47 protein-coding genes and 1 other RNA gene are annotated in these 57,145 nt (G+C 54.3%); 16 read left to right on the forward strand and 32 right to left on the reverse strand.

Features of this window, described 5'->3' with window-relative positions:
- Positions 1–92: 92 nt before the first annotated feature.
- Both C8R21_RS16685 and C8R21_RS11295 read right to left on the reverse strand, forming a co-directional pair.
- Positions 93–389 carry an HNH endonuclease family protein gene (locus C8R21_RS16685; RefSeq protein ID WP_107762792.1) on the reverse strand — a complete coding sequence of 99 codons (297 nt, stop codon included), beginning with the start codon at positions 387–389 and terminating at the stop codon, positions 93–95.
- A complete protein-coding gene (locus C8R21_RS11295; RefSeq protein WP_107762793.1) occupies positions 385–1,659 on the reverse strand; it encodes a DUF262 domain-containing protein in 1,275 nt (424 codons plus the stop codon). Before C8R21_RS11295 ends, C8R21_RS16685 begins: the two co-directional genes overlap by 5 nt.
- 225 nt (positions 1,660–1,884) lie before the next feature.
- Here C8R21_RS11295 and C8R21_RS11300 point away from each other — a divergent pair, with 225 nt between their 5' ends.
- Positions 1,885–2,472: a recombinase family protein gene (locus C8R21_RS11300; RefSeq protein ID WP_107762794.1), complete on the forward strand. Its 588-nt coding sequence runs from the start codon at positions 1,885–1,887 to the stop codon at positions 2,470–2,472.
- 100 nt (positions 2,473–2,572) lie between these two features.
- Here the strand turns inward: C8R21_RS11300 and C8R21_RS11305 are convergent, their stop codons facing one another.
- The 10 genes from C8R21_RS11305 to C8R21_RS11350 all read right to left on the reverse strand — a co-directional run bounded on the left by C8R21_RS11305 (position 2,573) and on the right by C8R21_RS11350 (position 22,040).
- Positions 2,573–3,172: a DUF6538 domain-containing protein gene (locus tag C8R21_RS11305; RefSeq protein WP_146162479.1), complete on the reverse strand. Its 600-nt coding sequence runs from the start codon at positions 3,170–3,172 to the stop codon at positions 2,573–2,575.
- Between the two features lie 303 nt (positions 3,173–3,475).
- Positions 3,476–5,311, reverse strand: a complete 1,836-nt coding sequence (locus C8R21_RS11310) for a DUF262 domain-containing protein (RefSeq protein WP_107762796.1) — start codon at positions 5,309–5,311, stop codon at positions 3,476–3,478.
- A gap of 33 nt (positions 5,312–5,344) precedes the next feature.
- Positions 5,345–6,145 (reverse strand): HNH endonuclease, encoded by an 801-nt coding sequence (locus C8R21_RS11315; RefSeq protein ID WP_107762827.1) that lies wholly within the window; start codon positions 6,143–6,145, stop codon positions 5,345–5,347.
- Between the two features lie 20 nt (positions 6,146–6,165).
- Positions 6,166–7,398 carry a hypothetical protein gene (locus tag C8R21_RS11320; RefSeq protein WP_107762797.1) on the reverse strand — a complete coding sequence of 411 codons (1,233 nt, stop codon included), beginning with the start codon at positions 7,396–7,398 and terminating at the stop codon, positions 6,166–6,168.
- Between the two features lie 15 nt (positions 7,399–7,413).
- Positions 7,414–8,115, reverse strand: coding sequence for an RNA ligase family protein (locus C8R21_RS11325; protein WP_258192371.1), 702 nt, complete (start codon positions 8,113–8,115; stop codon positions 7,414–7,416).
- Positions 8,112–8,639 (reverse strand): hypothetical protein, encoded by a 528-nt coding sequence (locus C8R21_RS11330; protein WP_107762798.1) that lies wholly within the window; start codon positions 8,637–8,639, stop codon positions 8,112–8,114. Before C8R21_RS11330 ends, C8R21_RS11325 begins: the two co-directional genes overlap by 4 nt.
- Positions 8,636–9,961 (reverse strand): DUF3696 domain-containing protein, encoded by a 1,326-nt coding sequence (locus C8R21_RS11335; RefSeq protein ID WP_107762799.1) that lies wholly within the window; start codon positions 9,959–9,961, stop codon positions 8,636–8,638. Before C8R21_RS11335 ends, C8R21_RS11330 begins: the two co-directional genes overlap by 4 nt.
- Complete coding sequence (locus tag C8R21_RS11340) at positions 9,961–13,941, reverse strand: Eco57I restriction-modification methylase domain-containing protein (protein ID WP_107762800.1); 3,981 nt, start codon at positions 13,939–13,941, stop codon at positions 9,961–9,963. Before C8R21_RS11340 ends, C8R21_RS11335 begins: the two co-directional genes overlap by 1 nt.
- A gap of 24 nt (positions 13,942–13,965) precedes the next feature.
- Positions 13,966–16,758 (reverse strand): helicase-related protein, encoded by a 2,793-nt coding sequence (locus C8R21_RS11345; protein WP_107762801.1) that lies wholly within the window; start codon positions 16,756–16,758, stop codon positions 13,966–13,968.
- The gene (locus tag C8R21_RS11350) at positions 16,755–22,040 is read right to left on the reverse strand and encodes a DEAD/DEAH box helicase (protein ID WP_107762802.1); all 5,286 of its coding nucleotides are present in this window, start codon (positions 22,038–22,040) and stop codon (positions 16,755–16,757) included. Before C8R21_RS11350 ends, C8R21_RS11345 begins: the two co-directional genes overlap by 4 nt.
- A 1,025-nt stretch (positions 22,041–23,065) precedes the next feature.
- Here C8R21_RS11350 and C8R21_RS11360 point away from each other — a divergent pair.
- Complete coding sequence (locus C8R21_RS11360) at positions 23,066–23,779, forward strand: hypothetical protein (RefSeq protein ID WP_107762803.1); 714 nt, start codon at positions 23,066–23,068, stop codon at positions 23,777–23,779.
- Between the two features lie 454 nt (positions 23,780–24,233).
- Here C8R21_RS11360 and C8R21_RS15910 read toward each other — a convergent pair whose 3' ends face one another.
- The 14 genes from C8R21_RS15910 to C8R21_RS11425 form a co-directional block, all read right to left on the reverse strand.
- Positions 24,234–24,395: a hypothetical protein gene (locus tag C8R21_RS15910; RefSeq protein ID WP_181258913.1), complete on the reverse strand. Its 162-nt coding sequence runs from the start codon at positions 24,393–24,395 to the stop codon at positions 24,234–24,236.
- A 228-nt stretch (positions 24,396–24,623) separates the two neighbouring features.
- Complete coding sequence (locus C8R21_RS11365) at positions 24,624–24,944, reverse strand: hypothetical protein (RefSeq protein ID WP_219906649.1); 321 nt, start codon at positions 24,942–24,944, stop codon at positions 24,624–24,626.
- A 556-nt stretch (positions 24,945–25,500) separates the two neighbouring features.
- On the reverse strand, positions 25,501–26,088 hold the full coding sequence (locus C8R21_RS11375; RefSeq protein WP_107762805.1) for a terminase small subunit: 588 nt from the start codon (positions 26,086–26,088) through the stop codon (positions 25,501–25,503).
- Entirely contained in the window at positions 26,057–26,344 is a 288-nt protein-coding gene (locus C8R21_RS11380; RefSeq protein ID WP_107762806.1) for a hypothetical protein, read from the reverse strand. The genes C8R21_RS11375 and C8R21_RS11380 overlap by 32 nt, the downstream gene beginning before the upstream one ends.
- Positions 26,341–26,859, reverse strand: coding sequence for a hypothetical protein (locus C8R21_RS11385; protein ID WP_181258915.1), 519 nt, complete (start codon positions 26,857–26,859; stop codon positions 26,341–26,343). The genes C8R21_RS11380 and C8R21_RS11385 overlap by 4 nt, the downstream gene beginning before the upstream one ends.
- A gap of 3 nt (positions 26,860–26,862) precedes the next feature.
- Positions 26,863–27,006, reverse strand: a complete 144-nt coding sequence (locus C8R21_RS15915) for a hypothetical protein (RefSeq protein ID WP_181258916.1) — start codon at positions 27,004–27,006, stop codon at positions 26,863–26,865.
- Between the two features lie 307 nt (positions 27,007–27,313).
- Positions 27,314–27,547, reverse strand: coding sequence for a helix-turn-helix transcriptional regulator (locus C8R21_RS11390; protein WP_107762807.1), 234 nt, complete (start codon positions 27,545–27,547; stop codon positions 27,314–27,316).
- A 130-nt stretch (positions 27,548–27,677) separates the two neighbouring features.
- Positions 27,678–28,439, reverse strand: a complete 762-nt coding sequence (locus C8R21_RS11395; RefSeq protein ID WP_107762808.1) for a hypothetical protein — start codon at positions 28,437–28,439, stop codon at positions 27,678–27,680.
- A gap of 74 nt (positions 28,440–28,513) precedes the next feature.
- Entirely contained in the window at positions 28,514–29,782 is a 1,269-nt protein-coding gene (locus C8R21_RS11400; RefSeq protein WP_107762809.1) for a tyrosine-type recombinase/integrase, read from the reverse strand.
- A 163-nt stretch (positions 29,783–29,945) separates the two neighbouring features.
- Positions 29,946–30,307: a transfer-messenger RNA gene (gene ssrA, locus C8R21_RS11405) on the reverse strand.
- Between the two features lie 374 nt (positions 30,308–30,681).
- Complete coding sequence (locus tag C8R21_RS11410) at positions 30,682–31,329, reverse strand: HAD-IA family hydrolase (protein WP_107762810.1); 648 nt, start codon at positions 31,327–31,329, stop codon at positions 30,682–30,684.
- Between the two features lie 118 nt (positions 31,330–31,447).
- Positions 31,448–32,167, reverse strand: coding sequence for a bifunctional 2-polyprenyl-6-hydroxyphenol methylase/3-demethylubiquinol 3-O-methyltransferase UbiG (gene ubiG, locus C8R21_RS11415; protein ID WP_181258917.1), 720 nt, complete (start codon positions 32,165–32,167; stop codon positions 31,448–31,450).
- Positions 32,164–33,510, reverse strand: coding sequence for a TRZ/ATZ family hydrolase (locus C8R21_RS11420; RefSeq protein ID WP_107762811.1), 1,347 nt, complete (start codon positions 33,508–33,510; stop codon positions 32,164–32,166). Before C8R21_RS11420 ends, ubiG begins: the two co-directional genes overlap by 4 nt.
- Before the next feature lie 80 nt (positions 33,511–33,590).
- Complete coding sequence (locus C8R21_RS11425) at positions 33,591–34,280, reverse strand: OmpA family protein (protein ID WP_107762812.1); 690 nt, start codon at positions 34,278–34,280, stop codon at positions 33,591–33,593.
- Positions 34,281–34,577: 297 nt separating this feature from the next.
- Between C8R21_RS11425 and gyrA the strand changes: the two genes are divergently transcribed.
- The 7 genes from gyrA (at position 34,578) to C8R21_RS11460 (ending at position 44,079) form a co-directional block, all read left to right on the forward strand.
- Entirely contained in the window at positions 34,578–37,163 is a 2,586-nt protein-coding gene (gene gyrA, locus C8R21_RS11430) for a DNA gyrase subunit A (RefSeq protein ID WP_107762813.1), read from the forward strand.
- A gap of 45 nt (positions 37,164–37,208) precedes the next feature.
- A complete protein-coding gene (gene serC, locus C8R21_RS11435) occupies positions 37,209–38,297 on the forward strand; it encodes a 3-phosphoserine/phosphohydroxythreonine transaminase (protein ID WP_107762814.1) in 1,089 nt (362 codons plus the stop codon).
- Positions 38,290–39,489, forward strand: coding sequence for a phosphoglycerate dehydrogenase (locus C8R21_RS11440; protein WP_107762815.1), 1,200 nt, complete (start codon positions 38,290–38,292; stop codon positions 39,487–39,489). The genes serC and C8R21_RS11440 overlap by 8 nt, the downstream gene beginning before the upstream one ends.
- Before the next feature lie 57 nt (positions 39,490–39,546).
- Positions 39,547–40,614, forward strand: coding sequence for a prephenate dehydratase (gene pheA / locus C8R21_RS11445; RefSeq protein WP_107762830.1), 1,068 nt, complete (start codon positions 39,547–39,549; stop codon positions 40,612–40,614).
- A gap of 295 nt (positions 40,615–40,909) precedes the next feature.
- A complete protein-coding gene (gene hisC, locus C8R21_RS11450) occupies positions 40,910–42,088 on the forward strand; it encodes a histidinol-phosphate transaminase (RefSeq protein WP_107762816.1) in 1,179 nt (392 codons plus the stop codon).
- A complete protein-coding gene (aroF, locus tag C8R21_RS11455) occupies positions 42,085–43,101 on the forward strand; it encodes a 3-deoxy-7-phosphoheptulonate synthase (RefSeq protein ID WP_107762817.1) in 1,017 nt (338 codons plus the stop codon). Before hisC ends, aroF begins: the two co-directional genes overlap by 4 nt.
- A 75-nt stretch (positions 43,102–43,176) precedes the next feature.
- On the forward strand, positions 43,177–44,079 hold the full coding sequence (locus C8R21_RS11460; protein ID WP_107762818.1) for a prephenate dehydrogenase: 903 nt from the start codon (positions 43,177–43,179) through the stop codon (positions 44,077–44,079).
- A gap of 19 nt (positions 44,080–44,098) precedes the next feature.
- Here C8R21_RS11460 and C8R21_RS11465 read toward each other — a convergent pair whose 3' ends face one another.
- The 5 genes from C8R21_RS11465 to lpxA all read right to left on the reverse strand — a co-directional run bounded on the left by C8R21_RS11465 (position 44,099) and on the right by lpxA (position 48,304).
- A complete protein-coding gene (locus tag C8R21_RS11465; RefSeq protein WP_074744780.1) occupies positions 44,099–44,389 on the reverse strand; it encodes an encapsulin-associated ferritin-like protein in 291 nt (96 codons plus the stop codon).
- 89 nt (positions 44,390–44,478) lie between these two features.
- Entirely contained in the window at positions 44,479–45,603 is a 1,125-nt protein-coding gene (locus tag C8R21_RS11470; protein ID WP_107762819.1) for a GAF and HD-GYP domain-containing protein, read from the reverse strand.
- A gap of 145 nt (positions 45,604–45,748) precedes the next feature.
- Complete coding sequence (locus tag C8R21_RS11475) at positions 45,749–46,366, reverse strand: hypothetical protein (RefSeq protein ID WP_258192372.1); 618 nt, start codon at positions 46,364–46,366, stop codon at positions 45,749–45,751.
- Complete coding sequence (locus C8R21_RS11480; protein ID WP_107762820.1) at positions 46,356–47,384, reverse strand: PEP-CTERM sorting domain-containing protein; 1,029 nt, start codon at positions 47,382–47,384, stop codon at positions 46,356–46,358. Before C8R21_RS11480 ends, C8R21_RS11475 begins: the two co-directional genes overlap by 11 nt.
- Before the next feature lie 137 nt (positions 47,385–47,521).
- A complete protein-coding gene (lpxA, locus tag C8R21_RS11485; RefSeq protein ID WP_107762821.1) occupies positions 47,522–48,304 on the reverse strand; it encodes an acyl-ACP--UDP-N-acetylglucosamine O-acyltransferase in 783 nt (260 codons plus the stop codon).
- 246 nt (positions 48,305–48,550) lie between these two features.
- Here lpxA and C8R21_RS11490 point away from each other — a divergent pair, with 246 nt between their 5' ends.
- Genes C8R21_RS11490 through C8R21_RS11515 form a run of 6 tightly spaced genes read left to right on the forward strand, consistent with a single transcriptional unit; the run spans position 48,551 to position 56,129 of the window.
- On the forward strand, positions 48,551–50,014 hold the full coding sequence (locus C8R21_RS11490; protein ID WP_181258918.1) for an ABC transporter ATP-binding protein: 1,464 nt from the start codon (positions 48,551–48,553) through the stop codon (positions 50,012–50,014).
- Positions 50,011–50,916 carry a hypothetical protein gene (locus C8R21_RS11495; protein WP_107762823.1) on the forward strand — a complete coding sequence of 302 codons (906 nt, stop codon included), beginning with the start codon at positions 50,011–50,013 and terminating at the stop codon, positions 50,914–50,916. Before C8R21_RS11490 ends, C8R21_RS11495 begins: the two co-directional genes overlap by 4 nt.
- Positions 50,917–50,938: 22 nt before the next feature.
- Positions 50,939–52,828, forward strand: coding sequence for a glycosyltransferase (locus C8R21_RS11500; RefSeq protein WP_107762824.1), 1,890 nt, complete (start codon positions 50,939–50,941; stop codon positions 52,826–52,828).
- Positions 52,798–53,829 (forward strand): Gfo/Idh/MocA family protein, encoded by a 1,032-nt coding sequence (locus tag C8R21_RS11505; protein WP_181258919.1) that lies wholly within the window; start codon positions 52,798–52,800, stop codon positions 53,827–53,829. Before C8R21_RS11500 ends, C8R21_RS11505 begins: the two co-directional genes overlap by 31 nt.
- Complete coding sequence (locus tag C8R21_RS11510) at positions 53,826–54,962, forward strand: DegT/DnrJ/EryC1/StrS family aminotransferase (RefSeq protein WP_219906650.1); 1,137 nt, start codon at positions 53,826–53,828, stop codon at positions 54,960–54,962. Before C8R21_RS11505 ends, C8R21_RS11510 begins: the two co-directional genes overlap by 4 nt.
- Positions 54,963–54,977: 15 nt before the next feature.
- The gene (locus C8R21_RS11515; RefSeq protein ID WP_107762825.1) at positions 54,978–56,129 is read left to right on the forward strand and encodes an NYN domain-containing protein; all 1,152 of its coding nucleotides are present in this window, start codon (positions 54,978–54,980) and stop codon (positions 56,127–56,129) included.
- Between the two features lie 110 nt (positions 56,130–56,239).
- On the opposite strand, the gene C8R21_RS11520 is transcribed toward C8R21_RS11515, so the two are convergent.
- On the reverse strand, positions 56,240–56,827 hold the full coding sequence (locus C8R21_RS11520; protein ID WP_107762826.1) for a BON domain-containing protein: 588 nt from the start codon (positions 56,825–56,827) through the stop codon (positions 56,240–56,242).
- A gap of 115 nt (positions 56,828–56,942) precedes the next feature.
- Between C8R21_RS11520 and C8R21_RS15920 the strand changes: the two genes are divergently transcribed.
- Complete coding sequence (locus C8R21_RS15920) at positions 56,943–57,089, forward strand: hypothetical protein (protein WP_181258920.1); 147 nt, start codon at positions 56,943–56,945, stop codon at positions 57,087–57,089.
- Positions 57,090–57,145 lie beyond the last annotated feature (56 nt).

Consider the following 57,145-nt stretch of genomic DNA (forward strand, 5'->3'; position numbering starts at 1 on the left):
AAGCAGAAGCAAACTATTATCAGCAATTGGTCCAAAAGGCCACGGTAGAAGTTTAACTTAAACCAAAAAGCCTCCACGAAAACCGGGGCGATTCAATTCATGCCACTACTTAAAGGCAACAAGTTAGCTAAACGGTCTTTCAGTGTTTCATGTTCTTTCTCGGTAAAATCGGCTAGCCAAGCCGGGGTAAGCTTTTGAGGAAGAACATGTTCAATAGTCTTTACTAGCATCGGACTGTCACCATTAAGGCTTCTATCATATTGATGAATCAGAAATGGAGTAATTCCAACTCCGTATAGATTCCTAGTCGTGATTTCCTCTTCAAACTCTTTATCATTCGGCCAGACAATGGTCTTATGTTTGCTAATTTCCCTCGTTACACGCTCAATCTCCTTCGCAGTCTATCCACAGTCTCTTGAAAACTGCGTGCAAACCAGTAGGTTCATGCCCACAAACAGCACGTCTCACCAGAAAAGACTCCATTACCTCCAATATCGCAATCGCGCTTTCTTCAGCAAGAACATTGTTTGATGCTGCTTCCGAAAGAAGCATAAGGAAAGGAAATGTGGAACTAGGTAATTGGGTTTCATGTAGGCGTTTGAACGCGGCAGCTAGTTCCTTAGGATGTCTAGAGAAATTAGAACCGCACTGAAGATCAAGGTATGCATTTTGACCCTCAGCCAGTTGCTTTATAATCTGCTCAGGATCACTTATGTTGTCCCATTCTTTCCGCAATGCACTGTAAACGTCCGACTTTTTTAAGTTAGGCCATTTAGTTAAACCGTATGGAAAAAAATATCCATCGAAGTAGTTACGTCGGTTTTGCTCAAATTTTTTATAAAATGGTTGCCAATATTCTGCATCCACTCTCTCAATTTTATCTGAATGCTCATCTGCAACCTTTGAAAAGACTTCATTTCTGACTAAATCGCCAATTGTCATTGGCTCATGACGCGAATTCAAGCTGTCAAATATCTTAGGTCCATTCGTTGGGTCCCACACATCAATTTGAACTATGCTTACCTGGTTCAGTAGCTTGCTATATATATTTCGGACTCGCTGAATTGCTCCCTGCTTAAGTTCTTCTTTGAAAAAACGTAGGGCATGGCGGTAATTATTCCGAAGCGTTCCGCTTTCATTGCCACTCTCAGGGAGAGAAATGAGCTTAAACCCGTTAAGAGCCGAAGAAAGCCCATCATCGGAGAGAAGATCTCGAAATACCCAATTTAATTGAGCGCGATCTTCTTTGCACGAATGGAGCTTGTAATTTGAAAGCGCACCAGTATGCCTGTTGATAACAAGATATTTTTGAAAGAGCGCTACAGCTTCCTCATATTGTTCAGCATTGCATAAAGTCTTCACCGCTGCACACAGGTATAAGAAGATAGTTGTTATGCGTTGCTGTCCGTCTATAACGTCGAAGATATTAGGATCTGCTGGATTTGATCGGCGTCCATGAATGATTATTGCGCCGAGGAAATGAACATCGCTGGATTCATCCACCAACTGCATAATGTCAAGACTAAGCTGCTTTATCCTCTCCGGTGTCCATTTATATGGACGCTGAAAATAGGGGATGGAGAAAATCGTATCCCCGGATATGAGTGAGCCAATCTCTGCCTCACTCGAATTATTTGTAAGTCTATTGCGTTGAGCCATCTTCTACCTTTATTTCTAGTAGCCACGAGAACGGCAATTATATGCTTCAGCTTCAGCATTAGCTAAGTGCCACAGTATTGCAAATGATTAGCATCAAAAGACCCTGCTCATATGAGATGGTGGAATCTGATCAATAAATACTATCAATAAAGTTGCGTTTGAGTTTTGATAGTGATACTATCACTACTTCTAATACTTAATTGATAGTTTTGAGGGAGAAAAACTATGTTGATCGGATATGCCCGGACTTCCACGCGTGAACAAATTGCGGGCTTTGAAGCGCAGTTAGCTGAACTTAAAGCAGCAGGTTGCAAGAAGGTATTTCAGGAGCAAGTAAGTGCAGTTAGTGTAGGCAAGCGGGAAGAGCTTGAATCCGCGCTGGATTATGTGCGTGAAGGGGATACGTTAGTTGTAACAAAGATTGATCGTCTTGCACGCTCTTTGCCTCATCTCTTGCAGATTATCGAAAGGCTTGAAAAGAAAGGCGTGGCGCTTCGTATTCTGAGCATGCAGATTGATACAAGCACGCCAAACGGAAAGCTTATGCTATCAATCATGGGTGCAATTGCAGAGTTCGAGCGTGCGCTTATGCTTGAGCGTCAATTAGACGGAATCGCCGCCGCGAAACAAGCAGGGAAATATAAAGGAAGGCAACCAACCGCTAAGCGAAAGGCTGATAAGGTTTTAGAGCTTGCTGCGCAAAATATGACACGTCAAGAAATCGCAGAAAAGACCGGTATTGGTATAGCTAGCGTTTACCGGATTCTCTCTGCTGCAAAACCCCAAGCAGGACAGGCAGACGTAGGATTATGAGACGTCATATTTGGATGAGCCGTAAAACTTTTACTGTTTCGGAAATAAAATGAGAGGTGGGTGAAATATAGCCTGCCTCTCATCTTTTGCTCGCTAGCTTCTAAAGTTCAGTTACGCTTTCTAATAGAAGTTTGTCTAGTAAGGTATCGTCGTCGTTGTTCATTGCATTATAAATTGCTATCAATACGTCGCACTTGCCCCGAATAGCGTGAAATTCTGGCGCGATTTTTCGACTTTTTCTCTTATCCCATAATGCGATGCCTTTTTCCTGCTGATTTTGTAACGCAGAGGGTGGCGGTGCCCCCAAATGGTTGTTAACAGTCTTATAAGCCAACTCTTCGTTGGCCTTAATCGTTTCTGGTGTGTCATGCGGTTCACTTTGAAGTATTACGCTTTTTATCGTTCTCCGCTCTGGTGGTCCGTCGAATTCGATTTTGGTAATAAAATCAAACTCAAAGCCTTTATCAGTCTTTTTGCTCTTACCAGACATAATGTCTTGTCGAATTCTCTCAAAAGTTTGCTTGAAGGTGCCTGCTAGCAAGTGAACTGCATGTTTAGCATCCCGCACGCTTGCAGTGCGAAGACTGCGGTATATCTCTTTAGTTTGAAAGTAGTCGCGTAGATCAGGTGGTATTGCAATTCTGAAATACAAATTTCCATTACGACTACGGCACAAATGGGAAGGAAGTTTAATTGCCATTTTCGATCTGTTTTGGGGTGCTTGGTTGGGGTTCCAAGCCAGATCGAACGTCTAGAAACGATAAAGCCGCCAAGAATCAGCGGCTTAACGTATTGATGGTGGGGCGGCGACTACCAAAAAATTGTTTTAACTGTAAGAAATATAATAACAATATGTTATTTATTAATCCTTGTTACCCCATAAGTTACCCCTATCTATAATCTCTGACTCCCATCATTTCCTCTGCTTTTGAATCGAGAGCATTACAGTCAGACACATCGTCGCAGGTGTCTTTGGATTCGACATCGTGAATGCGCTCCCTCGTCAGACCTCGATAGGTGTCGTTTTCCAAACATCCCGAGCCAACGCTATAAGCATTCCGTGCCGCTTCTCGATCGATGCGGCATCCCACGCTGGGAACGCCTCCAATTTCTCATTGATCCTGGAGATGGATGTGTTCTGCCCGACATTCTTCAGCTCGACCAAACTGCGCGTGAGATAGTTGCTGCTGTTTCGGTACTCGGCCTGCTTCGCCGTGTAGAAGTTATTGCCGGCCACGATATTAATTGGCTTCTCCAACAGGGTCAGATTACCCAGCCGGTTCTTGTAGTCGTCATAGACGGCGGTCGGGTTTTCAGAGGCCCATTTTCCCCGCAGCTCTGCGGTTGGCGTGTCCGGCAGAATGTGCTCGATTTCCAGGCTGGTGTACGACTCCAGGCTGCCAGGTAATCTAACGCCGCTGAACGCCATATCCACGTGCTGGGTCAGCCGTGCCAGCAGATAGCGTGTCCGGTATTGCTGCATCGTGTACAGCGAGAAGCGCTTCAGTGCATCCGACAGCTCCGGTGATTTCGCTGCCATGTTGCTCTCAAATCGGTCCGCCACGAACGCGTTTAGCGCAGCCCGCTGCTTCAGTGGGTCCGTGATGGCTGCAATCGTCCTCAGCTCGTCGGCCCACAGCGAAAAATTCCGCTCCAGATCCTTTGTCGGCGTTTTGGTGAAGATGTAATAGAACAGGAAGCTCTCAAGCTGGGTGACGAAGTGATCGAACAGCGGCTTCGGCAAGGCAGCAGCCGCCAGCAGCAACACGTAGTGCAAGCTGAACGCGCCACCAGCCAGCCGCTTGAGACTATCCATGGCGAGATTCGGCTTGCCATCGTTGCCGAGGCCACTCCCGAAAGCGAGGTAATGTTCGACGCTACGAATGACCTTCCGCACGAACTCAAACGGCTTGTTCGCGTAGTCGCAAAGCGGGGCATTGTCCTTATCGACAAACCAGTCGTAAATCTCGTCTTCCCGCACGACGGCGTCGCCACGGTCGTTCTTGATGACATAGTTGGCCATCAGGAAATAGCGGAGGAACCGCAGCGGCTTTTCCTTTTCCTTCTCCAGCGGCTTTGTAATCTTCTTCCACTCGTCCTTGAGCTGGGTGAACTGTGTCTGCTTAACCTGCGTGAACAGCAGGTTCTTCAGCAAGTCCATCGGGTTGAGGCCGACGCCACGCTCGTTAATGGTCTCAAAGATCTTCAGCGCGCTGCTCACGTCCGTCGAGATCTGGATGAACACGACGTTGTTGGCCAAGTAGCCCCAATACTTCTTCAGCTTGGTCGAGTCATCGTAGTTGTCCTTCAAGTAGCGGTGAAGCGTGCCGTAAGCATTTACTAGATTTTCCAGTGATCCAAAGCTGGATATCCCTGCAGCTTGAATGCCCACACGCACGGCCAACGGATCGGTGTCCAGCTCTACCAGCTTGGCCATGACTTCGCCCGCGTTTTCGTAACGCGGCTCCAGCTTCAAACTGGCTCTCGTCTCGCCGTCGCGGTCCGTGTAGCTGGTCGAAATCAAGCCGCTTACGGTCTGCCGCTGGGGTTCACCCTGAAACACATGCTTCAGGGCGCAAAGCAGCAGGAAGAATGTGGTCAGACGCTGCTGACCATCGATCACTTCGTAGTGATTCTTCTGATCCGTCGGCGACACCAGCACGGTGCCAATAAAGTATTCCCTCGTCGAGCCTGCATCGATCTGCTCGTTGATGTCCTCCAACAGCTGTTGGACTTCTTTGTCCGTCCAGACGTACTCGCGCTGATAGTCCGGAACGATGTAGAAGCACTCCCTGAAGGCTTCCTCGATGCTATATTTGTGGTTCTCAATACGGGCCATGTTCTTATTCCTTCATTCTTCACATCATGGTGTTTAGATCAAATTGCTTGCAGCTGGCGACAATCGTTGCTGCAAGCGGGCACGGTGCAGTCCAAGGTACGGTTGGTGCAGTGCATTGACCCAACGCAGTTTCATGCCGGGCGCAATACCTAGGGGAAGCAAATTCAGTCCCACTAATGCAGGCGCAATCACCAGCACGCCCTGTTCATCAAAGCTGATCAGAAAACGGTCAAACAATGCATCCAGATTGGCGCTAAGGAGAAAGCCGTTGAATACATCCAGCCGCTCAGCATCCGCTTCACACTCGCTCCAAGGTTTAGCGTGGCTGGCACGCAGCGCCTCGGGGATGGCAATACCGGTGACGGCGCAAGCACCACCCCAGTAATCCAGCATCGCGTCGCGGAACTTATTTTGCCCGATGCGCTGGCGCACCAGGCGCTCCACTTCGGTGCCAGCAATGCCGGCGGGCAAGGTCGACAGTTCCATCGCCACCGCCTGCTGGTAGTCGGTAGCGACCTGACTGGGCAGAGAGCGCGCGAGGCTGGCTGCACGGCGGAGCAACGCCGCCAGCGCCGCATCGCTCCGCGCTTTGAATCTGTCAGCCCCGCCGCCTGAGTGCGGAAAACTGCGTCCAAGCTCCGCACACAAGGTTGTGGAAGCCGACTGAAAATGCACATGATAAGCATCGCCTTCAACGCTCACCAAAGCGCGGGTCGAATGGCGCGCCGAAGCCAAGATGACGCCATCTGCAGCCGATGCTAGGACATATTCAAAGCCGTTATCGTTGCCGCATTTTTCAATGAGGGCGAGTTGTAGAGGGTTCTGGGCACTCATGCTGGTTTGCCAAAATCCGATCACGACATTACCGGCCCAGCTTTTGCTGCCACTTCTTCCTTCAACAGCGCGCCATCCATTACAGATTGCGGAATCTCCTTCATAACGCGCTCGCCAAAATCCTTGTTCTTGAGCGTTTCGTAGGTCACATCCTTGTAGAACTTGTGGATCTTCATCCCGAATACCAATTCCTCAGCCGTTGGAAACGACTTGGCAAGCTCTTCTCTGACATAAACTGCGGCTGACTCTTCGGTGGCAAGAAACAGGCCGCGAAAACGCGATGGTGGATTTGCCATAACTGCCCGCGACAAGTCGGGGATAATCGCGTCGATGACTTTGTTCAAAGCCTCCTGCAAATCCTTCTTCAGGGCTTCCTTACAGTCATCCAAATCCTTCTCGATTTTCGTCAGCTCATTCTCGAAACTCTGCCGCTTCGACTTCAGCATCACGCGGCCAGCCTGCCCCACAGGCACCAAATAAGCTTGACGCAGCTCTTCTAGCTTCTCGGTGACCTCTTGAAGCGCTTTGGGTTTTTCGACTTTATCCAACACTTTGAGTGATGCGGTCACGCGATCTTTCAGCGCTTTATCTTGAGTGGCGATCAGCGGCAGGGTTTTGGGCAACTGAATGCGGCGACTCTGGATATTGAACCCCTCGAATGTCAGCTCAACAAATTGAATGAGCGCGGCATAAACTTGCGTTTGACGCGCCAAGTCAAATTGCTGTGGGGGTGCAATTTCAAGCGCACGCTTGACCTTGCATAAAGTGGCCTCTTCAACCGGCTCACTGCCGACCACCGGATATTCCAGTGCAGGCGAGAAATTTTCACCTTTGATCACGGGAGGAAGCTCTACACGCAACACCATGACTTGTGCTGAAGTTAGCGTGATGGCATTAAAGGCCTCACTGTCAGCAGTGAGGTCCGCCTCCACCAGGCTTGGAGATGTGGCAAAACTCCAGCCAGCGTCATCGCAAATCAACGCACCAATACGCAAGCCTGCATGTTGGCGCAGCATGACACCCGCCTGACTTAGCATCTCAACCGCAGCATGTTCGCCATAACCGAGGCGTGTTACCCGCGCCGATACGTCCAGCACTACCTGCACCGCGCCTTGCCCGAGCCGTTGGTGGGCATGTTGCAGCGCTTTGGCCACAGGTACGCAGATGCCGGGCGCAGCTAGGATGACGTGCTTTTTCGACGCCTCAATTTCCTGACATATTCGCTCGTTGGTTAGCGTGGCAAATAGGGGCATAGCGTGATCCTCGAATTATTCATATTGAACCCTGTTCCACTCAATCGCTCGCTTACGCCAATGCGTGCCGATGGCTTGCGCGAAGTCGGGCCGGATTAGCTTGGCGCGCGTTTCGCACCAATCCGCCGATTGGCGGCGAATTACCAAGCCTTCAAGCGCACCATTGCGGTAACGGCTGTGTGTGGTGGCGATAAGCTGTTTGAGCGCGGAAACATTGGTCTTCCCATGCAGCACCTGCGGCACCGTCACCAAACCCGCTGCACTTGCCAGCACATTGCGTCTTGGCGTACTCCAGAAGCGGCGCGTTGCGCGGTCATACACATCAAACAAGAGAAACAAATCCGGCAGGGCAGCGTAGTCCAGCGAATGGCGCGCTGCACACCACTCGCCAAAGAGGATCAGGTTCGGTTTGAGCACGACACGCATTGCCTCGCTGTGTTGCGCTAACCAGGCTGGCAAGCGGGCGAATTGACCGGAGTGAGGTTCAGCCAAATATTGCCCTCGATTCTGCGCGCGCAAACTGCCATCTGGAGCGAGAGACAGGCCTAGATTTGCACCGTCCAGCTTCTCCTCCACCATCACATTGCCCGTGAGCAGTGCCGCCACCTCATTGGGTGAAAGCACCTTGTCATCGCGTGGGGCGCCTTCGCCCAGCCAAGCAATGTGCGGTGTGTGGGGGAAACGGAAGAAATCGGTCAAGCCACGGTCCTCATTCAACGAGTCTGCTTTTCGGAATGTTTTTGCCGTGACCAGTCTTCAATGATTGGCTCTAACAGCACCTGGCTCGCCAGCAGATCAGCTTCCCAATCATGCCAATCGGTGTCCCCCGCAAAGGCGATACAGCCCTCACCATGCTGCCTATGTGAATCCAGGGCTGCGGCCACCAGCTTCTTGTCCGCCTCGTCGTGGATCACTGCCAGCAATGGCGGCTGCAATACTCCGTGGCGATGCTCGTCATAGGCGACATCGACGTTATCTACGGCTCCGGTGCTCCACTTGTGTATCACTACTTGAATGCCAAAGTCATTAAAGCCAAGCTTTTTGTAGTACTCGTCGTAAATGCCGCCGGCTAGATCCAACACTATCCGGGATGGACTGGACTGAAATGCGTCAAGCCACTGCCATACCCGCATCCGCTGTATTGGATCAGCCGGGGTTGCATCAATATCCTTCGGGTGCGTTGGGTCTGCAGCACTGGCAGCAATCAGCACATTGGTATCGACCACATAGCGATCCCTCATGCCTTGTTCTCCTGCTGGCGCGTAAACACAAGACGCGCCTGTTCACGAGTCTCGCCCAGCGCATCGCCAAAGAAACCCGCTGGCCAGTTTTTCACGCGACCGAAGTCGTCCAGTTCCAACGGCCGCATGGTCGCTGTTTTCCCGTCGCGCTCGACGAAATACATAGCGGTTTCATTGGGCTTTATGTCTTGTTTTGCGATTAGTGTTTGCATGCGCCGGAACAGGTGTTCGGAATGAGTCTCGACGATGAACTGAACTTTTCGCTCCTTGCTCACCTGCGCCAGCAACTCGGCCAACTTGCTTTGAGCCAGTGGGTGCAAATGGCTTTCTGGCTCTTCGACGATGACGATATGCCCTGGCTGGGCAAACAAGGCCGCCACGATAACGGGGATAACCTGCGAAACGCCCACACCGACATCCTTGAGGTTGCTGGCCTGGCCGTCGTTTTCAATCATCAATTCATAGCGTGCAGAGCTGCCTAGGGCGCGGATGGAAAGCGCATCCGCCAGATTCATCGCCTTCAACCAATGAATCGTTTGCTCGAATAGTTGCGCTTCGGCAGGCAGCGCTCGTTTGCGCTTGAGGGCAGACTGCCGCGCTACACCACTGGCGATCAAGGCATCCACCGCTTTGGCACCATCGTCGCCGATGTGTGCGGGCATGCGGCCAGACCACACATAGTCGCGTTGCGCCATGCGGCGCACGGGGCCCAGGTAAATGATGCGGCCCAGTTCATCCAGCAAGGTTGGGCCAATCGGCTTGATCAACTCCGCCTGCGCACCCAGTTTGTTAAGCGTGGCCGCCGAAAAGGCAAATGAACGCTGCGGGCGAAAATCTGCACTTTGGCCTAAAGGCTTAGCCAGCGTGGCCAAGCTCAGGCGGTAAATGCCGGCCTTGCGCCGCTGTACGGTAAAGCCCTGCCCGTCTTTCCCCAAACGTAGAAAGGCCAGTTCTGCGCTACCGATCGGTCCTCTATTGTAGCGTGCTGAAAAAAGCGTTGAATGTTCTGCCTGGCCGTGCTCACTCCAGCGAAATTCGATACCCACCTGAGTCGCCGAGGTGCTTTCACTGGTGAGGCCATGGCGGCAGAGCAAGTCCTTGAACTGTCCCAACGTCACCGAATCATCGGTATCGGGATTACCCAGATTGAGATCCAGATTGGGGTCGTCACCTTTCACCGTTTGCCGGATCAGCAACAGACTCTGGATCAGACTGGATTTGCCGGAGGAGTTGGTGCCAAGCAGCAAGGTAATGGGCGCCAAGCAAATAGGCCCGGTGCTGCGCCAGATCTTGAAGTTCTCCAGTTTCAAGTGCGTCAGCACTAGCCTAACCCCCCTCGCTCCAGTTTGTCCCACGCCTCCAGCACCATTCGTTGGGTACGGTATTCGCCAAAGTCTCGTACTTCTTTGTTCTTGAGCACGCGGAAGGTCTCACTGGGGTAATCCTCACCCATTACGTCGGCGGGATCGAGGATGTAGCGCAGCTCGTCGCGTGTGATGCGGTAGAGTTTGGCGTAGTAGGCATCGAGTTCGGCGCGCAGTTGGGCACGACGATTGGGGTTGAAGGTGAAGGGTTCGCCGAAGTAGCCGAGGTCTTGTGCCCAGGGTTTGAGATCGTGGGCAGTGTAGATGAGCTCCAGTACGCGTGGGACGATGAAGACAAGGTCAGCTTCAGTGTAGCGGTTGGGGCAAAGGAAAGGTAACTGCTTTAAATAGCCGTAGGTCAGATGAATGTAGCCAATCTTTTGTCGGGCTATATAGTCGACAACAAGAGAATTGGCATTCGCTACGAGACATGCAATACGGGGTACATCGTTTAGAGCAGGGAAAATCAATGGCAATGTATGCCCGACTCCGGACAGTGGGATGATCGTGGAGATAAAAGTCCGGACAGTGATGGCGGTTGTAATGTCCTTGTAGCCCAAAAGCCATTTTCTGTGCCATCGACCTTGAAGACGCGAGATTACCTCGTTTTCATCTACCCAATAAAAGGGCTGTACCTGGTAATTAGGATCTTGGTATTTTTCCAAGGGGGTATTAGGAAGTACGCGATTGCCACGATCGCCATCTCGACTTTCGTAAGAGCCAACACGGTGGTTAAACTGACCAATCATCTTGGCTTCGTACAAAGGCAGCATCCCTTCATTTCCGGAGTCAATAAATAAATGGCTGTCACCGGACATATGCATCATGGCCATGAATGAAATGTACCAAGGATTACCACTCGGCTTTCCTTCCTCGATCAACACCGGAGCGGCGCCGTAAAGTTTCTTGGTCAACGACGCATCGCGCTCGCTGCGGAACACTGGGCAGGTGAGCGTGTTGGGGTTGATGAGGCGAAATTCGGCGGGGGTGAGGGTAAAGCGGCGTCTTGGATCGGTCAGTTGGTTGACTTGCGTCGCAAAGAAGACGAACTCTGCCTGCTCTGCCTGTCCCAACGTGAGGAGGCAGAACTTATAGCTACGATGGACGGATGGGAAAACAGCGTCACGGTTCTCGATGTCATACAGGCTGACCAATCGGCCGGTCTGGGTTTGGTGGGCAAAATAAGCCTTGGTGCTGTCATCCGTCGCTATGCCGGTCGGCACGATAAACCCGGCCCGGCCCGTTGTATGGGTGATCTGGCTGATGGTTTCGGCAAATAGTGCATACGTATTCACATCGCCCACGCCGGTGAGTGGGTAACGCCCTCCATCGTCGCCCTTCACATGAGCAAACACACTGGCGGCTTCCGCCGTGCGGCGGGCGGTGATGAATTCGGCATACACGCGCTGTTCCGCTTCGCGTTCGTGGGGCGAGTGTTCTAGTTGAGGAAACAAATGTTTAGCCAGCATCCCCTCAGAAAGCCACTGGATACGCTGGCTGCGTTCCGCCTTGTTCTTGGCTTGCGCCACATCGCGGTGCCGGGTGGCGAAGAATTCTTCTTCCTGCAGTTTGATGCGCTCCCAGGGTGGGTTGCCCAGCACGCAGTCAAAGCCGCCGCTGGCAAACACCTGCGGAAAGGCCAAGGGCCAGTGCAATACGCGGGCTTCAACGCAGGCCATCTGCGCGGCGGCTAATGCGCCTTGTTGCTGCGTTGGTAAAGCATCACCCAGCAAGGTGAGGTAGAGCGTATTGCTGGTAGGGATATTTGCTTCATCCCCTTCGAGTTTGGGTAGCAGATAGGTACCCACCAGTAAATCGGCTGCATGCGCCAGTCGGCTGGTTTTGGCTTGTTGCAAGAACGCCCGGTAAGCGGCTTCCTTGGCAGCGATCTCCCGGGTGGTGTTTTCCGGTAGGGCTTCGAGCGCTTGCAATTGGCTCAGGCCACTGCCGGTGGCGCTGGCAACATCCAGTTGGCCGAAGGCGCGGGCGTTGCGTTTCTTTTCCACGTCTTTGAGGGCGGTAGCGTTGGTTTTGGTGAGCTGCTTGCACGCTTCCTTGTCGTCGCCAGAGAGCGGTTTGAATGCGTCCTTGGCAATGCCCAGTTCCAGAGCTTTCAAATCGGTCAGCCCCAGCAGCGCATCGCCCACTTGCAGGTGGTGATCGAGAAAGCCCAGCGGACGGCCTTCTTCAAAGCCTTCCAGCCACAGCGCGGTGCGAGCCAGTTTGATGGCCATGGGGTTGCGGTCCACCCCGAATATGCACTTGGCCACCACTTCACGTAGGGCGTGGCGGAAGTCTTGTTCGGTTTGTTCGCCATCGGTGGCACGCAGTTGCGCGAGCTTTTCGGCCAAGCGGCGAGCGGCCGCCAGCAGGAAGTGGCCGCTGCCGCAAGCCGGGTCGATGACACGGATGGCGAGCAGCGCTTCAATGGGAGATTCGGTCTGGGCGGCAAGGCGTTGCTCGATCACCGGGTCGAGCGCGGATTTAATGAGTTCCTGCACCAGCGAATCCGGCGTGTAGTAGCTGCCGCTGAGCTTGCGGGCATTGCCGGCGGTGCTGCCCGCGCTGGTGAGGCCGACAAAGCCGAACTGGCGTGCAGGCAGGTCGATCTCCGGCACCAACTCCAGCAGGCTTTCGTAGACGCTGCCGAGTTCTTCCGGCCCCATGTTGCGGTAGTCCACCGGGGCGAGCACGCCTCCGTTTTTACCAACAGAATGGCTGGCCCAGCGCAGGTTCAGCATGGCGGCAAGCAAGTGCGCGTTATCCAGACTGGCTGCATCCAGTGCCGGGCATTGGTTCAGGGCGAACAAGCCTCCAAGGGCGGGTAAGGCGAGTTGCGGTTCGCCTTCGCTCAAGCCCTTGAAAACGATGCACAGGGCTTGCCAGTGGTCATCAAAGCGGTTGCGGGCGCGGCGCTTGAGGCACAGCTCGCGCAGGCGGGCCAGGGCATAGCCCTCGACGTAGGCGCGGCGCGCTGCTTGGGCGATTTTGCTGTCGTCTTTTGGATGCAGCAGGCCGCGCTCTTCGACATTGAACAAAAATATCAGCCGGTAAATCAGGCACAGCAGTTGCTCGAAGTAGGCATTCTTGCTGAGCTCGCCGTTATGCAGGGCGTTGCGCAGGGCGTCATTGGCCGGGTGTTGGAGAAAACCCTCACCCAAGCTCAGCAGGGCATCGGTCACGCCCAAGCGCAGACCTTCGCGCACGCGGGTGCCTTCTTCCTGCCCGGCTGCACGCCAGCGCTCCCAAATGCAGCCGGCGGGTTCACCGGCCGCACGGCTGGCATGCAGCAAGCGCCAAACGTTGGCGAACTCGGCATAACGCTGGCCGCCGAGCAGGTCCGCCAGGTCGATTTCGAGATAGCTGGGGCGGGTCAGCGTGGCGGCATCGCGCAACAAGCGCAGCGTTTTCCCGTTGCAAGCAATGGCCCAGAGGTAATCGGGGCTGGCATTGAGCAGCTCTTGCGCCAGCATGAAGGCAGATTTTTTGCGGGCGCCAGAACCCGCTATCGCAAATCGTGCATGGGCTTCATGCAAAGCCAGGGTATGCGGTGCTACCACTACTGGCACACTGCCTGCCAGCAGGCTGACCGGATAATGTCGGTCGCTTAGTGTGATGCCAGGGCAAGCTTGCAGGTGGGTGTAACCAAACACATCGCGCAGCAGCTCTTGCACGAAGGTGTGGGTAAGCGCGGCGGCATTCACATCGGCCCGTTCGAGCTGGGCGGCGAAGTGCTTCCACTGAGCACTAGCGATCTGGAAGGCGCGGCTGTACTCATCCTTGAGCTTGAGGCCCTTAGGAATGCCGTAGTCGGTTTCGGTTTGCCACTGGGCGCTGCCGAGCGCGGCTTTTTCCAATTGATCCGGCAGAAACAGCCCGCCCTCAAGGGTGAGCGTGGGCAGGTTGAGCGCGGCTTGGGTTTTTCGCAGTTTTTTCATGTTTTTATCCCTAGCCGCTGCCGATTACAGTGCATCGGGCAGCAACACATACACGCCTATCACGTCCACAGGCAGGCAGGCGGTGACACTATATTGGCCGACATCGCGCGCCGCCTCCCGCACGCGCTGGTGGTCGGCCAGCAGGGTTTGGGCACGTTGCTTAGCCAGCGTTTGCAACTGTTGGGGATGTGCGGCGATAAAGTCCAGCGCGGCGCGAATCTCGCGTTGCATAACCTCTGCGGGCAGATTGCCGGTGGGCGTGCATTCCAGCAGGCGCGCCACAGCATCGCCCTCGAACCACTGCGGATTGCTGCGACCTGCCACGGCCAGCGCCACGGTTTCTTCGGCCATCATCTGGAATGGTTCACGACGGCGTACATAGCCCAACTGGTGGCGCAGGCGCAGCAGGTAAACGGAGGTGACCACCTCCACCGCATCCGTCAGAGTGGCGGCGCAGCGTGCAGCAATGCCTGTCTCACCGGCCAAACTGGTCTCCAGCAGGTGTTCGGCCAGCGCACTCACCAGAGGGTGGCTGCGGTGCAGTTCATTGAAGTTCAGCAGCAGGGGTTTGACGATGCCTTCATCGGCCAGGCGCATGCGCAGGGCTTCTGGCAGATGCTGTGGCAGAAAGCGAAACTGCTGTTGTTTGCGCGCTGGTTCCAGCGGCGCGTTAAGGCGGGCGCAGGCGCTGTGCACAAAGCGCTGCACATCGGCCTGGGTGCCGAGCGCTTCTTGTTGCTTTTGCCACTCCGGCAGCACTTCATCCGGGCGGATACGGCGCTGGGCAAATACGGTGCGGTTGGCCTTGGCTTTTTCCAGCGCGTCCTGCCATTGGGCTTGGAGTGGCTGCAGTTCTACATTGGCTGCGGCGAACATGTCTGGGGTGTAGGGCGCAGACACGTCTGATCGGCGCATCAAGGCGGCTTTGACCAAGGCCTGATTGATGCGAGCTTCGTCTTCCGGCATGGGTACCAGCACACCCAGCTCTTTCTGGATGGTTTCACCTTTGCGCAGAATCACGTTCAGCACAAAACCATCGACGGGGTTGTCCTGCCCCCAGAGCATGGTGCAGCGTACCTCTCCAGCCTGCTGGCCAAAGCGGTCGACGCGGCCTTCACGCTGCTCGTGACGGGTGGGGTTCCAAGCCAGATCGTAGTGAACGACTGCGGTAAACAGGTGCTGCAGGTTGATGCCCTCGGAAAGGCAGTCGGTCGCCACCAGAATGCGCGGTTCGCCTTCTTCCATCGCTTCGACACGCTCGCGCCGCTCTTCCGGGGTGTATTCCCCGGTCACGGACTCGACCGTGGTCTCGGGAAAGGCGTTGCGCAGGTGTTCGGCGACGTAGTGGGCGGTGGCGATGTAACGGCAAAACACCACGGTATGGTAGTCGTCTTTCACCAGCGCCTCGACGTGCCGGATCAGCGCGGCCAACTTCGGGTCACCCGCCTTGCCGGAGAGGCGTTTGGCTTCTTGGATTAAGCCCTGCAGTCGGCTGGCTTCTTCCAGTTGCGCGGGGGGCTCCAGGTCGCTGCTGTAGAGGTTATCGGCCTCTCCATCATGCAGGCGTTCGTCCATCAGCAGGTCGTCTGTTTCAAGACTGCCTTCCAATCGGGTGGAAAGCGCTTTGGCAGCAGCGGCGGGTGACGAGGCGACGCAACGCAATAGTGCGAGCGTGGCATACCAGATCAGGCCGCCACGGCCTTCGCCCTGTTGCTCGATGCGTTCTTCAACATTCAAGGCCAGCTCGCGACAATAGTCCTGAACCGAATCAAAAAACGCGCCCCAATCCCCGCTAAGCTGGTAGGTGACTTCCGTTTTCATGCGACGCGGAAAGCCACGACCATCGCCGGTTTCGGCCTGCCATTCGGTAATGTCCTTGCGGCGGCGCTGAACAAAATGCCGTGCCAGTTCCTGACGCAAGGGATCGCCCGCCTTCATGCGGTTTTGCAAGGCCCTGAAGCGCGGGTTGAGCAAAGACAGCAGGTTGTAAAACGCGGTTTCATCACCGGAATGCGGCGTGGCGGTGAGCAAGATCAGGTGACGGTCTTCATCCTTGACCAGGCGTTGCAACAACTCAAAACGCAATTGCTTGCCCGTGCCACTGCTGGCGCAGGTATGTGCTTCGTCAACAATCACGCACTCCGGCGCAATCGCCAGAAAGTGTTCGCGATGGCGCTCGCTCTTGATGTAATCCAGGCTCACTACCACGACAGGATAGTGATCGAACAGACTGACGCCATGGGGAAGATCGCGTTCGAGGCGCGCAGCAGATGCCGATGTCAGCGCGACGGCTTGCAGGTTAAAGCGGGTTTCCAGCTCGCTTTGCCATTGCTCCACCAAATGCGGGGGGCAGAGTACGGCCAAGCGGATGATCTCACCACGGTCCATCAGTTCACGGGCAATCAGCCCGGCCTCAATGGTTTTGCCGATGCCGACGTCATCGGCAATCAACAGGCGCACGGTCGTCAGGCGCAGCGCCATCAATAACGGCACCAACTGATAGCCACGTGGCTCTACCGCGATATTGCCAAACGAACGAAATGGCCCACCCCCAGCGCGCAGCTTGAGGCGCAGAGCATCGCGAAGCAGCAAGGCGGCAGCATGGTTTCCCGCATGCTTGGGTTCTGGCCATGGGAAGGTAGCAGGCGTTACCGGTTGCAGCTCGAGCTCTGGGACGAGGAAGATGGTGTCGTCATCCGCACCGCCGAGTGGGCGCAGGCGCAGCCAGTCACGGCAGGATTCACTTTGCACCACCCATTCACGCCCACGGGCACGAACGAGATTGCCTGGCATGAAGTCGTGTTCAAGTGTGGTCATTGTGTTTCCTCGTATTTGCCGAACACATCAGAGTGAGCAGCAAACTGCCCATGCCAGAGCGATGGATCGGAGAAGTTCAGTATTTGCCAGCCTTTGTCTGTCAGCAAGGCTGCGATGTTTGTATCAATCGCTTCAAGAAACACCAGGACGCGGGCTGCCTTGTATTGGCCTGCGGCTATCGCAGCCCCCTGGTTGACGGGCACCTGTATGGCATCTGGGCGGCGCAAGCCTGCGGCATCCAAGGCTTGCAACCACTGCTTGAGATGATCATCGGCCGGCGCGTGTGCTGGCGCAGGTGGTGGATCTCGCCGGGGTTTGACTTCGGCATTGGCCAGCGCTACCAGCACCTTGAGCGCATCGGCATTCCGGCGGTTGATATTTTCGTGATCGGGCTGGTTGAAGTAAGACAGCAGGCATTGGTAACAGCCTGCTTCACAGATGTGGTTGCCGAGCGCATTGGTTTGCTCCAGCGCAGGCAAGTCTTCAAGTTTCCACTGACCTTGCGGTGCATGGTAATGCAGCAGTTTGAGCGCGTTACTGGCGACCTGCCCAAGGCTAGCCGGGTCGCCGGCAATGCGGGTGAGTACTCCCGCGCCTCCCTCTGCAGCCTCGTAGAACATCAAGGCGAGACGCTCGTCAGCTTTGGGCAGCGGTTCGGCCACGAGTTCCGACTCTTCAATCTGGAAGGTCATCTCAATGCCGCGTTTGAGCGCTGCCTGCAAGGTTGCCATGGCCTCGGTGGACAGGGCATGCACGGGCGCGAGAATCAGGAGGTTGCGGTGGTCCTCGACGAAGGGAACAATGCGCTGGTTGGGTACTTTGTCGAGCAGCGCTTCGTCCTTGCCGTCCTCTTCATTGTCGCCCGGTTCGTCCTGCTTGCTCCAGGTTCCGGTGATGGGGTTGATGTAAAAACCCAGCTGCTCCTTGTCCTTGCGCCTTCGCCAGCCACGGTTGAGGCGCCACAAGCGGGCCGCAGGCGCATAGGTCAGCTCGGCCAGCGTTTCTTCGTCGTGCCTAACCTCAGCTTTACGCTGCTGGATGACACCATCCGGCCCCGGCAGGAAACGGTAGGTGGTTTGCAGCTCAAAACCCTGGCGCTGACGATCTTCATCATTGATGGAGATTCGTTCGACAGCGACGGTTTCCACCGTTTCGATCCGATACAACTCGCGCACCCAGTCGTGGTCGGTCAACAGGGCGTCGCAGTTTTCACAGCGATTGACCAAGGGTTGCGCGCCGTTGATGTCGCCCAAATGACCGTAACCGCATTGGCTGCAAATTAGTGAGGAGATGGTGGCCAGTTGACTGTTGCCAGAGATGTGATCGGCCGAACCCACATTGAGTTTGGCACGCACCACACGGTACATGCGCCCTTGGTGATAAATCAGACTGCGCGGGCCGAACTCGGACAAGGCCAAAAAGCGCGGGCGAGTGACCATGCTGCCCTCGTCATCCTTGCCGTTTGGCGTTGTGCCTCCCCGCGCGGGAATCCAAGCCATCAGGGGCAGGCGCGGGAAGTTGTAGCCCGGCAGGAAGCCCTGACTCGCCAGATAACGGTAGGTGTAGAAATCCGAGTTCCGGGTGTTGCCATTCTTGAGCAATACGGCGTATTGCCGGGCTGCATCGCCGTACCGGCGTTGGGCGTTCTGGCGCTCATTGTGTGACGCAGTATGGCTTTTGACGAGCTGGTCGGCCATGTTCATTTGTGTGTGGGTGGCATCGAACAAGACGCGCCAGCGCTCCAGTGCACCGGAGAATGCCTGAGGCGCACGCTCAATCACCTTTTGTACATAATCCGCTGAAAACCAGTCGCTGCCTGCGAGCTCCTGCTGCAGCTGGGCCATGACGCGGGCAGCACTAGCCTGGGCACGCTGTGTGGCTGCCGGATCATTCAGTGCATCGTGATAGGACTTGATCAGCGGCTTGCCTGGCTGATCAAGGTCAAGCATGGGCGCTATGCTGTCATCAAGGGCAATGTGGGCGTTTGCCAGCCAGACAGCTTGCAAATGGCTTTCGACCAGATCGCGATTGGCCAGATCCAGCGTCGGCGCACGGACGACGCCATGCACCATTTCATTGGCGTGATGGAAAAACCACTGGTCATGCGGGCTCAACGAGGCGCAATAGGTAATTACCAGAGCTTGTTGACCAGATCGCCCGGCGCGACCACTGCGCTGGGCGTAATTGGCAGGTGTCGGCGGGACATTGCGGAGGTACACGGTATTCAGTGCAGAAATGTCGACACCTAGCTCCATTGTTGGCGAGCAGAACATGACCGGCAGACGCTCCAGCGGGGCTTCGTGCGCTGGGTTGTCGGCCCAGTCCTTGCGGTCCTTGTCGGTGTAGCGGAAACGTTGTTCCAACAATTGACGGCGTCCAGCATCCACCTGGGCCGTATGTTCCTGCGCCTCAAAATCAAAAAGCGGATGGCTCTTCTGGCGCAATAAATCGGCGATGTTCAGATAGAGCGCACAGAAGAATTGATTAGCGCCCGTGTCTCCAGCCTGGAGCGACTCTTTTGGCAAACACCAATCCAGCGCGGCTGCATTCAGGCGCCAACCTATCAGCTGTTGATCAAGCGAATGCTTCTGGACATAGCCGTAGAGCGCAGCCGCTTGCAACAGGGCCCCCACCAGCTCGACCCACTCGGGGTCTTTCCAGCTTGTGACTTGACTGGCGAAGTCAGTTTTTTTCCAGAAGGCGGCGGTTTTGATGTCGCGCAGCAGGCGCGAGCGAGGCCCACCCGTCACCAGATCTGTTCTTGGTTTGCCCCGGTATTCCGGCCGTTTACTGAGAATCAGATATTTGGCCGTTTCCAGCAGTTCATCAGGCGCAAAGGCCCACCGCTCGTTGAGGTAAGCGAAGGCACTGGTTCGGGCCTTGTCCTGCTCGACCGGATCGAGATAGCGTGTCTCCAGGCACAACCCGCGACGCATCGTGTTGAAAACAAGCCGACACAAGCTTGCTCGATGCGCTGCATTCAATTTCCTCAAGGTGCCATTTTTTCCGAAGGCGGCAGCGTCGGCACAAAACTCATGCAGACTGCGGTAGTTGATCGCCAGCAACCCCAGTTGATCCAAGTTCGGGTTATTGAAGCGCCAGCCGCGCCGCAAATCACGTAGCAAGCGGTAGCCAATGATGTAGCGCAGCGTGCGCTGAGCTTCTTGCCGAGCCAAACCCATGAGCTTGGGTGTGCGCAGGTATTCGACCAGCGTGGCTTCGTCCAGCCGATCAAAACCGAGTGCCTTGAACACGGCATCTGCCAACTGTTCTTCAATTAGCACATCGTTGCTGCTCTGCAAAGCGCCTATAAGACCTGCGCGCAAGGTCAGCAAGAAGACGAAATCATTGAAATGGCCGGCTTGTAGCGCTGCGTCCTGACGGTTGTCGGTAAAGCCAAGCAATTTGCGCGGATCAGGCTGGCCGCTTGCCGGTTCTTTATCGTTGAAGAGTTGGCGCAGTGCGCTAAGCGTCAGAATCGTTGTGGCCGAGGATCGCCCTTCGCCTGAAAGACTTGCAAGGCGGTTGATGTCTTTGCCATGCGCTTCATGAAGCTGTCTGCAATTCAGACAGAAACGAAACTTTCCCGGGATGTACCAGAATGACTCGCCATGCCCCTCGTTTCCTTGTACGTCAACGCTAACGCTATATGGCACGGCCTTTTTGTAGTTTTGTTTGATCTTGGGTGGGTCGCGGCTCAAATCCAGCCAAGTCTCTGGCAGATCTTCAATATCGCCTCTGTAGGACAGATTGGAGCCCACCGGACACAGGAATCCGTAAAAAACGTCTTCGTTATCGTTTGGCGTAATGTCATCAATTTCGCGCGGAGTGTAACTCGCGGGCTCCCTCTTTGATTGCCAAACCGGAAGGTACTCTTGGCCGCAATCCCGGCAAAAGTGCACGGGATAGAGTTGGACGCCTTCGTCCTGCCGACCTGGCGCAAAACGCTGCGCATCCAGGGTAATATGACGAACACCTTGCGCTTCAAGCGTGGCAAGCACCTTGCCAGGACCGCTGATAAATTGGTGAAGCTTGAACGCAAATGGCGGCCTGCCTTGGGGAGTTTTGACTTCATGTGCAGCCACCAGAAAACGCTGCAGACCGTTGCGCGCCACATCGATCGCACAACCCGCATCGTTCGCCAGTTTTTCACTGGCTGCCTGGATGGTCATCGGCTTTGCCCGACGCGGCGGCTCGTTGTCAGGCAGTTCAATGCCGAGATTCAATTCGACCCAGACCGACAGGGGATCAATCCGAAACGAATCAAAGTTTGCCCAGGAAAATTCAGAGCGTGAGACCGCCGCCGCCAAATGGATTTGAATTGCTGCGACATCTTTTAGCGGGTCAGTTACGCGCTCAAGCGTTTCGCCGATGATGTCCTGCTCGTTTAACCGCGTGCCAAAAAGCTTGCTTGCAACCTCTGCAACGGTCTTGTTTCGATCCGCCAAGCACCCGGTGCTGGACATGGTGGCTGATGTGCCAATACAGACCAATTCATCCGCCAGCAGTCGCTCGCGCAAACGACGCACTAGCAAAGCGACATCCGCACCTTGACGTCCACGATAGGTATGAAGCTCATCCAGGATCAGAAACCTCAGCCCTTGGCAGTGATCCACCACGCGTCGATCCACCTCGTCGAAGCGAGTAAGGATCAGCTCCAGCATCATGAAATTGGTCAACAGGATGTCAGGAGGGTTGTTGGCAATTGCGTAGCGTTCTACCTTTGACTCCTGTCCAGTGTAACGGGCCACCGTAAAGGGTTGCTGCCCATCCGGATAGCCATGTAGAAATTTATCGAGCTCTTCGAGCTGACTATTCGCCAAGGCATTCATCGGATAGATGACGATGGCCCGAGTGCGTGCTGCTTTTTCTTGATCCTTGGCTTTCAAAATCCGATCAATGACAGGGATGAAAAAAGACAGTGACTTTCCAGAGCCCGTGCCCGTGGTGACGACATAGCTCTGCTTTCCCTGCCCCTTGGCCAATGCCTGCAACTGATGAGCATAGAGTTGTAGCGGCTGAGGATGTCCCTCTGCTTTGCCGACCTGAAAGAGTTCGGCACAGGCACGATGCAGTACACCCTCTGCGGCCAGCTCTTGCACTGTACCTTTTCGCTGATAGTTCGGATTGATTTGAACGAGGGGTTCTGGCCAATAACGCCCATCGGCATACTGCCGCTCCACCTCATCCCTAATGTCTGGCGCAGCGATCCGGGAAAAGCTTCGTGAAAACGAGCTGTATTCGCTGATGAGCTGGTCGCGAAAGCCAAATACGTTATTCATTGATTCTGTTCTTCCCTTAGGGAGCGTAGTCGGGTGCAAGTACGATATTCTTGACGCCATACAGCGCTAAGTGGTCTTTCAGCCAAAACCAATATTCATGGCCTTACAAGCTCTCATCAGGCGAAGCATCTAAACTCCAGCGCTGCAGCATATAACCAGCGACTGCAGCGCGAAAGCGCATTCATATCGAGCCATCTTGCCGTCTTGCATTCCGTAGTCCATCCGGATGATCTCCGAACGGCTCAAGCGCGGGTAGAACGGCAGGTACGCGGATTAGTTGAAAACGTTCTCTTTAAAATAGGAATAGAACTTCGATTCCTGAAATGGTGGCTATTTTAGGTAGCTATTGCTGAGCTAGCAATTGGACTTAGGTACACCTGTCAGTCGATGGGGACATTTCAGAACTGGAGCCGGTCTCATCTTCTGTCAAAGTCAACAGGAAATCTATTTTTTGCTGGAACCTTTTGGCATTGCCTTGTCGGGTTGGGGCTTGGCCTTCCCTAGGGACGATGGAGATTCTGGTAGCGCATCTACCAGATGGACGATCGTGCGGAGCCTAATGGCCTTTAGGTAGAACGGGAAAGTCATCGAAGTATTACTTGCGATGCTGCACGAGTCAAAAATGGAACCGATATGCGAAGACTAGCCTCCTTAGGCTGAGACAACATGCATAGGAGGGGTAATCGCAGAAACAGTCGTTTTTCGGAGAGCTTGAAATACGGGATGGGTTAGTCCAATCCTGACTGAAAACATCTAAGAAAACTATCTCCTGAAATTAACTCTCCGAAAAGCTCTACTCAAGTTGAGTTTCAGGAGAGAAATTAATAATGAAATGATCAACTGTGGGTCATTGATTCGACTCCAATCCGCGTATCGGAAGTGCTAGGCCTGCTGCTTTTTGTCATTTGCCAAACGGTGTGTCGAATGAAAAGATTGTTATTGCTATTTTTGCTGATTTGACCCTGCCATGAGGATTATTGAAGCCCCGACCAGACCTACTGCAGGGCTAACAAAAGTTAAATCTAATGGATAACTCTGAGCGTCTGGTTGAACAGTATCTGATAGGCTTAAATCGAGGTGCTGTCATATTTGAGCCAGATGGAAACATTCCCCCAGATTTCTCTATTGCAGGCAGCATCGGCGTCGAAGTACGACGCCTCAACCAGAACTTCGAGTACGAAGATGGGTCAGCCGAAGGTTTGGAAACTCTCGCTATTCCATTATGGCAGCGGCTCCACAGGTTCCTCCCTACAATAGGGCCATCCATCAACGGTGAGAGTTGGTTTGTTGGAACGGATTTCCGACGCCCTATTGGACGTTGGGCCCCACTTTGGACGAGAATCAGGCGAGAACTGGTTGCCTTCATGGTTGCGCCCCACCGAAAGCAATGCACCCTTTCGGTTACAGCCAACTTTCAACTGGACCTAATTCGTGCGAGTAAAGACCATGGGAGCTTCTTTCTCCTCGGAGCTAGCAGCGACGGCGACTCCGGTGGTTGGGTAATGGGTGAGGTCGGAAGGAATCTTCAGCTATGCATCGCGGAGAAGGAAAAGAAAATCGCGCCTTACCGCGCCAAGTACAGCGAATGGTGGTTAGTCCTGCCGGACCACATCGACTTTGGGGTTGATCCGGAAGATCATGAGAAATATAGGACATGGATAGTGCCCAGTTTGAGTCATAGCTTCGCTAAGATTGTCCTCCTCGACCCTCACAACCATCATCGTCGGTTTGAGATTTGAGCATTCGCTTCAGCAGCCACTGAATTGAGTTGATTAAAACGTTGAGTCTAGGCTGATAACTTGGGCGAGTCCATCCTCACGGCACTCATTGTGGGAAAGAAGACGCGGAGGTGTTCTCCTGGTTTTGCAAAAGATTCGATATCGATATTAATGACGCTGAACCCAAGGCTTATACAATTTCTGGGGTAGCCATAAGGAGCCTCCCCAAGGGGCTACCTTATAGTCTGCTGCTTACCCAAATGGCTCGAAATGGCTCAGATTAAGTTTGTGTCATGTTGAACTTGACCTCGTCCTTGACAATGGCAATCATTCCGGTCAGTCTAGGGATAGTAGCGCCAGTGGGCAGGTGTGCTTCCGATCTCGGGAAATCAAGTGTTGTCGGCCCCTTTATAGACGCTGGCGTTACTATTTTAGCGCCTGCACGTATACGATACCTGATATTCAAGGTTAAGTTTTATTTAACAGATGTGTTTTCCAGCGCATCTGCAAGCTCCTTATATGCTTCGGATAATCCAGGGGTCATCCACTGCTCTGGGTTGCCATCTAATAGTTTTATCGCGATGGTTGTCACCATTTTTTCTGCCGCTAGCCTAAGTAAGTCAACTTCATTGTTCATTGCGCTTTCTCCTAATATGTGTACCTTAACTTGCCAGAAGCCTTTTACCTAGCCCCTTGACACGCCAAGCCATCTGAGGGAATCTGGCGTTACGCCAGCGTCGCTAGTAGGTGTTCGGTTTTGGGAAACCAATCGAGAGAAGCCCTAGTCACCGCTGTACTTGGCGCTGGCGTCTCCCTGCTTGGGCACGCAGATCGTGGTCCTTAGGCATAACCAATAACACGATTATCACAAGTTACCTCGCATTTTTTGCTCGATCGACCGCAGGGTATTCTGGATTTCTCGCTCGCGTATTTCAGGGTCAATATCCTGGATGTACTCTACTGCAGAGAAACCATCTCCGCGCTTTCTGTTCTGCGGTGATTCGAGGGAATCGATCAAAAGTGCTTCAAGCGTGGCGATCATCGAGGCGAGGCTTGGTACCAGGGGGAGCTCACGCAGACTGCCCTCCGGCGTGACGTCAAGTAACCCAAACCATGAGAACTGTGGCGCGAGGTGGGGCGCCGGCTGCGGCAGATATGACGATTGAGACTCAACCAATGCATACATCGAGCTGGATTTGCGCAAGTGCGTTTGGTATGCTCCCCCAAGTGTGGAAGGCTGCGTCCGAACGTTTCGGACGTATGCGAGACGCCTTCTTTTGAAGTCGCACTTGGCGCGGGCGAGTCTTCCACACACTTAGAAGTTGTAGATCAAGTCTCCACAATCGGTCCTTGCGGTACTTGACTAGATCGGACTCCTGGTATATTTTTTCTTTAGGGCTTCGCGCTTGCGACAGACCGGTCATGTAGAGGCCGGAACGATCGACAAGCGCGAGGCCTTTCTCTTTGTCGTAGTACCGCGGCAACCCTTCATCAATCCACCTGCTTAAAGACATCTTCCCACTGCTTTTGCTGTAAGCGTTGACAAGCAAGGTAACACTGATTCCCGCTTCGGCTAAACCATCATCACAAGCATGCGCTTGAGCTGCTTTGGCGACAGAAATACCGGTCTCCTAGGAACCGTGTCCTAGTCGAAAATCAGTGAACCAAGCGCCCCCCGCGGCGGCGAAATACTCTACTCTGCCTCAGTAACTTGCTCGTAACACTCGGTTATCTCACCGTTATCAAAAACGTTCAGGGTCTCCGGCTTTTCCTCGATTAGAGAATGGGACAACCTCACCATCCGGCGAGACAAAGACCACCTTCATCTTGCGGGGTGATTTTTGAGGCGCATGTTCTTTACGAAACAACCCCATGTGCCTGAACAGCCGCTCATGGGCACTGTTCTTGTCCCAGAACCTTATCCTGCACGTCCTCGCTGTCACCTTGCCGTCAGTAATGGTCTGGCCGACTTCGATTGATGAGATAGCGGAGGCCGTTGCATCATCAATTTCATGAATGGCTTTCGGTGATCCATCACTGTTGAAGAGCTTCCGAATGTCCGAGAACGCAACTGCTGCGGTCTCCCGAACGATATTCTCGGCGGTTACTTCGCAACGCTTTGCCACTTCTTTTTGCTTCAGCTCGATGGCTTCCTGAACCTTAGCATTTCTTAGCAATCGGCAAGCAGACACTTCAGCTGAATTGCCTCGTGAACGATAGCCAGCACGTGCGTAGGCAGCCGTAGCATTCAGGTCCACGCAGTATTCCACCGCGAATCGTTGCTGCTTGGGCGTAAGTTCAGATCCTCGTGGCTTTTTCATCACGTTCATCCTGGGCAAGTGTTACATACACCTCCTTCATCGCTTTCACCCCTTCGTTGCGCTCGTATGATACCCCTCCAGGAGCGTTCAACTTTGCTACACTCGCTTGCCCCAGAGTTGATAGATACCAGTAGGTAGATGGTAATTCTAGAAAGGTGTACGCCCGGCGGGTCAATTGATTTTCCAAAAGTGCCTTGACTGGTACGCTCGGCGGGTCAATTCCCGCAAAGCTAAAAATAATTGATACGCCAAGCGGGTCAATCATCGCGTAATTGACACGTCCTGCGTACCATCACTTATGGCGTTTGCATTCGTTATACGAAAAGCTGAGCCGTTACCCAAAAGACGGGGCACCGCTTTTAATTTTGGCAAGGGTGGCAATGGCTCGCTTTTCCTCCATGTGCTCCTTGGCCTTTCAGTGGATCGAACGTCCAATTTTCCCTTGCAGTCGTCTATATTGTAGAACGTCACTCCGTAGAGCGTTGCTTTGTTCCGTCCACCCTGACGTGTCACTTCCAACCAGTCGCCGTCCCTCAGCTCTTTCAGGGCCTTGTTGAGCGTGTCCTTTGACTTCCACCCTCTATCCCGCATTATTGTCCATGATGCGCACAAATCGCCGTTGTTGTCTCCCTTGTATTGACCGAGCAGGTCAATTAACAACTTGACCGCATGAGCTGAAAGCTGGGCAAAGCTTTGACTTCTTATTACCACGAAAGGCAAAGGCACGTAGCCCCCGCCTTCCCGTTTGGCTTGAGCATTCTTGAATCGGTTTTTTCCCATTAGCTAATCTTCCGCCAAGCGAGAAAGGAAGCGATACAAGCCCCATAGCTCGATTAAAGACATGGCAGCCAGATCAACTTCTATGCCAAGATGTGAAAAACGCACCGAGAGCGCTTGCAAACGTTCGAGCCAGTGTTCATCATTCATGTTTCACCTCCCGCGCATTTATTAACCCGTCTAGCCATACGCGAGTCTGTCTGCTGCGCCCTTTCCAAGGCTCTTTTGATACGCGAGTGCCGCCTTGCAATGGCAGGAGTTACCCGACTTATGATCTTGTAAAGCCCCTCCAGCCCCGCCCCCTGAAACAAAGCATGAGAGCCATGCTTTACGCTTTCACAAAGATAAAAACAGGTGGAATCTTCTTTGCGGTTCAAACGCCGCACCCAAGCAGGATCAACGGGACATACTGGCGCATTGCAAGACTGGAACTTAGGGCAATCCGGTATGGAAGGCATCAGGCTACCTCCCGACTCTCACGCAGCTTTTCAATTAGGGCGCGAATCTCCCCTACGCACCAGGCAGACGTACGGGGGCCTAATTTTACTGGTTTGGGGAAGCGGCCACATTTAACTCCGGCCCACCAGGTTGATCTACTTACAGGGATTACAGGAGGGATTGGGGGTACTGCGTTGGGATTGCCCAGAATTTGCGATTCACGGACAAAGCCATCTTCAGGTAATTGATACATTTAGAATACTCCCGTCTAAATAAGACCAATACTGGCCGACGGGAATATCGTTGCTCAATTACATGACTCAATCTATGCCGTTAAGGGGCCACGCGTGGCAGTCCAGCCGCTAGACGGATCTGTCTAGCGGCTAAACGGATTTTCGTATCCAGGCAGCAATAGTTCGCTGCGCGTTTTCCTCGCTCAAATGGGCGCCAATGGCTTTACCATACTCAATCGTAATATCTTTGAGTGCATGCGCTGCTCGGTTTGCAGACGGCCATTTACCCTCTTGGTAGCGTTGGAGAGTCCACTCTTTAAGGCTCTGCATAGCGGCATGGCGCTTATCCGCTCCAGATTTACCGAGCTCTGAGAGTTTAAGGCGTAAGGCTGTTTTAACTTCTTCTTCGCTAAGCCCAGCACCTAGCTTCATCCTGAGTGAATATGAAAGCGCCTCATAAGCTAGAAGCAGGCACTCGACTTGGTGCTGTTGTGCGAGCGCGCGGAACCATTTATCTCGGGTTATCCTTTTAACCGGAGTCTGCGGGGGAGCTTCAAATGCTGCATTTATCAACCAACGTCCGTACGCCGCCAGTTGCTCTGGCCCAGAATAGGTTCGTTCAACGGCTGGAGGCACCTCTTTTCCCGAATCGTCATAATAATGATCGTCTTCGCTCAGCCATTCAGGCCGGACAAGCATTTGATCCTTGGAAGTGGATATCATTAAAAACATTTTGTAAACCGGATAAAAATCAAAAAAACCTGCCCCTTCCTCCACTGACCAATCGTCAACCCAATCGTGCATCCTTCTGCCGAGAGTCAGCCAAACATAAGACACGAACGAACCCCTCGGCATAAGCCTCTCCAGCTCGTCTAATAAAACCAACTTGTAGTAATCCGCGTGAAACTCCATCCACTCATGGTCCTTTAAATTTGTGCTGCACAGTCGCACGGGCTTTCTGACATTCAACCTCAAGGGTTGATTAGCTAGAGGTACGCTACGTTTCCTTTGAGTCCAATTACTTCCGCTCCGGCTTTCAATTTATCCAGATAATCCGCCCATTGCTGCATCATCTTTCGGCGCTCAGGAAGGTGAGCTGTTCGGTTATAAGCACGGCCGTTCGGGTCTCTCACGGCATGGGCTAGCTGGTGTTCGATCAGGTCGGGCCTCACCCCTAGCACTTCATCAAGGATTGTCCTAGCCATCGCACGGAAGCCGTGGCCGCTCATTTCATCCTTGGGTATACCCATACGCCGCAGTGCCGCTAGGATAGCGTTATCGCTCATTGGCCGGATGGTGCTGCGTGCGCCTGGAAAGACAAAGCGGCCGGTACCTGTCAGGGCGTGAAGCTCCCGCAGGATCGACACCGCTTGTGTTGATAGGGGAACGATATGGGGCGTGCCTGTTTTCGTCACGGTGTAGCGCCATTCGCCCGCATCAAGATTAATATCCTTCCATTCGGCCTTGCGAAGTTCGCCGGGGCGCACGAATACCAGAGGTGCAAGACGCAGTGCGCAGGCAACTACGAAGGTACCTTCGTAGCCATCCAGTGTTCTCAGCAATTGCCCTACCTGCTTGGGCTCTGTTACAGCAGCGAAGTGTTCGCCTTTTACTGGCGGGAGCGCACCACGCAAATCGCCAGATGGGTCACGCTCCGCTCGTCCTGTTGCCACTGCATATCGGAATACTTGTCCGCAATTTGCAAGTGCCCGATGGGCGGTTTCAAGCGCACCCCGGCTCTCAACTCTCCTCACAACGGACAGCAATTCAGATGGAGCGATATCGGCAATCGGACGTCCACCGATCCAGGGAAAAACATCGCGCTCAAACCTGCGAATAATGCGTTCCCCATGAGCTTCGGACCAGGAGGAGGCATATTTGGAATACCATTCTCGCGCCACTACCTCGAAGCTGCTTGCTGCTCTATTCTGCTTGGTGGCCTTTTGCGCTTTGCGGTTCTCGCCCGGGTCTATACCTTGAGCCAGTAGCTCGCGTGCTTCATCCCGAAGCTCACGAGCACCTTTAATCTTTCGGGTCTTGCCTGTTTCTTCATCTTTTATGACACGACTTGCCAGGGGTACGTCAGGATAGACCCCTAGGGATAACAGCTTTTCCTTGCCATCGAATTTATAGCGGAAGCGCCACCACTTCCCCCCGGAAGGGGTAACAATCAGGAACAGGCCGCGCTCATCAAACAGCTTGACAGGCTTAGCGCCGGGCTTTGCATTGCGTATTGCAGTATCAGTTAGGGGCATAGGGGTAACTCAATTTCAGAAATTGGGGTTACCCCGAAGAGTTACCCCTCTTTAAAGCTGGATGTTGTTGGACAATCTTACCCCTTGCTGGACAAAGAATGCAATAAAAAACCCGCACTTAGGCGGGTTTTTGGACGATATCAGATTTCTTTGGATGGTTTAATGGTGGAGGCGGCGGGAATTGAACCCGCGTCCGCAAGTCCTCTACAGGCAGTTCTACATACTTAGCCATGTTTTTTAATTTAACCTGACATCCGTCAACCGGCGAACTGATGGCAGGCGAGTTACCTATTGTTTAGCGCTCTATAAAGTAACCCTACAAAGCGCGATCCTCGTTAATGGCTCCGCTGCCTGTTGCCAGGCCCGGCGTTGAGGCCCACCGGTGCGGAGTCTAGCCGGATTTAAGCGGCTAAAGCGTAGTTTTCGTCGTTTGCGACTATTGGTTTCCAGATGTATTTACGAGGTAACTGGTCCTCGGTATGCCCTGCTCTGCTTTGCAACCCACGTCGAAGCCAGGTCGCCCCCGGCATTCTTTATTACTGCTAGTTAGATGACTGCGAACCGGAAGAGTTCAATGGAGAGCGCTACGTATTAATCCCCCGGCACTCCTCAAAGATTCTCTTGATTCGCAACAACACTATGGTCGGGATTATACCCGATATTTTTTTAACTGCAGGGTAGACCCCGTCATATCCTGAATTTTGTCTTTACCGGAGTTGTGCCAATAGTAAGTCCTCTATTAGCGTCTTCTTCATCGTTGATCCTTCGATCCTTTGGCAAGCTCGGATGAGGGGGAACGGGGAGTCGAGAGATTGAAGCCACCCTCTCCCCGTTCCTCTCCCTTTCAGAGAGGGGGCTTTTCCAGACGAACAAGTACGAAAGGATCGGGCGAACGGTTTTTACAAATACCCGAGCAGTTCTTCGGGTCGGTCTATGAGGTATCTTGCGCCCCAGGTTTCGGGGGCGCCTACATTGCCAAGATAGCCGTATCTGGCAATGATGGGTTCCATGCCGGCAGCGAGGCTGGCCTGGACGTCGCGCAGGTCGTCGCCCAGGTAGATGCATTCTTCCGGCGGAACGGCTATTGCTCCGCTTGCAGTCAGCAGGGGCTCGGGATGGGGCTTGGAGTGCGTGGTATCGCCCCCACTGATGATGCAGGCGGCACGGTTGCCCAAACTCAGCGCCTGCATGAGCGGCACGGAAAAGCGGGCAGGTTTGTTGGTGACGATGCCCCAGATCATGCCTCGGTCATCGAGTTGGTCGAGGAGATCTGCGATACCTGCGAATAAAGAGGTTTCGCGGCAGAGATGTTCCGCGTAGAAGTCGAGGAATTCGGCGCGCATGGCGTCATATCCGGCGTCCCCCGGCTTGATGTTGAATCCAAGGCCCAACAGGCCGCGCGCGCCCGCTGAAGCTTCGGTGCGGATGAGCTCCAATGGCAGGGGTGGCAGCCCGCGGGCAATGCGCTGCCGATTCAGGGCATACCCGAGATCGGGTGCGGTATCGGCAAGCGTTCCGTCGAGATCGAAGAGGATGGCGTTAATCATGAAAGAGGCATGGACATAAACCGGGGAATAAAGAGGAGATGCCAATCCAGATAAGATGTAACCGATGATCGGACAGGCAGAAAATGATCGCTTGAATCTGGCCCTGGAGCGTGAGATTTCAGGCGCGCAATGCCATGATGTAGTTGACGTCGGTATCCTGTCCCAGGGAGTACACTTTGGTGATGGGATTGTAGCTCATGCCGATTACTTCCTGCACATCCAGCCCTGCTTCGCGGGCCATGCGCCCAAGTTCAGACGGCTTGATGAATTTGGCATAGTCGTGCGTCCCGCGCGGCAGCAGATTCAACACGTATTCCGCGCCGATCACAGCAAACAGGTACGATTTTGGGTTGCGATTGATGGTCGAGAAGAACACCCAGCCACCGGGCCTGGTGAGTTCCGCGCAGGCTCTTACCGTGCTGACCGGATCCGGCACATGCTCCAGCATTTCCATGCAGGTGACCACATCATAATGATGCGGCTGCTCCGCGGCGAGCGCTTCCACTGCGATTTTACGGTAATTGACTTTATTCCCGCTTTCCAGCAGGTGCAGCTTTGCCACCTTCAGCGCCTTGTCACCCAGATCGATGCCGGTTACCTGCGCTCCACTCTCCGCCATGCTTTCAGACAGGATACCCCCGCCACAGCCGACATCCAGGACAGCTTTACCCGCCAGGCGGGCATAGCGGTCTATGTAACCCAGCCGCAGCGGGTTGATCTCATGCAGCGGCTTGAACTCGCTGTTGGGGTCCCACCAGCGATGCGCGAGCTGGTTGAATTTTTCCAGTTCCAGCAGATCAACGTTGACGCTGCTATTTTCGATTTCTTTATCCATCATTTTTCGTGAACTGCTATCACGCCCGTTGTCATTTGTTCCCGCCAGAATTCAGCCCTGTGCACCAATTCTTCCCGGTCCAGCGTAGTCAATTCCCCGTCACGCAGCAGCATTTTACCATTTACCCACACATGACTCACGTGTTCACGTCCGGCAGCATAGACAAGATGGGAAACAGGATCATAGCAGGGCGCCATATCAAGACTGGAGAAATCCACTGCAGCAATATCCGCAGCTTTGCCTGGAACAAGGGAACCGATACGGTCTCCCAATCCTAAAGCCCTGGCCCCGTTGAGCGTGGCCATTTGCAGCACCTGCCACGCAGGCATCACTTCTGCCCTGCCGCTTTGTCCTTTTGCCAGCAGTGCCGCAAGCCGCATTTCTTCGAACATCTTGAGGCGGCTGTTACTTGCGGCGCTATCCGTTCCTAATCCCACGTTGACTCCTGCTTCGGTAAGAGCGGCAACGGGCGCAAGTCCGCTGGCATGTTTCAGGTTGGAAGAAGGGCAATGGGCTACGGAACAGCCTTGCTGCGCCAGCAGTTCGATTTCCCCCTCGGTAAGATGCACCATGTGCACCGCAATCAGATTGGGACCGAGCAGTCCGAGCTTGTGCATGCGCTCAAGCGGGCGCATTCCGTAGCTTTTCAGGCTGTTGCTGATTTCATCCCCGGTTTCGTGCAGATGAATGTGAATGGGCACATCCAGTTGCTCTGCATAGGTGAGAACCCGGGACAAATTTTTGTCACTTACCGTGTAAGGCGCATGCGGGGCAAAACAGAATGACAGGAGGGGGCGCGAGTTATAATCGTCGCGCAGCGCCAGGCCCTTGGTCAGATAGTCGTCAGGATCGCTTGCGTAGGCGGTGGGAAAGTCGATTGCAATCATGCCGATGCTGGCGCGCATGCCCGAGGCCAGAGCGGCGCGAGCCGTTGCTTCCGGAAACAGGTACATGTCATTGAAACAGGTGACTCCGCCCTGCAACATCTCGGCGCATGCCAGCCGGGTACCATCGAAGACAAAACCTGCGGTCACGTGCTTCGCTTCCGCCGGCCAGATATGGTTGGTTAGCCACTCCATCAAAGGCAGGCCATCTGCCATCCCTCGCATCAGCGACATGGCCGCGTGCGTATGGAGATTTATCAGGCCGGGAATGAGCGCATGCCTGTTCAGCACGACACGTTCGCGCGGCTCGAATTGTACGTGTACCTCATCGCGGGGCAGGATTGCGCGAATCATGCCCTGGTCAATTGCAATGGCATGATCATGAAACACTGCACCTGCGGGCTCAACCGGGATTACCCAGCGCGCCTCCAGCAAGGTATCAATTTTTACCGGATCCACCATCATCGCCGAAGCTTAGCAAAAAAAAACCCTGCCGCGACGGCAGGGTCTGATTTTTTTGTGTTTTTTGTATGTGAATCGAATTATTGTATCGTTTCCTTCATCGTTTCCTTGGTTCCGGCGACTTCAACTTCGACGCGGCGGTCCGGTTGCAGGCATGCAATCAGGGCCTTGGTCCTCTTGTTACCCTTGCAGGTATCGCCTGTTACAGGATCCGCTTCGCCCTTGCCGTCGATGAAAATGCGATCAGCCGGGATGCCTTTTTCGTTGACCAGGTAAGCCTTGACGGATTCAGCGCGGCGCATGGAAAGTTTCTTGTTATACGCGTCGCTGCCGAGGCGGTCGGCATATCCGATGGCAACGATGGTGTCGTATTGGACGCCGCCGAGCTTGGTCGCGAGATCATCCAGGGTCTGTTTGCCTTCGGGCCTCAGGTTGGCCTTGTCGAAATCGAACAGTTGATCGGCGGAAAGCGAGATTTTTTCAGGTTCAGTGTAAACAGGAGCAGGAGCAGGGGCAGGAGCGGGTTCTGGAGCAGGGGCTTCGACTTTTTTCTCGGGTTTTGGCAGCAGGTCAGGATCGCACTCATAGATCGCCATTGCAGGTGTCCAATAACCGGTGCGCCAACAGTCTCCGGAAGAATCTCTGACTACCTCGCCAACGCTATCGACCGCGTAGGCCTCAGGTATCTCCTGAGCCATAGCGACGCCTGAAAACAGCATTGGCAAAACAGCCGCTCCAAGCAAGAATTTTTTCGTTACTGTATTTTTCATGCTATGCCCCTTTTTAGAAAAACTAAGATTCAAGATCAGATCATCCCTGTAAGTCATGCAAATGAAAGACTAAGCCATCTTATTATAGCAGGCCCATCATCGCATAATCGCGCTTCGATTATGTATTCATATATTTGTCCTTGTCAAATGGGGGTGTTGCAATCGGCATGAAAACTGGCCTTTCGGGGTGACTCCCATACAGGTGGCATGCTAAAATGGGGGGCTTTATGTGCCGATATCAGGAAAGAAATATATCCTCGATATGTTCCCGCAAGTTCCTGCCTCCCTTCAAAAGTAATGGATCAATTCGCGAAAGAAACCCTGCCGATCAGCCTCGAAGAGGAGATGCGCCGCTCCTATCTCGACTACGCCATGAGCGTCATCGTGGGACGCGCATTACCCGATGTGCGCGACGGCCTGAAACCGGTGCACCGCCGGGCGCTATTCGCTATGCATGAACTCTCCAATGACTGGAACCGCCCCTACAAAAAATCGGCGCGCATTGTCGGTGATGTCATCGGTAAATACCACCCCCACGGTGATACCGCCGTATATGACACTATAGTAAGGATGGCGCAGAATTTCTCGCTGCGCTACATGCTCGTGGATGGACAGGGTAACTTCGGCTCCGTGGATGGCGACAACCCGGCGGCAATGCGTTATACCGAAATCCGCATGTCGCGCATCGCGCATGAGATGTTGGCCGATCTGGATAAGGAAACGGTTGACTTCGGCCCTAACTACGACGGGACCGAGAAAGAGCCGCTGATCCTGCCGACCAAAATCCCGAACCTGCTTATCAATGGTTCGTCCGGCATTGCGGTGGGCATGGCAACCAATATTCCACCGCATAACCTGAATGAAGTGACGGATGCCTGCCTCGCCCTGCTGAAGGACCCTGAAATCGCTATTGACGATCTGATCGACCTGATACCGGGCCCGGACTTTCCCACCGCCGCCCTGATCTACGGCGTGACTGGCGTAAGGGAAGGCTATCGCACGGGCCGTGGGCGCGTGGTCATGCGCGCGCGCACTCACTTCGAGGATATGGAAAAAGGGGGCGGACGCCAGAGCATCATTATCGATGAGCTGCCCTACCAGGTAAACAAGGCCAATCTGCTTGTCCGTATCGGAGAATTGGTGCGGGAGAAGAAAATCGAAGGCATTTCCGATTTGCGCGACGAATCGGATAAATCGGGAATGCGTGTGGTTATCGAACTGCGCCGCGGCGAAGTACCCGAGGTGGTGCTGAACAATCTCTATAAAGAAACGCAAATGCAGGACACCTTCGGCATGAACATGGTGGCCCTGCTTGACGGGCAGCCGCGCCTGCTGAATTTGAAGCAGATGCTGGAGGCATTCTTGCGCCACCGGCGCGAGGTTGTTACGCGGCGCAGCGTGTTCGAGTTGAAAAAGGCGCGTGAACGCGGCCACCTGCTGGAGGGACTCGCCGTCGCATTATCCAATGTGGATGAAGTGATTGCCCTGATCAAGGCGGCGCAGACGCCTGCAGCAGCCAAGGAAGCATTGATGTCGCGAGTGTGGCGCTCGCAACTGGTGGAGCAAATGCTGGCGCGCGCTGCAGTGGATGCAAAACAATTCCGTCCCGAGGGTCTGGCGCCCGAATACGGGTTATTCGATGACGATTATCACCTTTCCGATGCGCAGGCGCAGGCTATACTGGAATTGCGCCTGCAACGCCTGACAGGGCTCGAGCAGGACAAGATTGTCAGCGAATATAAGGATGTAATGGAAAGAATAGCCGACCTTCTCGACATTCTTGCCCGGCCGAAGCGCATCACGGCCATTATCACCCAGGAACTTGTTGCCATGAAGCAACAGTTTGGTGATAAACGCCGCAGCGAGATCGTCATCAATACCCAGGATCTGAGCATGGAGGACCTGATCGCCTCCGAGGATGTGGTCGTGACCCTGTCGCACAATGGGTACATCAAGTCCCAGCCGCTCGATGACTACCGGGCGCAGAAACGGGGCGGCCGCGGGAAGCAGGCCACGGGCACCAAAGATGATGATTTCATCGACAACCTGTTTATCGCCAATACGCACGACTACATCCTTTGTTTTTCCAGCCGGGGGAGGGTCTACTGGATCAAGGTGTACTCCGTGCCGCAGGGAGGGCGCGCTTCCCGCGGCAAGCCTATCGTCAACCTGGTGCAACTCGAACGCGGCGAGAAGATCAATGCCATTCTTCCGGTAAAGACATTCGATGACAACCGTTATGTATTTATGGCAACTTCCTTCGGCACAGTGAAAAAAACACCCCTGTCGGAGTTTTCGCGACCGCGCGCGAGTGGCATCATAGCGGTAGGTCTCGACGAGGATGATTTTCTGATCGGCGTGGCGCTGACCGAGGGCAAGCATGATGTGATGCTCTTCTCCGATGGCGGAAAAGCCGTGCGTTTCGACGAGAATGACGTACGCCCGATGGGACGGGGCGCCCGGGGCGTGCGCGGGATGACGCTGGGCAAGGGGCAAAAGGTGATCTCGCTGGTGGTAGCCGAGAGCGAGGAGCAGGCAGTGCTGACCGCAACCGAGAATGGCTATGGCAAGCGTACTCCCATCAGCGAATACACTCGTCACGGGCGTGGTTCGCAGGGCATGATCGCGATCAAGACGACCGAGCGAAACGGCAAGGTCGTGGCGGCACGGCTCGTGCGCGAGGATGACGAAATCATGCTCATCACGACCGGGGGCGTGCTGATCCGCACACGGGTGAAAGAGGTTCGCGAGATGAGCCGGGCAACGCAGGGCGTGATACTGATCAACCCGGATGAGGGTGAGAAACTTGCCGGGCTGGAAAGGGTCGTGGAAACTGACGAAGCGCCAGGATTAGGGGAAGGCTTAGCCACGGATCAGCCGTGAAACAGCCAGGGTAAGGAACGCATAAGGAATTCATAAGGAACTCCGATGGAACCCATCTATAACTTCAGTGCAGGTCCAGCAGTATTACCGAAGGAAGTTTTGCAGCAGGCGCGCGACGAAATGCTCGACTGGCACGGCAGCGGCATGTCGGTGATGGAGATGAGCCATCGCGGCAAGGAATTCATGTCGATCGCAGCGAGGCTGGAGGCGGATTTGCGGGAATTGGCCGGTATCCCTGCCAATTACAAGGTGCTCTTTTTGTCCGGCGGCGCTTCCAGCCAGTTCGCGATGGTGCCAATGAACCTGTTGCGCGGCAAAAAAAATGCCAACTATATCAATACAGGCCAGTGGTCCACGAAAGCGATCAAGGAAGCGAAAAAATATTGTGCCGTTCACGTTGCAGCTTCCTCGGAAGATGCAAATTTTACGTATGCGCCCACGCAGGATAAATGGAACATCGATCCGGATGGGGCCTATCTGCATTACACGCCCAATGAGACGATTGGCGGAGTGGAGTTCAACTGGATTCCGGACTTGCCGGGTACCGATATGCCCCTGGTGGCGGACATTTCTTCCGCCTTTATGTCACGCCCCCTGGATGTAAGCAGGTTTGGGCTGATTTATGCCGGCACGCAGAAAAACGTAGGTCCTGCAGGTCTGTGTATTGTCATCGTGCGCGAGGATCTGATAGGAACAACCGTGCCGGGCACACCGACCATGTTCGATTACAGGATTCACGCCGATAACGATTCCATGTACAACACGCCGCCGACTTATGCCATGTATATTACGGGGCTGGTGGTGGAGTGGCTGAAACAGAAGGGCGGGCTTCAGGCAATGGAGAAAATCAACATTGCCAAGGCGCGCCTGCTGTATGACTTTCTGGACACTACTGATTTTTATCATTGCCCCGTGGCAAAACCCGACCGGTCGCGCATGAATGTGCCGTTCACTTTAAAAGATCCGGCGCTCGATGAAGAGTTTCTGAAACAGGCGCGAACCCGCGGCCTCATCCAGTTGAAAGGCCATCGTTCTGTCGGCGGAATGCGCGCTTCGATATACAACGCAATGCCGCTTGAAGGCGTAAAGGTTCTGGTGGAATTCATGAAAGAATTTGCGAGCAATCATGCCTGAACGTGCACATAAAATTTTCCGGATACTGACGCTCAACCAGATTTCGCCGCTGGGCCTCAAGCTTTTTGATTCCGGCCATTATAAGGTGGGCAGCGATACAGCCGAGCCCGATGCGATTCTGGTGCGCTCCCATAACATGCTGGACATGGATATTCCTTCCAGTGTGAAAGCAATAGGCCGGGCTGGGGCAGGCACGAACAACGTACCGGTCAACGCCATGAATCTGCGCGGCGTGCCTGTTTTCAACGCCCCGGGGGCGAATGCCAACGCGGTCAAGGAACTGGTGCTGGCGGGCCTGCTGATCGCCTCCCGCAATCTGATTCCGGCGATTCATTTCACCGAGAAACTGGAAGGCGATAACGAGACCCTGAACAAGCTGGCCGAAAACGGCAAGAAACAGTTCGCGGGGACCGAATTGCCGGGGCGCACTCTGGGCATTGTCGGTTTGGGCGCTATAGGACGCCTGGTGGCTGATGCAGCGCTTCGGCTTGGCATGAAGGTGATGGGATACGACCCCAATATCACTGTGGACGCAGCCTGGAACCTGTCTTCAGAAGTCAAGCGAGCGGAAAGCATTGAAGCTCTGCTGCGCAACAGCGAGTTTGTAACACTGCACGTACCCCTAGTGGACTCGACCCGGCACCTCGTCAACCGGCAGGTTGTGCAAAGCATGAGAAACAGTACAATTCTGCTCAACTTTTCGCGTGACGGCATCGTGGATGAAAATGCCGTACTCGAAGGAATCGAGATGGGGAAGATAAAATATTACGTAAGCGATTTCCCCAGCGAAAAACTTCAACATCATGCAAGGGTGATCACCTTGCCGCACTTGGGCGCATCCACACAGGAAGCGGAAGAGAATTGCGCGGTGATGGTGACGAGGCAGGTAATCGATTATCTGGAGAACGGCGGTATTACCAATGCAGTCAACTTCCCCAATATAGCAATGGAGCGGGAATCCCCTTATCGACTGGCCGTTGCGAATGCCAACGTACCGAACATGGTGGGCCAAATTTCAACCGCCATGGCGAAAGCCGGTCTCAATATCCACACCATGGGCAACAAGTCCCGCGGCGAAATGGCCTATACCCTGGTGGATGTCGATAGTCCGGTACCACAAGAAACGATCGACGAGATTGCGGCGATAAAGGGTGTGCTGAATGTGCGCTACCTGCCCATACCGGCCAAATAGCTGCCATCTCAGTCTATGGCTTTGGCAGGCACGGTTCAAGACAAAAATTATCCCCCGATGACCGCTCAACTCAAACAGCTCCGCGACAAGATAGATGCAATCGACAGCGAGCTCCTGAAACTGGTGAGCGCGCGGGCAGATATCGCACGCGAAATCGGAGAAATCAAGAATGGCACTGCGTATCGGCCCGAACGTGAAGCTCAGGTGCTGGCGCGGATGCGCGAACTGAACCCGGGACCCCTGGAGAATGAACAGGTTGGGCGGTTATTTACGGAGATCATGTCTCTCTGTCGATCCATGGAAGAACCTCTGACGATCGCATATCTGGGGCCGAGAGGCACGTTTTCCGAAGAGGCGGCACTCAAGCGCTTCGGTAGCGTTGTGACTTCCCTGCCGTGCAATTCGATAGATGACGTATTTCGCAAGGTGGAGGCCGGCAAGGCGGATTATGGTGTTGTGCCGGTAGAGAACTCGACCGAAGGCGCAGTGGGCCGATCGCTCGATCTGTTGCTGCAAACGCGGTTGAAGGTGTGCGGTGAAGTGGCGCTGGCCATACATCAGCTTCTGCTGGCACATCATGCCGACCTTGCACGCATTCGCAGGATTTACTCTCATCCTCAATCGTTTTCCCAGTGTCACGAGTGGCTCAATGCCAATCTGCCCCATTTACCCGCATCGGCAAGGATCAACGCCGCAAGCAATGCGGATGCCGCGAGACTGGCGGCGGAAGATGAAAGCGCTGCGGCAGTGGCAGGAAAAAAGGCAGGAGAAGTATATGGCCTCACTGTCTGTGCCGAGAACATCGAGGATGATCCCAATAATACGACGCGCTTCCTGATAATAGGCGAGCAGGAAGTTGCACCTTCCGGCAGGGATAAGACATCGCTGGTAACGTCGGTCAGGAATCGGCCGGGCGCCATACATGAGCTACTGGCCCCGTTCGCCCATCATGGAGTCAGCATGACCCGGCTTGAATCGCGTCCGTCCCGTGCGGGTTTATGGGAATACGTGTTTTTCGTGGATGTCGAAGGCCACCAGCAGGAGCCGAAAGTCTCTCAGGCGCTGCACGAACTGGTGGGAAAAGCAGCGTTTCTCAAAGTGCTCGGTTCATATCCCGCAGCCTGACCCTGCTCTTCTGTTTTCCCACAAACCTCCATGCGCTACCCCGAAATCCCATGCCCGTAAAGTGAGCCCGTGCGATGATCCTGTTACCCTGCGAAAAATTCAACGTCATATCATTGCAGCTCCGAATCCCGAAATCCCCGGTATTTCTGGTGCCGCGGGCCATGACGAAGATTTGCCTATGGCCAAGAAACGGGTTATTGCAAGCATGAATCCATGCTTTTTATGCGATTGCCTGTCTCGTTGACGGTTATTATTTTCTGCTTTTTCTTCCCTCTGCAATTCACGGTACCATCTTATGAATATTTGCGATCTCGCTCCTGCGTATATCCGTGCCATCAGTCCCTATCAACCCGGCAAGCCTATTTCTGAACTGGCGCGGGAGATGGGGATGGATGAACAGTCCATCATCAAGCTTGCGTCCAATGAAAACCCCCTGGGAACCAGTCCAATGGCTCTGAACGCAATGAGCAAGGCGCTCGGCGAGGTTTCGTTGTATCCGGACGGAAGTGGTTTTGAACTGAAAACAGCTTTATCTGAGCGCTACGGCGTGACCAGCGATCAGATCGTGCTGGGCAACGGTTCCAACGACGTTCTGGAGTTGGCCGCCCGCGTATTCCTGAAGCCGGGAGCTTCGACCGTTTATTCGCAGCATGCCTTTGCGGTTTATCCACTGGTAACGAAAGCAGTGGGTGGAATCGGCATTTCCGTTCCCGCCAGGAACTATGGACATGATCTTGACGGCATGCTGGATGCCGTGGCGCCTGAAACACGGGTTGTATTTATTGCCAATCCCAACAATCCCACCGGCACTCTGCTGCCTGCCGATGATGTACTGCGCTTTCTCGAGCGTGTGTCCCCGGATGTGCTGGTCGTACTCGATGAAGCATACAACGAGTACCTGCCACCCGCCCTCAAGGGAGATAGCATTGCCTGGCTGAAGCAGTTTCCCAATCTCCTCATTACCCGCACCTTCTCCAAAGCTTACGGCATGGCAGGCGTGCGCGTCGGTTTCGGCCTTGCGCATCCTCAAGTTGCCGGTCTGATGAACCGCGTGCGCCAGCCATTCAACGTCAACAATATCGGTCTCGCCGGCGCGGTGGCTGCGCTGCAGGATGAGGAATTTGTAAAGCGTTCTTATGCGCTCAATCAGGCGGGCATGCTGCAGATTGTCACCGGACTGCGCCAGATGGGAATCGAGTACATTCCATCCTACGGAAATTTCCTGAGCTTTCGGGTGCCGGGCGATGTGAAGGCAGTAAATGAGAGCCTATTGAGGCAGGGCGTGATTGTCCGCCCCATCAGCATCTATGAAATGCCGGAACATCTCCGGGTAACTGTCGGGCTGGAACCTGAAAATGAGAAATTCCTGAAATCGCTGGCAATAGCGTTGGAGACGGCGGGAGGGGCAGCAGCAGACACAATACCGGAGATGACGGCGAGAGTCTCCCAGGTTGCAGCGGGGGGATCAGCGTGATTATTGTCATGAATAACGGCGCCACCGAAGAGCAGATCGACACGGTGGTTGCAAAAATTCGAAGCTTCGATCTCGACGCGAACGTTTCGCGCGGCACCGAACGCACCGTAATTGGTGCAATTGGCGATGAGCGCAAGCTCAGCCCTGAAATATTCGATACGCTGAGCGGTGTCGAATATTCGATGCATATCGTCAAGCAGTACAAGATCGTGTCGCGCGAATGGCACAAGGATAATTCGATAATCAATGTGGGGGGCGTGCCGATTGGCGGCGACCAGGTGCAGGTGATTGGAGGCCCCTGTTCGGTGGAAACGCAGGAGCAGATGGATTCGGCGGCGCAACATGTCGCGGATGCGGGCTGCCAGCTGATGCGTGGGGGCGCCTTCAAGCCCCGCACCAGTCCCTATACCTTCCAGGGCAATGGCGAAGAAGGATTGAAAATGTTCCGCAGGGCTGCGGACAAGCACAACCTCCGAATCGTCACGGAATTGATGGATGCGCGCATGCTGGACACTTTCCTTGAGTATGATGTGGATGTGATCCAGATCGGTACACGCAGCATGCAGAACTTCGAACTTTTGAAAGAAGTGGGGCGCATCAACAAGCCCGTGATACTGAAGCGCGGCATGTCCGCAACCGTTTCCGAATGGCTCATGGCGGCAGAATACATCGCCGCAGGAGGGAACCATAACATCATTTTCTGCGAACGCGGCATACGCACCTTTGAAACTGCTTATCGCAACGTAATGGATGTAACGTGCATCCCCGTGCTGAAAAAAGAAACGCACTTGCCGGTAATCGTCGATCCCTCCCATGCGGGGGGGAAGGCATGGATGGTGTCCGCCCTGGCGCGCGCGGCAGTCGCAGCGGGGGCGGATGGCCTGCTGGTGGAGATGCATCCTAACCCATGCGAAGCCTGGTGCGACGCAGATCAGGCATTGAATCCCGAGGAATTTCGTGATCTGATGGGATCGCTGAAAGGAATAGCGGCAGTAATCGGACGAAGTCTTTGATGAATAGCTGGATACAGGTAGCAGCCATGCAAGGCTCTCCGTGACATCAACCGCTCACACAAACCGATTCCGACGATGACCACTACCGTGATCCACAAACTGGTGGTTATCGGCGTGGGCCTGATCGGTGGCTCATTCGCGCTCGCATTGCGCAAGGCAGGTGTGGTCAGGCATATCACCGGCGTTGGCCGCAGCAGGGAAAACATGCGACGGGCCTTCACGCTGGGCGAGATAGACGAGATTGCCAGCGACATTGAATCAGCCTTGAAGGATGCGGATCTGGTGTTCCTCGCTGTGCCGGTCGGACAAACCGGTGAAATCATGGCGCAGATATCCCCATATCTGGCGTCCTCCACCATCGTGACAGATGCGGGCAGCACCAAGCAGGATGTGGTAGCGGCAGCACATTCCCATCTCGCCCCTCATCTGAAAAATTTTGTTCCCGGACATCCCGTTGCCGGTGCTGAAAAGAGCGGAGCAGGCGCAGCCAATGCAGATCTGTTTCGCGGCAAAAATGTTGTACTGACGCCCCTCAAGGAAACCAGCCGGGAGGCAACGCAAAAGGTAACGGAATTATGGGAGGCTTGCGGAGCGCGGGTTTCCCGGATGAGTGCGACCCGGCACGACGAGATATTGGCTGCTGTCAGCCATCTCCCCCATGTTCTTGCCTTTGTGCTGATGAATCATGTCGTCTCTGCCGGAGCCGATGGAAGCAATGACGCGCATGACAACGAGCTGCTGCGTTTTGCCGGCAGCGGCTTCCGCGATTCGACGCGTATCGCTGGCAGCTCTCCCGAGATGTGGCGGGACATATGTCTTGGCAACCGGGAGGCGCTGCTCAACCAGATCGATGCGTACCAGAAGGAATTGACAGCCGTGCGTGGAATGCTGGCGCATGGCGATGGTGATGCGCTCGAAAGATTTTTCGCGAATGCACGCAGCGCAAGGGAACGCTGGCTGAAAAGCTTGCCCAGATAAATCGATGGGTCATCATTGATTATGATTTGTGGGCGATGGGCTTGTCAGTGAACAGATAGTCTCTCATTTCCATCGAAAAGACCGGATCCTTACGGCGAATCCATTCGAGCACCATCGCCGCGTGCTCCTTTTCCTCATCACGGTTATGCGCAAGAATTGCCTTGAGCTCCTCGTCCTTGCAGGAATCCACGCGCTGGTTATACCAGTCTATCGCTTCCAGTTCTTCCATCAGCGAAACGATCGCCTTGTGCATGTCCCGTGTTTCGTCGGAGAGCTCCTCAATGGGTTCGTGGTAACCCTCATTTGCCATGCTACCTCCTCGACTCGATCAGTAAAATTCTACCGGGACTTGATTGCTGGAGCCAAGGCCGCCAGCGCTGCAATTCCGCGAGTTATATACTACCCGTAAAAATCTTCCTTGAATTGATTTCTGATCTGTTCCAGTTGCGCCCGGTTCCCGATGAGCGCCTCAACACAATCCGGATCCAGTTTGTTCCCTGCCAACTTCCGCAATTCTCCAATAGCATCGTCAATGCTCCATGCTTCTTTATAAGGACGGCGGCTGGTGAGTGCGTCGAATACATCCGCTACCGCGACGATACGTGATTCCATGGGAATCCGATCACCGCTCAACCCCTGGGGGTAGCCTTTACCATCCAGCGTTTCATGATGATGTTCGGCAATGTTGCGCAGGATGGAAACGTATTCGGATTCGATCCCGAAGTCGACCAGCATCCGGTCAATGACCTGCCGACCTTTGCCGGTATGCGTTTTCATGATCTCCCGCTCATTCATGTCAAGAAGCCCGGGTTTGAGCAGGATACTGTCGGGAATTCCGATCTTGCCAATATCATGCAATGGCGAAAACAGAAACACATATTCGACATATTCGTCGTTGAAGGCGTACTTCGGAGCGAGTTCGCGGGCAACTATCCTGGCATAGCGCGACATGCGATCGAGGTGCGCGCCTGTTTCAGTATCGCGCAGGTTCGCGATCTCGCGGGCAGCCTGGACAGTGGCAATCATGGTGCGAACAACCGAGAATTCATTGATTACGACCAGTGAGACCAGATGAGCGAATACATGCAGGAAATGCAGCGTCTCCGCATTAAATACATTTTTCCGGTAGGAGTTGAAGAATACGAACCCGAAAAACTCCCCCTTCAGATACATCGGCAGGGTATAGCTCGCCCCATACCCCTGCGCGACGATCCGTTTGGTATGTTCTTGTTTACTATTCGTGAAAATCGACAGGTCATTGACGACCCGGGGCGTACCGGTCTTCAGGATTTGGCGTAAAGATTTAGTATCGCTTAACTTGGTCTGATACAACGTGAGTGGAGACGATCCGCCACTGCTATGAATGAATGTCTTCAAGTCGTCCGTTTTGGGGTCGTAGAGTACCACCGAGATGCGATCTATGAATGGAAACCGACTGTGAAGAGTTTCATGCAGACTCTTCAGTTTATCCGAAAGTGGCGCGGAGCGATTGAGCGCGCCGAGTGTATCGGGATATTGTGGCATGAAGATTTCCGGGTTCCGGGAAAGACAATGCTTGTATTTATCGTAGCATAATCCGCCCGCACAGAATTTTCAGGATTCGTTTTCGAAAACAGTTTATGCTGGGGTGCAGTTCTCCTACTTCCTATTTCTCCGTTTCTCTGCTTCTCTATTTCCCGACCGCGCGCTTCTCCAGATCGTCAAAAACGCCGTTGACAATATTTTCCAGGTCATACGGACCATCACGTCCATAGGTAACACATTTTTCATAGCCGGTCACCGCAAAGCAGATGCGTGTGCTCCCTGCATCCATCATGCGCAATGCAGAAGTCGCAATCATTCCATCGTCCTTGAGAAAGACAGAATAGCGCGCGGTATATTGCGAAGGAAGTTCAAAGAAACGAATCCTGTAAAGCTCGTTCAGGAGGGCAACCAGTGCGCTGGTAGAGTAGGAAACTTGCAGAAATTCTTCCCCTTGTTCGAATGCAGCCGTTCCCTTGCCCGACAGGCTGAGCCGCCGAACTGGAAAGGCCGCCTTGCCAGGCTGGCGGGTCAGATGGAGATTGACCTCCTGGATAGGGTAAGCGAGTGGAGGACCATCAGGTCCCAAGGTGCGTTCGCCTGCCATGGACGCTGACCCGGCAAAAAACAATATGAAAACAGGGAGCAGCCTGACGGGGAAAATCCAGTGCGGTAATGACCGTACTCGATAAGCCAGGAAAACCAGGCTGCGGAATCGCCGCAGGGCAGCGGCACGAAAAATTATTCCGGCAGAATCACTGGTCATGGCGCTTTTTGCGCCGTGTTACCCAGCCCAGGAATCCCAACCCGGCCAGCATCATCGCGTAGGTCTCCGGTTCGGGCACAGCCGTTACTGTATATCCAATATCATGGAGAATGCCGATTTCGAGCGCGCTGTAGTCGCGGGCATAAGGTCCCGTATCAGAGGCGGCCAGCATCATCATTCCCGCATAAGCGCTATTATTATCATCCAGATGAGAAACGCTGCTCCCCTCCTCCCACGGGGATGGGGTATATAGGCCTACTGGATTACCCCCGTTTGCCGCTACGGCGTTGGTTCCATCGAAGAACAGACCTCCTGCGGGACTTCCATCCCCCACGCTGCCCGCGTCCCAGACCGTCTCGTTGATCGCGAAAGTTGTGGGATCAATGACCGGGGTGCCGTTCTTGTCCACTATGTGGCTATCGAAGGTGTTCCAGCTTCCAGCGTGCCGTGTACCGAGAAGTGGATCGCCGAATTGCCCTATGGACGAAGAGAAACCAAGCGTATGCGTAAATTCGTGGAACATCGTGGAGTAGAAGTCATATCGCTCACTCGAAACCGGCGCGTTGAAGCCAAGCTCCCAATTGTTCCCAAAGTTGATGTCCAGAGAGCCATCGGGTTTGCTTCCGTTGGGATCAATGCCTGTCTGGAGTTTCTCACGCACGACTTCGTCAAGATTGAAGCCTGCTACTCCACGATCGACATATTCACTTCCGGCCGATGCCAGGGTATCACCCTGAGGACTATTAGTCGCCGTCGCTTCCAACATGATAGTGCCTGAGTTGGTGAAGTGGCTGCCAAACATTCTGGAGAATTCGGTGGCAGCGGTGTTAAGCGCAGCTTGTCGACCGGAACCATTTACGGGATCAAGAAACCCCGTACCCGGCGCATCCTTGTATACAAACTGAAAGTTGATGTCCGCATACGCAACGAAACTGAACGACAGGCAGCCAGCAAACAATCCTCCGTTAACCACCGCCCGCGTTACCTGTGCAATCGCTTTCTGTTTTTGATTCTTCATATGACGATTCTCCCGCTCAGATTGTGATTCAGTAAATCGCGTTTCACCTCGGCAATAAAGACGAATAATACTGCTGTTCTACCAATTTTCAAAAAAAACTGCAAAATCGAGGCGGATTTGATCAGATACTATTAAGTTTACCGGATAATTCCACGTCCGCGCACGGAAATGAAATCAAGAAAACGCTGGACAGACGGTGTACCGCTAGCAAGCTGCATGAGTTGCACTTCCGCTTCTTTCAAAGGGAGGCCGGATCGGTATATCAGCTTGTAAGCATTTTTCAGTGCGCGAATGGTGGATTCGGAAAATCCCCGGCGCTTGAGCTCCCTCCAGTTGAGGCCGTAAGGCACGGCTGGATTCCCTGCCGCCAGGATATAAGGCGGCAAATCCTGAGTCAACACGGTGCCTAAACCGGTAAAGCTGTAGGCGCCGACGCGAACGAACTGATGAACCGAGGTGAATCCGCCCAGTCCCGCGTAATCGCCCACCTGGACGTGGCCGGCCAGGGAAGCATTGTTGGTAAAGGTCGTGAAGTTACCCACCTGGCAATCATGCGCCAGATGGACGTAAGCCATCATGAAATTGTCATTCTTGAGGCGGGTAACACCTGCGCCTTGGGCGGTGCCCCGGTTGAAAGTGCAAAACTCCCGAATCGTGTTTCGATCGCCTATTTCCAGCCGGGTAGGTTCGCCCTTATATTTCTTGTCCTGCGGCTCATCTCCCAGCGAGCAGAACTGGAAAATCCGGTTATTGCAACCGATACGCGTATGCCCCTTTATGACGACATGCGACCCGATCCAGGTATTGTCGCCAACCGTGACATGCCCTTCCACAATGGAATAAGCCCCGACAGTTACGCCCGAGCCGAGTTGTGCTGCGGGATGGACAAAGGCTGTCGGGTGGATACTGGTTTCCCTCATGAATCAGTCCTGCTTAAAAAACTTGAACCCATACGATCGCTGATACTTCGTATACTTTAGACATCTCAAACCCTCAGTAGCAGAAACCCCGGTTCTCGACTAAGATAATTCTCGGCATACATTACGTACATGCCATACTTCCCAATTCCATCCGAAGCGTTTGATCGTGCCAGAACGGAACCTCGACGGGACTTTGTAATGACAGTCCCGAGAGAACTCACAGCAGAAACAAGATCCGATTCCTCCATGGCCTCCTCTCCACCAACGGCAACTGATGATATCAATAGCGCAGATATTGCGCTTCGCATATCGGGCCTGTCAAAGACCTATCGCATTTATGGCCGTTCGCAGGACCGCCTGCTGCAAGGCTTTTGGGGTAACCGGAAGCAACTGTATCGGGAATTCCGGGCGCTGGACAGCATTTCCTTTGAGATCCGTCGTGGAGAAACCTTCGGGATCATCGGTCCGAACGGATCCGGGAAAAGCACACTGCTGCAACTGATCGCAGGAACACTGACGCCCACCCAGGGCGAAATATATATCAAAGGCAAGATGTCAGCTTTGCTTGAGCTGGGAGCCGGCTTCAACGGGGAATTTACCGGCCTCGAAAATATCCATATGGCGGCATCGATTGCGGGATTGAATCCTGGCGAGATCAGACAGCGCTACGAGCGCATCACCGCTTATGCCGACATTGGCGATTTCCTCGATCAACCGGTAAAGACATACTCAAGCGGGATGTATGTACGCCTTGCATTCGCCGTCGCCATCTCGATTGAGCCGGAGGTACTGATCATAGATGAAGCACTGGCAGTAGGAGACATGGAGTTCCAGGCAAAGTGCATGGTGACATTGAAGCAGATACAGGAACGGGGTACCACCATCCTCTTTGTCAGTCATGATGTGGGAGCGGTGAGCGCGTTATGTGAGCGCACTCTTTATCTCAAGCATGGCCGTGCACTGGAAATTGGTCCCACTGCAGACGTCGTTGCACGCTATATTCGTGAAGTACAGGAAGCAAACAACCGAAAAATAAGCGTAACCGTTTCTGAAAACAGCGATTCGAGAACTGGCAGCACACGCAATGCTTCTGAAACCGGGGTCACTCCACCTCACCCTATTGCTCCCTCCACCGGCCCGGAGGCGGTGTCTGGAGCCGCGTCTGGATCCTCCGCGTCTGGATCCTTGATGGCAGCAAGCCCGTTCCAGAGCGTGGAGAAGGAGCATCTTGCACGCTTTGCTGAAAATGCAAATCACTGCCGTTCCGGAACCGGTGATGTGCGTGTAATTTACGCGGAGATGACAGATGATAACGGACTACCGGTACGTTCGGCAGAATTCGGACAATCAGTCCTCATACGCATCATCGTTGAAGCCGCCCGCACCTGTACTTTTTCCGCCAACTACAAAATTTGCGATAAGAATCGCACGCCAGTGATAGGAGCAGACTTCCTCATGCAAAGTCAGACGCTGCTGACGCTGGAGCCGTCGCAGCAGGCCGAAGTGCTTTACCGGACATCGCTCCCGCTGACCGACGGCAGATACAGCTTGAGAATTTCGCTCACACACCCCGTCAACGCACATCAACAGGCGCTGTTCTTCGATATCGTGGAGATCGCCCACGTATTCGAAGTGCTGCCCAATCCGACTGCAAAGTTCTGGACACAGGTTTATCTGCCGAATACGCTCGATGTAAGGGTTCTGGAATGAGCGACGCCCGGCGGAACAACCTTTCTGACAACCTTTCCGAAACGCGCAGTTTGCTGGTAATCGCCCATCCGGGACATGAACTGCGCCTCTACGGCTGGATCGGACAGGCGAAACCGCTGGTTTGCATTCTTACCGACGGTTCAGGAAGCGATGATAAGCCCCGGCTGGCGTCCACCTTGAATATCCTGCAGGGACTGGGGGCTGAAATCGGCTCGGTATGTGGTGAATTCACCGACCGGCAAATCTACCAGAAGATGCTGCAAGGCGAATACGACATGTTCGATGCCCTCTGCGAGCGGTTGGCTGCGCTCATCGCTGCGCGAGACATTCGCACGGTAGTCAGCGACGCCATCGAGGGTTACAACCCGACGCACGATTTATGCGAGGTACTTGTCCGAACTGCGGTGGCTATTACCAACGACGTCGCCAACATCGTCAGGGCTGCGGATGGAAAAGAATCCCTTGTCCGGCATTACACTATCCCCCTCATGGGTGATCCGCGACCCACTGCGCCGCCAACTGTATGTCGCGCAGAAACCAAGAATCCTGTAAGCCAGCAGGGGTGCGAACAGCACGTTATCGAATTGAACGAGCGTGAACTGGCGCACAAGCTGGAAACCATGCGCGAGTATGCCAGTCGAGCGGGTGGAATTCTTCAGCAGGAGGTGGAGGATGCGTTCCGCTCGTATGGCGAAGACGCTTTTGCCCGTGAATACCTGTTTTCGTCCGCCTCACCCGGGAAAGAGCCGGAACGAAATTTCCTGCAACAGAAACCTTTTTATGAAAGCCGCGGGGAACAGCGCGTGGCGGATGGACGTTACCGGGACGTCATCCGGTTTCATGAGCATGTTCTGCCAATCATGAATCGGCTGAGTACAAAGATATCGGCTGTGCGGATATAGCAGGGAAAGACGGAAAAGCGCCATGAGGATACTCATAACCAATAACACGCTCGATACCCGCGCCGGCTCCGAACTGTACGTCCGCGATCTGGCCTTGGCGCTGCTGCGCCGCGGCCATAACCCTGTGGCCTATAGCACCCGTCTTGGAGCGGTTGCCGAGGAGTTGCGTTCGGCGACCGTTCCCGTCATCGACGATCTCAATCTGCTGACGGTCACGCCCGACATTATTCATGGCCAGCATCATCTCGACGCGATGACGGCCATGCTGCATTTTCCCGATACGCCCGCGGTCTACTTCTGCCATGGCTGGCTGCCGTGGGAAGAAATGGCGCCGCGCTTTCCTACGATCCAGCGCTATGTTGCCGTGGACGATCTCTGCCGGGAACGCCTGCAATGCCTCCATGGCATCCCCCCCGAGCGTATTTCTGTAATACGCAATTTTGTCGATCTGCAGCGATTCGGCCTGCGCACCGATTTACCTGCCATACCGCGCAAAGCCCTGGCTTTCAGCAATTACATCGGTGAGGACGGTTGCCTGGGAATCCTGCGCGAAGCCTGTGCCGCCCGCGGCATCGCGCTCGACGCGATTGGCCTTTCTGTCGGACACAGCGAAGCCCGCCCTGAACAGATTCTTGGCAGCTATGATATTGTCTTTGCAAAGGCGCGTTGCGCCCTTGAAGCCCTTGCCAGCGGAACAGCTGTAATAGCCTGTGATGCAGCCGGCCTCGGGGGCATGGTCATGCCGGACAATTATGAAACCTTTCGCGCGCTCAACTTCGGTATACGGAGTTTGCGTAATCCCATTACTCTGGATACTATCACGCGGGAACTCGACCAGTACGAGGCGGCCGGAGCGCGTGCGGTTACCCGGCGTGTGCGATCGGAAGCCGGTATCGATCCGGCGATCGAGCAGATTCTCCATGTTTACCAGGAGGCAATCGAAGCGCACAGCCGCGAGTCCAGGGAGTGGAAACCAAGACCGGAAGGCTTCTCCCATTCTCGCCTTCAGTCGGCGAGCAGATATCTCCGCGAGATCGCCGATTTCACCAAAAGGCGCTATCAGGTGGAGCAGGAGAAACATCTCGCTTTGGCTGAAGCCGCAGCGGAGCGAACACGCGCTGAGCAAGCCGAGTTAGAACTGGTGAAAATCCACAACTCGCGTCTCTGGCCACTTGTCATGTCGCTCTACCGGCTCAAGTATAGGTTATGGAACCGTCCCATTGCCACCCTGCGAACACGTCGAGAGAATCGACACCGAGAGAATCGAAATGACCAGAACGAGAGCAAGGCTGGGGAAAACAGCCATCCGGACGATCGTGTCAGCGTATTCGAGCAAATCTATACCCGCAACGCCTGGCAGAGTTCTGAATCCCGTTCGGGGCCGGGGTCCACGCTGGAGCGAACCGAGATACTGCGGCGCGAACTTCCCCCCATGCTGGCCCGCCTCGGCGTTCGCACACTGGTGGATGCACCCTGCGGGGATTGCAACTGGCGGCAGCATACTGCAATCGATCTCGATGCATACATCGGAGTCGATATCGTTCCCACGCTGATAGAGGAAAACCGGCGGCGCTTTCCCCATCCCAACTGGAGATTCGAACTTGCCGACCTGGTAGAGGATGACCTGCCGCGCGGTGATGCAGTGCTCTGCCGCGATGCCCTGATCCACCTGTCGCTTGCGGATATTCTGCGAGCGCTTTCCAATATTCGCCGCTCCGGGGCAAAGTACCTGCTGGCAACCAGTCATGAAACGATCAGCGCCAACACAGACGTTACCACGGGCGGATGGCGTTCTGTGAACCTGATGCTGGCGCCTTTCAACCTTCCTCCTCCGCTGGAGCGCATCATCGAAAATCCGCAAACGGGAAAGATACTGGGCATATGGATGCTGGCAGAGATGCCGCTCTCCTGATGAATCCGATGAATGCACCCGTGCTGTTATCACCTGGCCCCGAACCGGCATTGCCTCTTGATACCGCTGTCGTCGGTGTCGGATATTTCGGCAGTTTGCATGCATTGTGCTACTCCCGCCTGCCGGGGAGCCGCCTTCAGGCATTGGTCGACCCCGATCCGATTACGCAATCCCTGGCTGAGCATCTGGGCGTTCCCTGGTTTACATGTGCCGCAGAACTCCCGCCCACAATCCGCACGGCATCGGTGGCCACACCGGTTGCTACGCATTTCGAGCTGACCAGCTTCCTGCTCCAGCAAGGGCTGGACGTGCTGCTGGAAAAGCCGATTGCGGAAACCACGGCCCAGGCGACGGAACTGCGAATGGTAGCGGAGGCAAATCAATGTATCCTGCAAATCGGACATATTGAACGCTTCAATCCGGCTTTTGCCTCTGGCAGGGCACTACTCCCGCTCGCCCGTACCATCCGATCGGTACGCGCCACACGACATCCCCCGCGACCAAGCGCGCTGGATGTGGTCATCGACCTGATGATCCATGATCTTGACCTGATTCTGCATAGCCTGGATTCCTCCGTGGTGGAACTGCGTGCCTCCGGTAGAAGTTCAGGTTTAACAGCCATAGATGAAGCAGAAGTTGAACTGACTTTCTCCAACGGATGCCGGACATACCTGGACGTACATTGGGGGCGGGATACGGAGCAGGAAGAACGTCGCATGGTTGCGGAACTGGAAAATGATGAAACCTGGGTCATCGATTTCAGGCGCCGGATAACCTACCGCAAGGCATCCAGCAGATCACCGGGTCCTTTGGCTGCGAACGGCCACACGCTTCCGTTTCCCACGCAACGGATACAGGAAGATACATTGAGCCTGCAACTCGCAGCCTTCCTCGATGCCTGCCGCAACCGTTCATTACCCCAGGTTACGCCGACGGAAGGCAATGCTGCCCTGGAGCTGGCGCATCATATCCGGCAGCAGATACTCAGGCCCTGTCCGTGACCATTCCGCAACTCGACCTTGCTGGAGAGTATCAGCAACTGCGTACAGAAATCGACGCTGCTGTGCAGCAGGTATTTTTGAAAGGCGCATTTATCGACGGCGCAGAAAACGCGGCGCTGGAGCACGAGCTTGCGGAATACATCGGCGCTGCTGAAGTCATCTGTGTCAATTCCGGTACCGATGCACTGTTGCTCTCCCTCAAGGCATTGGGAATAGGTGCGGGAGATGACGTAATCGTGCCCGCCTTCACTTTTTTCGCAACGGCAGAGGTGGTAAGCCTCGCGAGAGCGCGTCCCTGTTTTGCCGACTGCGCACCCGGTCAATACAACATTGATGTGGACGGCATAAGGGAGGCACTGACGCCGCGGACAAAGGCCGTCATCGCTGTCCATCTTTTCGGGCAACCGGTCGATCTAAAGCCGTTACAGGAATTCTGCGTGAACCACGACCTGTGGCTGATCGAAGATGCAGCACAAGCAATCGGCGCCCGCTATCACGATCGTGGTATTGGATCCTTCGGTGTCACCGGCGCCTTCAGTTTTTACCCCACGAAAAACCTGGGTGCTTATGGCGACGGTGGAGCGATTGCCTGTAGCGATCCCGATCTCGCCTCGCGATTGCGATGCCTTCGAAATCACGGACGGCAGGATCGCTACCAGCATTCTGAAATCGGCTTCAACAGCCGTCTCGACGAACTCCAGGCGGCAATATTAAGAGTCAAGCTTCCCTATCTGGATGACTGGAACGCGCGACGCCGCCAACTCGCCGCGCTCTACCAGCAAGCACTACAAAATACGGAATGCAACTGGCCGGCAGTCCTTGAAGGCACTGTTCCCGTCCACCATCAATTCGTAGTTACCCATCCGCACCGCGATGCCCTGCAACTGTTTCTGGCAGGGCATAATATTTCAACTGCGGTTTTCTATCCTATTCCCTGCCATCGGCAGCCAGCTTTCTCGGAATCGCACGCCGGTGTCTCGCTGCCGCTGGCGGAACGTCTTGCCGATCAGGTGCTGGCCCTCCCTATCTACCCCGCTCTGCCTCCCGAAGCGGTATGGCATATCGGGGAACTGATACAGGATTTCGAACACGTCGACACGGGAAGGGGAAATCACCCTAACCCCCATTATTGAAAGGCAACAAACCTTATGGCCACACTTCAGGAAAATGTCAGCATGGCGGTATTTTGTGACTTTGAAAATGTCGCTCTTGGCGTGCGTGATGCGAAATACGAGAAGTTTGACATCAAGCCGGTGCTGGAGCGATTGTTGCTGAAGGGCAGCATTGTCATAAAAAAGGCTTATTGCGACTGGGATCGTTATAAGACCTTTAAAGCTGCGCTGCACGAAGCAAATTTCGAATTGATCGAGATCCCCCATATTCGTCAGTCCGGTAAAAACTCAGCCGACATTCGCCTGGTCGTTGATGCGCTCGATCTTTGTTATACGAAATCCCATGTGAACACGTTCGTCATTATCAGTGGCGATTCCGATTTCTCGCCGCTCGTCTCCAAGTTGCGCGAGAACGCGAAGCAAGTAATCGGTGTTGGAGTCAAGAAGTCAACTTCAGACCTGCTGATAGCCAACTGCGACGAATTCATTTTTTATGACGATCTGGTACGCGAGATCGAGTGCGCTGCGGCGAAACGCGATACAACAGAAGCACCGCCTGTGGTGAAGCGTGCGCCTGCGGAGGAAAAACGCCCAGGAGAGGAGCTCGAAGCACGCAAGAGCCAGGCAATCAACATGGCGGTAGAAACTTTCGACGCCCTGGTATCCGAGCGCGGCGACAGCGGAAAAATCTGGGCTTCGACGCTCAAACAAGCGATCAAGCGCCGTAAACCTGGCTTTAACGAATCTTATTATGGCTTTCGTGCTTTCGGTAACTTGCTTGAAGAGGCGCAAGCCCGGGGCCTGCTTGAATTGGGCCGTGACGAGAAATCGGGCACGTACGTTTATCGCAGCAGCAGTGCGGTGGCCGATAATGGCACAGCAATGGAAGCATCGCCGCCTGTTCCTGCTTCACTTGAGATTGTGGCACCCTCAGTGCCGCTCGACGGCGTCAACTCCCCGGATGAAACGCATCAGCGAAGAAAAAGCCGTCGAAAGGCTGTGGAAAAGAAAGCGGATTTGCTGCCAGCACCTCCTGCGCCCGGGACAGAAACCGCACAGGCTGCCGGCAATCCGTCAGATCAAACAGTGTCAGAAAAACCAGGAACCAAGGGAAGGAAAAAGCCAGCCCCACGCCAGCCACGCAAACCGGAAGCCGGGACAGACAAGATCGACAAGAAACCTGGTTAGCCTTTTCGCCTTCCCGGTACGGAAACTGTGAAGCTATCACTTTGATCCTTTGAGCGCCCGCTCAAAGGACCGGGCCGAACAGTATTCCAGGCAGATTAAAAAATTCAATGTCAATCCAGATACTCGAACACTTCGACAACCTTGCGGACACCATCCGTGGATCTCGCAATCTTCACCGCGCTTTGCGCCTCCTCCCGGTCCACCAGCCCCATCAGGTAGACCACCCCATCCTCGGTCACGACTTTGACGTGGTTGGCCTGGAATAATCCCTCATTCACGAACTTCGCCTTGACCTTGGATGTAATCCAGCCGTCATAACTGCGCGCGGTAAGCGGCTTGATCTCACCCACCGCAATTTCATTAGTGACATCCCTCACGCCTTCCACGGCCTTCACGATGTCTCCAACCTCATTTTTAACCTTCGTAGATGCCACCTGGCCAGTCAGCAGTACTTTATCATTGAAGCTCGTGACCTCCACATGAACCTTGCGGCCAAATTTGTCCTTGATTCTCCCGTTGCTCTTGAACTCGATGCTCTCATCCTGGACCATGGTGCCGCTTGTACGCCTGTCCTCAGCTACCGCATATCCACTGCCCGCAGCCGCCCCCGTTACCGCCACCGCCGCACAACCGGAGAGAAATGAAAGCGGAAGCAGGAAAAAAACAACCCCCAATAACTTCAAATTCAGGTTCTGCATATATTCCCTCGGAAAAAATATCGCAACCTCTACTTTATCTCCTTTTATCCCCTGCTGGGGTGCATCCTTCCACCCTTTTCTGCATCAAAAGCGATCGGAGAGTGTCGAGTAAGTCATGACCTTGCCAAGTCAGCTCGGGCGTGAGGATTGGGAGCCCAGCCATTGGGCCTGGGTCAATGGCCTCGATGAAACCCGCCTTCCACAAAAGCAACGCCTGCTCGCTCTGAATCGCCCCGGTTTTCGTGGAGGCTTTTTGGTTTAAGTTAAACTTCTACCGTGGCCTTTTGGACCAATTGCTGATAATAGTTTGCTTCTGCT

The sequence above is a fragment of the Nitrosospira multiformis genome (assembly GCF_003050865.1).
In the GTDB taxonomy this organism is placed as follows: domain Bacteria; phylum Pseudomonadota; class Gammaproteobacteria; order Burkholderiales; family Nitrosomonadaceae; genus Nitrosospira; species Nitrosospira multiformis_E.

What these genes read in the sequence shown, in the direction of transcription:
- C8R21_RS11360 (WP_107762803.1), top strand. Translation starts at nt 23,066, where the DNA reads ATGGATAACTCTGAGCGTCTGGTTGAACAGTATCTGATAGGCTTAAAT.
- C8R21_RS15920 (WP_181258920.1), top strand. Translation starts at nt 56,943, where the DNA reads ATGACCTTGCCAAGTCAGCTCGGGCGTGAGGATTGGGAGCCCAGCCAT.
- C8R21_RS11460 (WP_107762818.1), top strand. Translation starts at nt 43,177, where the DNA reads ATGACCACTACCGTGATCCACAAACTGGTGGTTATCGGCGTGGGCCTG.
- C8R21_RS11505 (WP_181258919.1), top strand. Translation starts at nt 52,798, where the DNA reads ATGGATGCTGGCAGAGATGCCGCTCTCCTGATGAATCCGATGAATGCA.
- gyrA (WP_107762813.1), top strand. Translation starts at nt 34,578, where the DNA reads ATGGATCAATTCGCGAAAGAAACCCTGCCGATCAGCCTCGAAGAGGAG.
- C8R21_RS11315 (WP_107762827.1), bottom strand. Translation starts at nt 6,145, where the DNA reads ATGAGTGCCCAGAACCCTCTACAACTCGCCCTCATTGAAAAATGCGGC.
- lpxA (WP_107762821.1), bottom strand. Translation starts at nt 48,304, where the DNA reads ATGAGGGAAACCAGTATCCACCCGACAGCCTTTGTCCATCCCGCAGCA.
- C8R21_RS11385 (WP_181258915.1), bottom strand. Translation starts at nt 26,859, where the DNA reads ATGGGAAAAAACCGATTCAAGAATGCTCAAGCCAAACGGGAAGGCGGG.
- C8R21_RS15915 (WP_181258916.1), bottom strand. Translation starts at nt 27,006, where the DNA reads ATGAATGATGAACACTGGCTCGAACGTTTGCAAGCGCTCTCGGTGCGT.
- C8R21_RS11310 (WP_107762796.1), bottom strand. Translation starts at nt 5,311, where the DNA reads ATGGCCCGTATTGAGAACCACAAATATAGCATCGAGGAAGCCTTCAGG.
- serC (WP_107762814.1), top strand. Translation starts at nt 37,209, where the DNA reads ATGGAACCCATCTATAACTTCAGTGCAGGTCCAGCAGTATTACCGAAG.
- C8R21_RS11475 (WP_258192372.1), bottom strand. Translation starts at nt 46,366, where the DNA reads ATGACCAGTGATTCTGCCGGAATAATTTTTCGTGCCGCTGCCCTGCGG.
- C8R21_RS11295 (WP_107762793.1), bottom strand. Translation starts at nt 1,659, where the DNA reads ATGGCTCAACGCAATAGACTTACAAATAATTCGAGTGAGGCAGAGATT.
- C8R21_RS15910 (WP_181258913.1), bottom strand. Translation starts at nt 24,395, where the DNA reads ATGAACAATGAAGTTGACTTACTTAGGCTAGCGGCAGAAAAAATGGTG.
- C8R21_RS11480 (WP_107762820.1), bottom strand. Translation starts at nt 47,384, where the DNA reads ATGAAGAATCAAAAACAGAAAGCGATTGCACAGGTAACGCGGGCGGTG.
- C8R21_RS11345 (WP_107762801.1), bottom strand. Translation starts at nt 16,758, where the DNA reads ATGACCACACTTGAACACGACTTCATGCCAGGCAATCTCGTTCGTGCC.
- C8R21_RS11320 (WP_107762797.1), bottom strand. Translation starts at nt 7,398, where the DNA reads ATGCCCCTATTTGCCACGCTAACCAACGAGCGAATATGTCAGGAAATT.
- C8R21_RS11420 (WP_107762811.1), bottom strand. Translation starts at nt 33,510, where the DNA reads ATGGTGGATCCGGTAAAAATTGATACCTTGCTGGAGGCGCGCTGGGTA.
- C8R21_RS11495 (WP_107762823.1), top strand. Translation starts at nt 50,011, where the DNA reads ATGAGCGACGCCCGGCGGAACAACCTTTCTGACAACCTTTCCGAAACG.
- C8R21_RS11300 (WP_107762794.1), top strand. Translation starts at nt 1,885, where the DNA reads ATGTTGATCGGATATGCCCGGACTTCCACGCGTGAACAAATTGCGGGC.
- C8R21_RS11410 (WP_107762810.1), bottom strand. Translation starts at nt 31,329, where the DNA reads ATGATTAACGCCATCCTCTTCGATCTCGACGGAACGCTTGCCGATACC.
- C8R21_RS11380 (WP_107762806.1), bottom strand. Translation starts at nt 26,344, where the DNA reads ATGATTGACCCGCTTGGCGTATCAATTATTTTTAGCTTTGCGGGAATT.
- C8R21_RS11515 (WP_107762825.1), top strand. Translation starts at nt 54,978, where the DNA reads ATGGCCACACTTCAGGAAAATGTCAGCATGGCGGTATTTTGTGACTTT.
- C8R21_RS11330 (WP_107762798.1), bottom strand. Translation starts at nt 8,639, where the DNA reads ATGAGGGATCGCTATGTGGTCGATACCAATGTGCTGATTGCTGCCAGT.
- C8R21_RS11500 (WP_107762824.1), top strand. Translation starts at nt 50,939, where the DNA reads ATGAGGATACTCATAACCAATAACACGCTCGATACCCGCGCCGGCTCC.
- C8R21_RS11365 (WP_219906649.1), bottom strand. Translation starts at nt 24,944, where the DNA reads ATGTATGCATTGGTTGAGTCTCAATCGTCATATCTGCCGCAGCCGGCG.
- C8R21_RS11340 (WP_107762800.1), bottom strand. Translation starts at nt 13,941, where the DNA reads ATGAAAAAACTGCGAAAAACCCAAGCCGCGCTCAACCTGCCCACGCTC.
- C8R21_RS11425 (WP_107762812.1), bottom strand. Translation starts at nt 34,280, where the DNA reads ATGAAAAATACAGTAACGAAAAAATTCTTGCTTGGAGCGGCTGTTTTG.
- C8R21_RS11465 (WP_074744780.1), bottom strand. Translation starts at nt 44,389, where the DNA reads ATGGCAAATGAGGGTTACCACGAACCCATTGAGGAGCTCTCCGACGAA.
- C8R21_RS11395 (WP_107762808.1), bottom strand. Translation starts at nt 28,439, where the DNA reads ATGGAGTTTCACGCGGATTACTACAAGTTGGTTTTATTAGACGAGCTG.
- C8R21_RS11390 (WP_107762807.1), bottom strand. Translation starts at nt 27,547, where the DNA reads ATGTATCAATTACCTGAAGATGGCTTTGTCCGTGAATCGCAAATTCTG.
- ubiG (WP_181258917.1), bottom strand. Translation starts at nt 32,167, where the DNA reads ATGATGGATAAAGAAATCGAAAATAGCAGCGTCAACGTTGATCTGCTG.
- C8R21_RS11400 (WP_107762809.1), bottom strand. Translation starts at nt 29,782, where the DNA reads ATGCCCCTAACTGATACTGCAATACGCAATGCAAAGCCCGGCGCTAAG.
- C8R21_RS11375 (WP_107762805.1), bottom strand. Translation starts at nt 26,088, where the DNA reads ATGAACGTGATGAAAAAGCCACGAGGATCTGAACTTACGCCCAAGCAG.
- C8R21_RS11520 (WP_107762826.1), bottom strand. Translation starts at nt 56,827, where the DNA reads ATGCAGAACCTGAATTTGAAGTTATTGGGGGTTGTTTTTTTCCTGCTT.
- C8R21_RS11305 (WP_146162479.1), bottom strand. Translation starts at nt 3,172, where the DNA reads ATGGCAATTAAACTTCCTTCCCATTTGTGCCGTAGTCGTAATGGAAAT.
- C8R21_RS11350 (WP_107762802.1), bottom strand. Translation starts at nt 22,040, where the DNA reads ATGAATAACGTATTTGGCTTTCGCGACCAGCTCATCAGCGAATACAGC.
- C8R21_RS11490 (WP_181258918.1), top strand. Translation starts at nt 48,551, where the DNA reads ATGGCCTCCTCTCCACCAACGGCAACTGATGATATCAATAGCGCAGAT.
- pheA (WP_107762830.1), top strand. Translation starts at nt 39,547, where the DNA reads ATGACCGCTCAACTCAAACAGCTCCGCGACAAGATAGATGCAATCGAC.
- hisC (WP_107762816.1), top strand. Translation starts at nt 40,910, where the DNA reads ATGAATATTTGCGATCTCGCTCCTGCGTATATCCGTGCCATCAGTCCC.
- C8R21_RS11470 (WP_107762819.1), bottom strand. Translation starts at nt 45,603, where the DNA reads ATGCCACAATATCCCGATACACTCGGCGCGCTCAATCGCTCCGCGCCA.
- C8R21_RS11440 (WP_107762815.1), top strand. Translation starts at nt 38,290, where the DNA reads ATGCCTGAACGTGCACATAAAATTTTCCGGATACTGACGCTCAACCAG.